Origin of the sequence: Brevundimonas terrae (genome assembly GCF_011761985.1) — a bacterium.
Classification (GTDB): Bacteria; Pseudomonadota; Alphaproteobacteria; order Caulobacterales; family Caulobacteraceae; genus Brevundimonas; species Brevundimonas terrae.
Map to the genome: position 1 here is coordinate 110,991 of NZ_JAASQT010000005.1, position 57,671 is coordinate 168,661.

General features: G+C 61.7%; 46 protein-coding genes (2 of these 46 cut by a window edge). 16 read left to right on the plus strand and 30 right to left on the minus strand.

Translation table 11 applies throughout. From position 1 onward, the window contains the following. A protein-coding gene (locus FHS64_RS11805) for an amidohydrolase family protein (RefSeq protein ID WP_167178531.1) crosses the window boundary here: on the plus strand, positions 1 to 323 show its end. Its footprint begins 1,159 nt before the window's first position; the window shows 323 of its 1,482 coding nt (coding positions 1,160-1,482); its start codon lies beyond the left edge, outside the window; it ends in the stop codon at positions 321 to 323. Here FHS64_RS11805 and FHS64_RS11810 read toward each other — a convergent pair. Continuing rightward, the gene (locus tag FHS64_RS11810; RefSeq protein WP_167178533.1) at positions 320 to 1,237 is read right to left on the minus strand and encodes a LysR family transcriptional regulator; all 918 of its coding nucleotides are present in this window, start codon (positions 1,235 to 1,237) and stop codon (positions 320 to 322) included. The genes FHS64_RS11805 and FHS64_RS11810 overlap by 4 nt on opposite strands. Before the next feature lie 176 nt (positions 1,238 to 1,413). On the opposite strand from FHS64_RS11810, the gene FHS64_RS11815 reads away from it, so the two are divergent. The 7 genes from FHS64_RS11815 (at position 1,414) to FHS64_RS11845 (ending at position 8,541) form a co-directional block, all read left to right on the plus strand. Beyond that, positions 1,414 to 2,520 (plus strand): S-(hydroxymethyl)glutathione dehydrogenase/class III alcohol dehydrogenase, encoded by a 1,107-nt coding sequence (locus FHS64_RS11815; protein ID WP_167178535.1) that lies wholly within the window; start codon positions 1,414 to 1,416, stop codon positions 2,518 to 2,520. A gap of 65 nt (positions 2,521 to 2,585) precedes the next feature. After that, positions 2,586 to 2,972, plus strand: coding sequence for a VOC family protein (locus tag FHS64_RS11820; RefSeq protein WP_167178537.1), 387 nt, complete (start codon positions 2,586 to 2,588; stop codon positions 2,970 to 2,972). 74 nt (positions 2,973 to 3,046) lie between these two features. After that, positions 3,047 to 3,652, plus strand: coding sequence for a hypothetical protein (locus FHS64_RS11825; RefSeq protein ID WP_167178539.1), 606 nt, complete (start codon positions 3,047 to 3,049; stop codon positions 3,650 to 3,652). Then, positions 3,652 to 4,485 (plus strand): S-formylglutathione hydrolase, encoded by an 834-nt coding sequence (gene fghA / locus FHS64_RS11830; RefSeq protein ID WP_167178630.1) that lies wholly within the window; start codon positions 3,652 to 3,654, stop codon positions 4,483 to 4,485. The genes FHS64_RS11825 and fghA overlap by 1 nt, the downstream gene beginning before the upstream one ends. Positions 4,486 to 4,529: 44 nt before the next feature. Next, complete coding sequence (locus tag FHS64_RS11835; protein WP_167178541.1) at positions 4,530 to 4,754, plus strand: hypothetical protein; 225 nt, start codon at positions 4,530 to 4,532, stop codon at positions 4,752 to 4,754. Between the two features lie 108 nt (positions 4,755 to 4,862). Continuing rightward, complete coding sequence (locus tag FHS64_RS11840; protein ID WP_167178543.1) at positions 4,863 to 6,677, plus strand: DUF885 domain-containing protein; 1,815 nt, start codon at positions 4,863 to 4,865, stop codon at positions 6,675 to 6,677. Positions 6,678 to 6,753: 76 nt separating this feature from the next. Further along, positions 6,754 to 8,541, plus strand: coding sequence for a DUF885 domain-containing protein (locus FHS64_RS11845; RefSeq protein ID WP_167178545.1), 1,788 nt, complete (start codon positions 6,754 to 6,756; stop codon positions 8,539 to 8,541). A gap of 72 nt (positions 8,542 to 8,613) precedes the next feature. Here FHS64_RS11845 and FHS64_RS11850 read toward each other — a convergent pair whose 3' ends face one another. Both FHS64_RS11850 and FHS64_RS11855 read right to left on the minus strand, forming a co-directional pair. Beyond that, positions 8,614 to 9,180: a DUF4189 domain-containing protein gene (locus tag FHS64_RS11850; protein WP_167178547.1), complete on the minus strand. Its 567-nt coding sequence runs from the start codon at positions 9,178 to 9,180 to the stop codon at positions 8,614 to 8,616. 3 nt (positions 9,181 to 9,183) lie between these two features. After that, a complete protein-coding gene (locus tag FHS64_RS11855) occupies positions 9,184 to 10,299 on the minus strand; it encodes a DUF1176 domain-containing protein (protein ID WP_167178549.1) in 1,116 nt (371 codons plus the stop codon). A 156-nt stretch (positions 10,300 to 10,455) separates the two neighbouring features. Between FHS64_RS11855 and FHS64_RS11860 the strand changes: the two genes are divergently transcribed. Next, positions 10,456 to 11,679, plus strand: a complete 1,224-nt coding sequence (locus tag FHS64_RS11860) for an NADP-dependent isocitrate dehydrogenase (protein ID WP_167178551.1) — start codon at positions 10,456 to 10,458, stop codon at positions 11,677 to 11,679. Between the two features lie 233 nt (positions 11,680 to 11,912). Here the strand turns inward: FHS64_RS11860 and alaS are convergent, their stop codons facing one another. Both alaS and rraA read right to left on the minus strand, forming a co-directional pair. Next, a complete protein-coding gene (gene alaS / locus FHS64_RS11865) occupies positions 11,913 to 14,555 on the minus strand; it encodes an alanine--tRNA ligase (protein ID WP_167178553.1) in 2,643 nt (880 codons plus the stop codon). A 150-nt stretch (positions 14,556 to 14,705) separates the two neighbouring features. Next, on the minus strand, positions 14,706 to 15,188 hold the full coding sequence (gene rraA / locus FHS64_RS11870; RefSeq protein WP_167178555.1) for a ribonuclease E activity regulator RraA: 483 nt from the start codon (positions 15,186 to 15,188) through the stop codon (positions 14,706 to 14,708). A 113-nt stretch (positions 15,189 to 15,301) separates the two neighbouring features. Here rraA and FHS64_RS11875 point away from each other — a divergent pair, with 113 nt between their 5' ends. Beyond that, entirely contained in the window at positions 15,302 to 15,577 is a 276-nt protein-coding gene (locus FHS64_RS11875; RefSeq protein WP_167178557.1) for a hypothetical protein, read from the plus strand. A 126-nt stretch (positions 15,578 to 15,703) separates the two neighbouring features. Here FHS64_RS11875 and recA read toward each other — a convergent pair whose 3' ends face one another. Beyond that, positions 15,704 to 16,783: a recombinase RecA gene (gene recA / locus FHS64_RS11880; RefSeq protein ID WP_167178559.1), complete on the minus strand. Its 1,080-nt coding sequence runs from the start codon at positions 16,781 to 16,783 to the stop codon at positions 15,704 to 15,706. Between the two features lie 219 nt (positions 16,784 to 17,002). Here recA and FHS64_RS11885 point away from each other — a divergent pair, with 219 nt between their 5' ends. Further along, positions 17,003 to 18,589: a bifunctional GNAT family N-acetyltransferase/carbon-nitrogen hydrolase family protein gene (locus tag FHS64_RS11885; RefSeq protein ID WP_167178561.1), complete on the plus strand. Its 1,587-nt coding sequence runs from the start codon at positions 17,003 to 17,005 to the stop codon at positions 18,587 to 18,589. Here FHS64_RS11885 and FHS64_RS11890 read toward each other — a convergent pair whose 3' ends face one another. The 4 genes from FHS64_RS11890 to FHS64_RS11905 form a co-directional block, all read right to left on the minus strand. Beyond that, on the minus strand, positions 18,590 to 19,609 hold the full coding sequence (locus tag FHS64_RS11890) for an NAD-dependent epimerase (protein WP_167178563.1): 1,020 nt from the start codon (positions 19,607 to 19,609) through the stop codon (positions 18,590 to 18,592). It lies immediately after the preceding gene. A gap of 56 nt (positions 19,610 to 19,665) precedes the next feature. After that, the gene (locus tag FHS64_RS11895) at positions 19,666 to 20,346 is read right to left on the minus strand and encodes a methyltransferase domain-containing protein (protein WP_167178565.1); all 681 of its coding nucleotides are present in this window, start codon (positions 20,344 to 20,346) and stop codon (positions 19,666 to 19,668) included. Positions 20,347 to 20,369: 23 nt separating this feature from the next. Then, the gene (locus FHS64_RS11900; protein ID WP_167178567.1) at positions 20,370 to 22,262 is read right to left on the minus strand and encodes a M20/M25/M40 family metallo-hydrolase; all 1,893 of its coding nucleotides are present in this window, start codon (positions 22,260 to 22,262) and stop codon (positions 20,370 to 20,372) included. Positions 22,263 to 22,378: 116 nt separating this feature from the next. Then, a complete protein-coding gene (locus tag FHS64_RS11905) occupies positions 22,379 to 24,628 on the minus strand; it encodes a TonB-dependent receptor (RefSeq protein ID WP_167178569.1) in 2,250 nt (749 codons plus the stop codon). 260 nt (positions 24,629 to 24,888) lie between these two features. On the opposite strand from FHS64_RS11905, the gene FHS64_RS11910 reads away from it, so the two are divergent. Further along, entirely contained in the window at positions 24,889 to 26,265 is a 1,377-nt protein-coding gene (locus FHS64_RS11910) for a metallophosphoesterase (protein ID WP_167178571.1), read from the plus strand. A gap of 21 nt (positions 26,266 to 26,286) precedes the next feature. Here the strand turns inward: FHS64_RS11910 and FHS64_RS11915 are convergent, their stop codons facing one another. The 3 genes from FHS64_RS11915 to chpT form a co-directional block, all read right to left on the minus strand. After that, positions 26,287 to 27,108 (minus strand): CheR family methyltransferase, encoded by an 822-nt coding sequence (locus FHS64_RS11915; RefSeq protein ID WP_167178573.1) that lies wholly within the window; start codon positions 27,106 to 27,108, stop codon positions 26,287 to 26,289. Beyond that, positions 27,105 to 27,491: a response regulator gene (locus FHS64_RS11920; RefSeq protein ID WP_167178632.1), complete on the minus strand. Its 387-nt coding sequence runs from the start codon at positions 27,489 to 27,491 to the stop codon at positions 27,105 to 27,107. The genes FHS64_RS11915 and FHS64_RS11920 overlap by 4 nt, the downstream gene beginning before the upstream one ends. Positions 27,492 to 27,556: 65 nt before the next feature. After that, a complete protein-coding gene (chpT, locus tag FHS64_RS11925; protein ID WP_167178575.1) occupies positions 27,557 to 28,261 on the minus strand; it encodes a histidine phosphotransferase ChpT in 705 nt (234 codons plus the stop codon). 139 nt (positions 28,262 to 28,400) lie between these two features. On the opposite strand from chpT, the gene cysQ reads away from it, so the two are divergent. Beyond that, positions 28,401 to 29,207, plus strand: a complete 807-nt coding sequence (gene cysQ / locus FHS64_RS11930; protein ID WP_167178577.1) for a 3'(2'),5'-bisphosphate nucleotidase CysQ — start codon at positions 28,401 to 28,403, stop codon at positions 29,205 to 29,207. 4 nt (positions 29,208 to 29,211) lie between these two features. Here the strand turns inward: cysQ and FHS64_RS11935 are convergent, their stop codons facing one another. The 5 genes from FHS64_RS11935 to map all read right to left on the minus strand — a co-directional run bounded on the left by FHS64_RS11935 (position 29,212) and on the right by map (position 32,534). Then, entirely contained in the window at positions 29,212 to 30,105 is an 894-nt protein-coding gene (locus tag FHS64_RS11935; protein ID WP_167178579.1) for an aldo-keto reductase family protein, read from the minus strand. A gap of 1 nt (position 30,106) precedes the next feature. Further along, positions 30,107 to 30,349 (minus strand): BolA/IbaG family iron-sulfur metabolism protein, encoded by a 243-nt coding sequence (locus FHS64_RS11940; RefSeq protein WP_167178581.1) that lies wholly within the window; start codon positions 30,347 to 30,349, stop codon positions 30,107 to 30,109. A gap of 63 nt (positions 30,350 to 30,412) precedes the next feature. Then, positions 30,413 to 30,943, minus strand: a complete 531-nt coding sequence (locus FHS64_RS11945) for a GNAT family N-acetyltransferase (RefSeq protein WP_167178583.1) — start codon at positions 30,941 to 30,943, stop codon at positions 30,413 to 30,415. After that, positions 30,940 to 31,671, minus strand: coding sequence for a RadC family protein (gene radC / locus FHS64_RS11950; RefSeq protein WP_167178585.1), 732 nt, complete (start codon positions 31,669 to 31,671; stop codon positions 30,940 to 30,942). Before radC ends, FHS64_RS11945 begins: the two co-directional genes overlap by 4 nt. A gap of 41 nt (positions 31,672 to 31,712) precedes the next feature. Beyond that, on the minus strand, positions 31,713 to 32,534 hold the full coding sequence (gene map / locus FHS64_RS11955) for a type I methionyl aminopeptidase (RefSeq protein ID WP_167178587.1): 822 nt from the start codon (positions 32,532 to 32,534) through the stop codon (positions 31,713 to 31,715). Positions 32,535 to 32,974: 440 nt separating this feature from the next. Between map and FHS64_RS11960 the strand changes: the two genes are divergently transcribed. Next, positions 32,975 to 34,270, plus strand: coding sequence for an OmpP1/FadL family transporter (locus FHS64_RS11960; RefSeq protein WP_167178589.1), 1,296 nt, complete (start codon positions 32,975 to 32,977; stop codon positions 34,268 to 34,270). 122 nt (positions 34,271 to 34,392) lie between these two features. Here the strand turns inward: FHS64_RS11960 and FHS64_RS11965 are convergent, their stop codons facing one another. The 4 genes from FHS64_RS11965 to FHS64_RS11980 all read right to left on the minus strand — a co-directional run bounded on the left by FHS64_RS11965 (position 34,393) and on the right by FHS64_RS11980 (position 42,830). Next, positions 34,393 to 35,841, minus strand: a complete 1,449-nt coding sequence (locus tag FHS64_RS11965; RefSeq protein ID WP_167178634.1) for a DEAD/DEAH box helicase — start codon at positions 35,839 to 35,841, stop codon at positions 34,393 to 34,395. A 310-nt stretch (positions 35,842 to 36,151) separates the two neighbouring features. After that, positions 36,152 to 36,805: a DUF1345 domain-containing protein gene (locus FHS64_RS11970; RefSeq protein WP_167178591.1), complete on the minus strand. Its 654-nt coding sequence runs from the start codon at positions 36,803 to 36,805 to the stop codon at positions 36,152 to 36,154. Between the two features lie 65 nt (positions 36,806 to 36,870). Beyond that, positions 36,871 to 41,406 carry a glutamate synthase large subunit gene (gene gltB / locus FHS64_RS11975; RefSeq protein ID WP_167178593.1) on the minus strand — a complete coding sequence of 1,512 codons (4,536 nt, stop codon included), beginning with the start codon at positions 41,404 to 41,406 and terminating at the stop codon, positions 36,871 to 36,873. Continuing rightward, positions 41,403 to 42,830: an NAD(P)-dependent oxidoreductase gene (locus FHS64_RS11980; RefSeq protein ID WP_167178636.1), complete on the minus strand. Its 1,428-nt coding sequence runs from the start codon at positions 42,828 to 42,830 to the stop codon at positions 41,403 to 41,405. Before FHS64_RS11980 ends, gltB begins: the two co-directional genes overlap by 4 nt. A 269-nt stretch (positions 42,831 to 43,099) precedes the next feature. Here FHS64_RS11980 and FHS64_RS11985 point away from each other — a divergent pair, with 269 nt between their 5' ends. Then, positions 43,100 to 45,538 (plus strand): membrane-bound PQQ-dependent dehydrogenase, glucose/quinate/shikimate family, encoded by a 2,439-nt coding sequence (locus FHS64_RS11985; protein ID WP_167178594.1) that lies wholly within the window; start codon positions 43,100 to 43,102, stop codon positions 45,536 to 45,538. A gap of 151 nt (positions 45,539 to 45,689) precedes the next feature. Here FHS64_RS11985 and FHS64_RS11990 read toward each other — a convergent pair whose 3' ends face one another. The 5 genes from FHS64_RS11990 to FHS64_RS12010 form a co-directional block, all read right to left on the minus strand. Next, positions 45,690 to 46,955 (minus strand): glutamate-5-semialdehyde dehydrogenase, encoded by a 1,266-nt coding sequence (locus tag FHS64_RS11990; protein ID WP_167178595.1) that lies wholly within the window; start codon positions 46,953 to 46,955, stop codon positions 45,690 to 45,692. Next, positions 46,955 to 48,106, minus strand: a complete 1,152-nt coding sequence (gene proB, locus FHS64_RS11995) for a glutamate 5-kinase (RefSeq protein ID WP_167178638.1) — start codon at positions 48,104 to 48,106, stop codon at positions 46,955 to 46,957. The genes FHS64_RS11990 and proB overlap by 1 nt, the downstream gene beginning before the upstream one ends. A 160-nt stretch (positions 48,107 to 48,266) precedes the next feature. After that, positions 48,267 to 49,694: an efflux transporter outer membrane subunit gene (locus FHS64_RS12000; RefSeq protein WP_167178596.1), complete on the minus strand. Its 1,428-nt coding sequence runs from the start codon at positions 49,692 to 49,694 to the stop codon at positions 48,267 to 48,269. Continuing rightward, positions 49,694 to 52,966, minus strand: coding sequence for an efflux RND transporter permease subunit (locus tag FHS64_RS12005; RefSeq protein ID WP_167178597.1), 3,273 nt, complete (start codon positions 52,964 to 52,966; stop codon positions 49,694 to 49,696). The genes FHS64_RS12000 and FHS64_RS12005 overlap by 1 nt, the downstream gene beginning before the upstream one ends. A 31-nt stretch (positions 52,967 to 52,997) precedes the next feature. Beyond that, positions 52,998 to 54,185 carry an efflux RND transporter periplasmic adaptor subunit gene (locus FHS64_RS12010; protein ID WP_167178598.1) on the minus strand — a complete coding sequence of 396 codons (1,188 nt, stop codon included), beginning with the start codon at positions 54,183 to 54,185 and terminating at the stop codon, positions 52,998 to 53,000. A gap of 162 nt (positions 54,186 to 54,347) precedes the next feature. On the opposite strand from FHS64_RS12010, the gene FHS64_RS12015 reads away from it, so the two are divergent. After that, the gene (locus tag FHS64_RS12015) at positions 54,348 to 54,929 is read left to right on the plus strand and encodes a TetR/AcrR family transcriptional regulator (RefSeq protein WP_279588501.1); all 582 of its coding nucleotides are present in this window, start codon (positions 54,348 to 54,350) and stop codon (positions 54,927 to 54,929) included. 93 nt (positions 54,930 to 55,022) lie between these two features. Here FHS64_RS12015 and leuB read toward each other — a convergent pair whose 3' ends face one another. The 3 genes in view from leuB to leuC are tightly spaced (each overlapping or abutting the next) and all read right to left on the minus strand, a layout consistent with a single transcriptional unit that may run on beyond the window. Beyond that, the gene (gene leuB, locus FHS64_RS12020; RefSeq protein ID WP_167178600.1) at positions 55,023 to 56,123 is read right to left on the minus strand and encodes a 3-isopropylmalate dehydrogenase; all 1,101 of its coding nucleotides are present in this window, start codon (positions 56,121 to 56,123) and stop codon (positions 55,023 to 55,025) included. After that, positions 56,120 to 56,725 (minus strand): 3-isopropylmalate dehydratase small subunit, encoded by a 606-nt coding sequence (gene leuD, locus FHS64_RS12025; protein WP_208380940.1) that lies wholly within the window; start codon positions 56,723 to 56,725, stop codon positions 56,120 to 56,122. Before leuD ends, leuB begins: the two co-directional genes overlap by 4 nt. Then, a protein-coding gene (gene leuC, locus FHS64_RS12030) for a 3-isopropylmalate dehydratase large subunit (protein WP_167178640.1) crosses the window boundary here: on the minus strand, positions 56,722 to 57,671 show its 3' portion. It continues 451 nt past the right edge of the window; the window shows 950 of its 1,401 coding nt (coding positions 452-1,401); the start codon falls outside the window, past its right edge — the gene reads right to left on this strand; it ends in the stop codon at positions 56,722 to 56,724. Before leuC ends, leuD begins: the two co-directional genes overlap by 4 nt.

Sequence of the window (57,671 nt, forward strand, 5' to 3'; positions counted from 1 at the left end):
CGGGCTTTTCGCTGCATAGCGAGCTGGAACTGTATGTCGCCAACGGCCTGACGCCCCGCGATGCGCTGGAAGCGTCGGTCATCAATGGTCCTGCGCTGCTGGGTAAGTCGGACCGCTTTGGCGCTGTGGCCGAAGGCAAGGCTGCTGATCTGGTCGTGCTGGATGCCGACCCGCTGGTGGATGTGGCCAATACGCGCCGGATCAATGCGGTGGTGCGGGCAGGGCGTATTCTGGACCGTGCGGCACTCGATGCTCTGGATGCCGACATCCGTGCGCGGGTGTCGGCCCACGAGGCGGACGCAGCGGCCAAGGCAGCGAACTAGATGGCGGGTTGAGGTTCTGGGGGCCGGTTGGCTCCCAGATTTTTGGTCCCAAGGCTTTTTTGCAGCCAGTCGATCATGGCCCGCACACGCGGCGGGACGTGGCGCGGGTGGGGATGGACAGCCCAGACGCCTTCATCGGGCGGGCGGTGGCTGTCCAGCACCGGCACCAGATGCCCCGCTTTGAGGGCCTCATTCACATAGAAGTCGGGAAGCTGGCACAGGCCAAGGCCTTGCAGAGCCGCATCCATAACCGCCGTGCCGGAATTGCAGCGCCAGCGACTGTGCGGGCTAAGGGTGATTTCACGTCCGCCTTCAGTAAAGCGCCACTGGGGCGATGATCCGGTCAGTGTGTCGTGGCTGGCGATTTCCGACAGGTCGCGGGGCGCTCCGCGTCGTTCCAGATAGTCGGGGCTGGCACACAGGATCAGGGTGCGCGAGGCCAGTTTACGGGCCATCAGGCGCGAGTCTGTCAGATGGCCAAAACGGATGGCCAGATCATAGCCTTCGCCCACCATGTCCCGCAGGCGATTATCCAGATCGAGGTCGATCCGCAGTTCGGGATATTGCCGCGCAAAGGCGTTGACGGCAGGGGCGATGAACCGCTCTCCGTAAGATACCGAACAGGTCATGCGCAAAAGGCCGCGCGGGGCATGGTCGTCGGGCTGGATAGCGGCCAGAGCCTCGTCGCGCTCGTCGATCAGACGACGGCAACGGGCAAGGAACTCACGCCCCGCATCGGTCAGCTCAACCCGCCGTGTCGTCCGGTGCAGCAGGCGCGTTTGCAAGCGGTCTTCGAGGCGCGCAATCTCGCGACTAACCGCCGAGGTGGACAGCCCCAGCCGCTTGGCCGCCCCTGAAAAGCTGGCCTGTTCGGCCACAGCCGTAAACTCGTCGATACCGTCCCATCTGCTCATCGGGACGTTGCAGCAGGATTGTTGCCCGTATGCAATAATGTTTTGCGGTTGTCGCAGTAGGCGCGAACCCAAACGCAGCGTAAAACAACACCAACGCCTGCCACTTACACGGACAATCCCCTCAAGCAGCAAGCCCCCGCGGGGCGAGCGATAGGGACCTCCGGAGGACCTAAAAAATGAAAACTCTTGCCGCCGTTGCGTTTGAAGCCAAGAAGCCGCTGGAGATCGTCGAAGTCGATCTGGAAGGTCCGCGCTGGGGCGAAGTCCTCGTCGAGATCAAGGCCACGGGCGTTTGCCATACCGACGCCTATACGCTGGATGGTCTGGACTCCGAGGGCCTGTTCCCGTCGATCCTCGGCCACGAAGGCGCAGGGGTCGTGGTCGAGGTCGGCCCGGGCGTGACCAGCGTTGAGGTCGGTGATCACGTCATCCCGCTCTACACGCCGGAATGCCGCCAGTGTAAGTCGTGCCTGTCGCGCAAGACCAATCTGTGCACCTCGATCCGCGCAACACAGGGCAAGGGCATGATGCCGGATGGCACCTCGCGCTTCTCCTATAAGGGCCAGACCATCCACCACTATATGGGCTGCTCGACCTTCTCGAACTATACGGTGCTGCCGGAAATCGCGCTGGCGAAAATCCGCAAGGACGCCCCGTTCGACAAGGCCTGCTATGTCGGTTGTGGCGTGACCACGGGTGTCGGTGCTGTGACCAACACCGCCAAGGTGACGCCGGGTTCGAACTGCGTGGTGTTTGGCCTCGGTGGTATCGGCCTGAACGTCATTCAGGGTCTGAAAATGGTCGGTGCCGACAAGATCATCGGCGTGGACCTGAATCCGGACAAGGAAGAATGGGGCCGTCGCTTTGGCATGACGGACTTCATCAATCCGAAGAATGTCTCGGACGTCGTGGCCGAGGTCGTGCGTCTGACCGACGGTGGTGCGGACTATACGTTCGACTGCACCGGCAATACCGAGGTCATGCGTCAGGCGCTGGAATCCTGCCATCGCGGCTGGGGCGAAAGCATCATCATCGGCGTGGCCGAGGCCGGCAAGGAAATCGCCACGCGTCCGTTCCAACTGGTCACGGGCCGCGTCTGGAAGGGCTCGGCCTTTGGCGGTGCGCGCGGCCGTACCGACACGCCGAAGATTGTTGATTGGTACATGGACGGCAAGATCGAGATCGACCCGATGATCACCCACATCTTCGGTCTGGAAGACATCAACAAGGCATTCGACCTGATGCACGAAGGCAAGTCGATCCGTTCGGTGATCGTATTCTAAGGCTGGTTGTCAAAAACAACTGACCGTGGCTAGTCTTCCCTCAACAACAATGAGGGAAGACTGCCATGTTCTCGCACATCACACTGGGTGCCAACGACGTCGAGGCGTCGCGTAAATTCTACGACGCCGCGCTGGGGGCCTTGGGCCATCAACCGGGCAATCCCAGTGAAGTGCCGCTGCCGGGTGTCTGGTATATGACCCCGCGCGGTATGCTGGGGATCGTCAAACCACGCGATGGTCAGGCCGCCTGCCACGCCAATGGCGGCACTGTCGGCTTTGCAGCCCCGACGCCCGAAGCGGTGGTGGCCTTTGCAGAAGCCGGTGTTGCCGCCGGCGGCACGGCCATTGAAGATCCGGCCGGTCCGCGCACCACGCCGTTTGGTGTCCTGCATCTGGCCTACCTGCGCGATCCGTCGGGCAACAAGATTTGCGCGGTCTTCCGCGAAGCCTGATGCGACCTTTGAAGGGGAAGGGGCAAACTGTGCTAGGTTCATCCTTCCCCTCTTTGTTCTAAAGGCAGAGTTTCGTGGCTTCACTCTTGTTTCGTCGCTGTTCGCTGATGCTGGCGGCTGTATCGGTTCTGGCTCTGGGCGCATGCAGTCGCCCGCAGGACAAGCCTGTAGCACCGCCATCCGAGGCGGCGGGCACCATCTGGCTGAACGAGGGTGTGGTCCTTTACATGCCCGATCAGATCATGAAGGCGCGCATCAAGGTTGAAGACCTGTCGCCCTATATGCGGGCCGTCGAGAGCGCCGCCAAAACGGTGGTCGAGGCCCAAACCGGTCAAAAAGGTACGTCCGGCATGTTGCTGCTGGCCCTGCGTCCCGAAGGCCAGTCCAAGGCCTGGGTGGTGACGGGTGAGCCGCCCATGGCGCAGCCGGTGGCCGATGCCATGATTGCTGCCACAGAGGCCGTGCCCGCCCCGCCTGTGAACGAGGGGACGGTTCTGGTGGGCATCCAATTCCACGCCTTTGGTGGTGGCACCGCGCCGGTCAGCTCTGGCCCGCCCATCCCGCGTGACTGGTATTCGCATTTCTCCAAACATGGCGGTCTGCTGGATGACGCCCTGATGGACAAGGTCTGGCCTCAAGCGGCTGTGGCGCAAAACGAAGCCGAGGAACCGGCCCAATGATGGAAGTTGTCAAAACCCACGCCGTACATGGCGGTACGCTGCGCTATCTGAAGCATGACAGCCAAACCACCGGCACACCGATGACGCTGTCGGTATTTGTCCCTGCGGGTACGGGACCGTTTCCGGTGCTGTACTGGCTGTCGGGCCTGACCTGCACCGAGGACAATTTCACCACCAAGGCGGGCGCATACCAGGCCGCCGCCGCGCATGGCGTGATTATTGTCGCCCCTGACACCTCGCCGCGTGGAGAGGGCGTGGCCGATGATGAGGCCTATGATCTGGGGCAGGGCGCGGGCTTCTATGTTGATGCCACGCAAAGTCCGTGGGCACCCCATTTCAAAATGGAGTCCTATGTCACCGGCGAACTGATCGAAAAGGTCGAGGCACAGTTTCCTGCCAATGGTGTGCGCGGTGTCTCCGGTCACTCGATGGGCGGGCACGGGGCGCTGACACTGGCGCTGAAATATCCGCACCTGTTCACATCGGTCTCGGCCTTTGCGCCGATCTCGTCGCCGACACGCTGTCCGTGGGGCGAAAAGGCATTCACGGCCTATCTGGGTGATGACCGCGCCGAATGGGCCAGGCACGATGCGGCCCTGTTGATCGAAGCGGGCGCGGCCAAGGGCCACTATGACGACATACTGGTCGATCAGGGCGATGCCGACAGCTTCCTTGAAAACCAGCTTAAGCCGGAACTGCTTTTGGCCGCTGCCGACAAGGCGGGCCAGAAGATCACGGTGCGGATGCAACCGGCCTATGACCATTCCTATTTCTTCATGGCCAGTTTCATGGCCGACCATGTGGCGTTCCACGCCGCACGATTGAAGGCCTGATGGTCGGGCTGTTGCCCGCGCACGGACAGTGGTAGGAGGGCGTTATGAACCGTCTCGATCCCTATGAACCGATGTTTTCCGCCCTCTGCACCGAGCTGGGCTTTTGCCTGCATGAAAAAGGTCAGGTGAAGGTCGTCGACGCCCTGCCAAAGGGGCTGGATGCTGCCGTGCGTGCGGTGCTTCAGGCCGAGGGCCACTATGAGCCTGCCGCTTCGGGCGATCTGAAGCGCGGTATCCGCGATTGCATCAAGGCCAATCTTCCGGCCTGATCCCTCATCGGATGACATAAGAAAAATCATTGAAAGGCCCCGTACGACTTGCGTGCGGGGCCTTTCTCCATACTGTCGCCTAACCGTGTTTTCAGGGAGGGTTTACGGATGGATCGTCGTCGTCTTCTTCAGAGTTTTGCTGCCGGTGCCGCATTGATGGCCCTTCCGGCCGGTCGTGTGTTTGCGCAGGCCGGTAGTGGAACCCCCACCGCCGCCTTCCACGCCCTGCTGGACAAGATCGCGCAGGAGATGATCCTGTCCGATCCCGAGACCCTGACCATGCTGGGCATGGACCGGGGACCGAAGGCCGATGCCCGCTTCAAGCTGAGCGACCGCTCGCAGGCCAAGATCGACGCCGACAAAGCCCAGTTCATCGAAGGCATGAAGGCGGTAAAGGCCATCGACAAGGCCCAGTTGCCGCCGACCGAGCAGACCTATTACGACTCGCTGGAGTTCTTCGGCGACACGGTGATGGAGGGCTATGACTTCCCCTATGGCGGCGGCATGTTCCCCTCGCCCTATACGGTCAGCCAACTGGGCGGATCCTATCAGCAGATTCCCGACTTCCTCGACAGCCAGCACCGCATCGAGGCGGCAGATGACGCCGACGCCTATCTGTCGCGCCTGTCGGACTTTGCCAAGGGACTGGACGCCGAACGCGAGCGCATGCTGGCTGACTTCGCCGCCGGTGCTGTGCCGCCCGACTTTGTCATCGACCGCACGCTGACCCAGATGGCGGCCATTACCGGAACGGCTCCGGCCGACTCGGTCATGAGCCAGTCGCTGGCGCGTCGCACCGCCGAGAAGAATATCGCGGGTGACTGGGCCGCACGCGCTCAGGCCATCCTGACGGCGGACGTCTATCCGGCCATCCAGCGTCAGGCCGATGCCCTGCAGTCGGTGCGTGCCGGCGCGACCCATGATGGCGGCGTCTGGCGTCTGCCCGGAGGCGAGGACTATTACCGCTTTGGCCTGAAATACTTCACCACCTCCTCGATGACACCGGACGAGGTGCACCAGATGGGGCTGGATCAGGTTGCGGAAATCTCGGCCCGCGCGGACGTCTTGCTGAAGGCGCAAGGCATGACGCAGGGCACGGTCGGCGAACGCATCGCGGCCTTGGGCAAGGACTCGCGCTTCGTCTATCCGAACACGGACGAGGCCAAGGACGAGCTGATTCAGGAACTGAACAGCCAGATGGTCGCCATCATGGCCCGTATGCCCGAATATTTCGGTCGCCTGCCCAAGTCGCCCTGTGACATCAAGCGCGTGCCCAAGGCCATCGAGGCCGGAGCGCCGGGCGGTTATTACCTGTCGCCTGCCTTGGATGGTTCTCGACCGGGGGCCTACTATATCAACCTGCGCGATACGGCCGAATGGCCCAAATGGACCTTGCCGACCCTGACCTATCACGAGGCGGTTCCGGGCCACCACTTCCAGATTGCCCTGCAGATGGAGAAGCCGGACACGCCTCTGCTGATGAAGGTCATGGGCTTCTCGGCCTATTCCGAGGGTTGGGGCCTGTATGCCGAGCAACTGGCGGACGAGATCGGGGCCTATGAAAACGACCCGTTCGGCCAGATCGGCTATCTGCAATCGCTGATGTTCCGCGCGGCGCGTCTGGTGGTGGATTCCGGTCTGCACCACAAGCGCTGGAGCCGTGAACAGGGCATCCGCTACATGGTCGATACTCTGGGCGATCAGGAATCCAGCATCGCCACCGAGGTCGAGCGTTACTGCGTCTGGCCGGGTCAGGCCTCCAGCTACAAGGTCGGTCACACGACGTGGGTGCGCCTGCGCGAAGAAGCCAAGGCCCGACTGGGATCGCGTTTCGACATCAAGGGCTTCCATGACCGCGGGCTGGACCTTGGCGGCGTGCCGCTGACGGTGCTGGAACGCGAAATGCGGGCCTGGGCACCGTAGGCCTGATTTTTCGTAGTTTGTATCAAGAGGAGGGCATGCCATGCATGACCCTCTTCATTGTCGGGGGGAGTTTTACATGATTGATCGTCGTCAGGTTTTGATGGGGGCCGCCGCCGTGGCTGCGGCTGCGCCCTCTCTGGCTCAGGCCGCTGCGGCCTTGAACGATGCGGATGCGCGTCTGAACGCCTTGCTGGATGGCTGGTTCGAGGCCGATGTGGATGAAAGCCCCGAGCGAGCAACGGGTCTGGGTCTGGACAAGGGCAACCGCGCCCACCTGTCGCACAAGCTCAGCGAAGTCAGCCTGAAGGCCCGCGAGGAGGATCGCACCAAGGCGCTGAGCCGCTGGCAAGCCATTCGTGCCTTTGACCAGACCGGCCTGTCGGAAGCCGGTGCGCTGAACTATGCCATCGCCGCCTTTGGTCGTGAAACCTCGGCCCTGAGCGCAGGCTTTGACTATGGCAGCGGCCGTTCGCCCTATGCTGTGACACAGTTGTCGGGTGCCTATTATTCGACGCCGGATTTCCTGGAGAACCAGCACCGACTGGATGACAAGGATGGAGCCGACGGCTTCATCGCCCGTCTGGAAGCGTTTGCCGACAGTCTGGATGGCGAGACCGAAATCCTTCGTGCCGATGCGGCTGCGGGCGTTATCGCCCCCGACTATGTGATCGACCGCGCCCTGCCGCAAATCCGTACCTTGCGCGACATGGCCGCCGGTGACTGGTCCATGATCAAGACGCTGGTGCGCAAACAGGCTCAGCTGGGCCTGACGGGCTATGACGCGCGCGCCATTTCACTGCTGGATGGCAAGGTGAAACCGGCATTGGCACGCCAGATCGCCACTCTGGAAGAGCAGCGTGTGAATGCAGTGCACGATGCGGGCGTGTGGCGTCTGCCCGAGGGGGCGGCCTTCTATGCCAACGGCCTGCGCTCCAACACCACCACCACCCTGTCGGCGGACGAAATCCACGAGATGGGCCGCGAACAGGTCGCCCAGATCAGCGCCGAGCTGGATCAGGTCCTCAAATCGCAGGGCTATACCCAAGGCACGGTGGGCGAGCGCGTCCATGCGTTGAACACCGACCCGAACCAGCTGTTCGCCAATACCGACGAGGGCAAGGAAGAACTGCTGAAGTGGCTGAACGACCAGATCAAGGAACTGGAGCCGCACCTGCCGCAATATTTCGGCCGTCTGCCGAAAACCCATGTCGAGGTGCGCCGCGTGCCGGTGTCGATCCAGTCGGGCGCACCGGGGGGCTATTATCAAGGTCCGCCGCTGGATGGCTCGCGTCCGGGTGTCTATTACATCAACCTGCGTGACAGCGGGAACTGGCCGCGCTTTGCCCTGCCGACCCTGACCTATCACGAGGCGTCTCCGGGCCACCACCTGCAGGTCGCCTTGCAACGTGAGGCGGGCGAGCTGCCGCAATGGCGTCGTGCCGGTGGCTTCTCGGCCTTTAACGAGGGCTGGGCGCTGTATGCCGAACAGGTCGCCGCCAACGATATGGATGCCTATGCGTCCTATCCGCTGGGCCGTGCGGGCTTCCTGATGTCCTATCTGTTCCGCGCCGTGCGTCTGGTGGTCGATACCGGCATCCACGCCAAGCGCTGGAGCCGAGAGGATGCGGTCGAATACATGGTCGCTTCGGGGGCTAAACCGCGCGATGCCGCCAATAGCGAGATCAACCGTTACTCCGTCTGGCCGGGTCAGGCCTGCGCCTACAAGGTCGGCCACACGGTGATTGCGCGTCTGCGTGCCGAAGCCGAGGCCAAGCCGGACTTCAACATCCGTGACTTCCACGACAAGGTTCTGCTCAGCGGCTCTATGCCGCTGGCGGTGCTGGAACAACGCCTGCGCGGTTAAACGTTCAGCTCAAAAGGAAAAGGCCGGAGGTTGATCCTCCGGCCTTTTTTACAGGACTGCCTTCAACGGGTCCTAGTAGCGGTTCCAGCGGGTCGACCGTGCTGTGCAGACGGCGTCATGGGCAATGCTGCAGTCTGTGCCGCCATTGGCCTGACATTGGCTGACAGCATTGGCGCGGGCCGTGCGGGCATTGCGGGCAGGTGTCGAGAAGTAGCGGGTTGCGCCACCGACCTGTCCACTGGCCACAGCCGAACAGGCATTTCGCCATGCGGTTATCGGCGCACAATTAGCATCCGGCCCGGTGGGGGCGCGCATACTCATCCCGCCCCATTCGTGATCGGGTTGTTCACATTTACGCATGGCATTGAATGAGGCGGCGTCTATGTCGCGGCCTTGAAGGACATAGGCATAGACCTCGCCGGTATCTGTATTGAAGGCAAAGGCCCCTAACCCCTCGACGCGTTCGCTATAGCCTCTGGTGCTGTTATCCACGCCTTGTGGGCTATCCGGAGCGCAGGTTGCCGATCCGGCTACCGTGCCGACGGGGCACTGGGTTTGGGCAGATGTCTTGCTGACAGGCAGGCTCGTTATGAGCAGAAAGCCTGCGGTTATCGCGCCGATGAAATAGGCGGTCTTCATGCCCTACCCCTTGGTCGTGCGCCATGTGGACGGCCAGAATTCCCAGTGAACGCCCAGGCAGTCACCCATGGCGTCTTCCTGTGTCAGAGCGAATTCGCGTCCGGTCCATGACCATTCTGCCATCTGGCCGCAATCGCCCAGACCGCGTCCCTTGCCAAAGGCGCTGATGGCGTTGGTGTCGGGGTTGAAGCTGCTATTGACTAGATCGTCTTGCGACGCGTGCGAGGTCGGAAAGGCTATCGTGCGTGCACCAGCACCGTCATTGGCCGAAACCGCATAGGCGTGTGAGAAATTATAGGCACCGGCCCCGCAGGGCACCGACCACAACAAGGTGTCTGCGCCCAGTCGGTTGACGCTCCAGCCGTCATTGATGGAGGCGCTACCCTGATTGATGTCCGCACATTCGCGCACCTTGGCAAGGGCGGCGACCTGACGGGCCATGTCCTTGGGCAGGTTGGTTTGTGCCACGGGCGCAGCGGCCTTGACGCGCGGCGGTGCGGGGGCGGCAGGGACGCTGCTGGCTGGGCGGTCGCCCTTGCGGATCAGGGCGGTGGTGGTGCCAATCCGGCCCTGGCGCTCGTCGATCCAGAGGAAGGCGGCAGCGGCTCCGGTTAAGGATACCGCTGCGGTTTCACCTCCGGCAGACAGGGTCATGGCCCGACCATTGGCCAATGCCCCTAGCAATTGGTCGGAAGCATTATTGATCGACAGCACCGGATCTTCGGATTCGAGGGCTTCCATCTTGCCCGCATAGTTGCGTCCGTCGATGTAGAGCAGGATGCGTGTGGCATCGGATGGCAGCGACCAACTGCCCGCATGAACGCGCGGACGGGCATCGGGACCGGCATCCAGCTTGACCATGACAAAGCCGCTGTTTTCCGCCGCAGGCCCATAGGCCGCGCAGTTGTTGATATTATCGCAAACCGCAGTCCACTCGCGGAAGGTCTTGGTTTCACTGGCAAAACTGGGCCCTGTTTCGGCCACTACAGCAGCCGCGTCCGTGGCGGCATCCTCGGCTGAGGCGACAGGGGCAGAGGGCGTGGCCGTCTTGTCATCGTTACAACCTGCCAGAAGGGCAGCCGCAGCGGCACTTAAGGCCAGCATACGCATGGGTGTCATATGGGTGTCCTTTGAATGGCTCAGGTGACTAAACCGGCACTTGCTCTCAGGGACAAGCACGAAGAACGACAAAATCTTGCGCCGGATTGCTTTGCGTTGCGGCACGGGGGGGCTATATCGCCTGCAACGTATTATTTAGCGCTAAGAGGACCAAGCATGGCCAAGATCAAGGTCGCCAATCCCATCGTGGACATCGACGGCGACGAAATGACCCGCATCATCTGGCAGTGGATCAAGGACAAGCTGGTCTTCCCTTACCTTGATCTGGAGCTGGACTACTACGATCTGGGCATGGAAAGCCGTGACGCTACGGACGACCAGATCACCATCGACGCCGCCCACGCCATCCAGAAGCACGGCGTTGGCGTCAAGTGCGCCACCATCACGCCGGACGAAGCCCGCGTGAAGGAATTCGGCCTGAAGAAGATGTGGAAGTCGCCGAACGGCACCATCCGCAACATCCTCGGCGGCGTTGTTTTCCGCGAGCCGATCATCTGCTCGAACGTTCCGCGTCTGGTGCCGGGCTGGACCCAGCCGATCGTCGTCGGCCGTCACGCCTTTGGTGACCAGTACAAGGCCACCGACTTCCTGTTCCCGGGCAAGGGTACGCTGTCGATCAAGTTCGTCGGTGAAGACGGCGAAGTCATCGAGCACGAAGTCTACAAGGCTCCGTCGGCTGGCGTGGCCATGGGCATGTACAACATCGACTCGTCGATCCGTGACTTTGCCCATGCCTCGTTCAGCTATGGCCTGGCCCGCAACTATCCGGTCTATCTGTCGACCAAGAACACCATTCTGAAAGCCTATGACGGCCGCTTCAAAGACATCTTCCAAGAAGTCTTCGACGCCGACTATGCCGAAGAATTCAAGGCGCGCGGCCTGACCTACGAACACCGTCTGATCGACGACATGGTGGCCGCCGCCATCAAGTGGTCGGGTGGTTTCGTCTGGGCGTGCAAGAACTATGATGGCGACGTTCAGTCGGACATCGTGGCTCAAGGCTTCGGCTCGCTGGGCCTGATGACCTCGGTCCTGATGACGCCGGATGGCAAGATCATGGAAACCGAAGCCGCCCACGGCACAGTGACCCGTCACTACCGTCAGCACCAGAAGGGTGAAGCGACCTCGACCAACTCGATCGCTTCGATCTTCGCATGGTCGGCTGGATTCAAGCACCGCGCCAAGCTGGACGACAATGCTGCGCTGCTCGAGTTCGCCGAGACGCTGGAACGCGTCGTCGTCGAAACCGTCGAGTCGGGCTTCATGACCAAGGATCTGGCCCTGCTGGTCGGTGACCAACAGTCGTGGCTGACCACCGAAGGCTTCCTGGACAAGGTCTCGGAAAACCTGAAGGCCGCTCTGCCGGGTATCGGTGAGTAAGCTCACCAGTTATGAGTAAGAGAGAGCCCCGCCAGACGATGTCTGGCGGGGCTTCTTTTTACCCTAACGCTCGCCACGCGGTGGCTCGCTCCTTGAGGGCAAAAAGAAGTTGGTGGACTTTGCGCTTAAGCAGTGAGGCCACGCGGGCCGAGCGATAGCGTGTGACTAAGTCGCCCATTAAAAAAGCCCGCCTCGGATGAGGCGGGCTTTTCGCTTTGAGGATGTAAGCCCTCTTAGATTTTGGCCTTGATGGCGGTGAGGCCTTCTTCGGCCTTGGAGGCGTCGGGTGCACCGCCTTGGGCGAAGTCCGGCTTGCCGCCAGCACCCTTGCCGCCCATGGCGATCACGGCGTCGCGGGCGAAGTCGGCAGAGTTATACTTGCCGACCAGATCAGGGGTGATGGTGACGGTGATAGCGGCCTTGCCATCGGTCACGCCGACCAGAGCCACGATGCCCGAGCCAAGCTGCTTCTTGAAGTCTTCGGCCACGCCGCGCAGACCCTTGCCGTCGACGCCGTCGAGGACGCGGGCAATGACCTTCACGCCGTTGATCTCTTCGGGGGCGCTGGATGCACCGCCGCCGCCGAGGGCCAGTTGCTTCTTGAGATCGGCAACCTGCTTTTCGAGCGACTTGCGTTCAGCCGTCAGGGCTTCGACGCGAGCCGGAACGTCTTGCGTCGGAATCTTGAAGGTCTGGGCCAGATTGCGGGTGATGTTGGCCTGATCCAGCAGGTACTGACGGGCAGCTTCGCCGGTCAGGGCCTCGATACGGCGCACGCCAGCGGCCACGCCACCTTCGGAGACGATCTTGAACAGGGCGATGTCGCCGGTGCGGGCCACGTGGGTGCCGCCGCACAGTTCAACCGAATAAGGCTTGCCCGCTTCGGTCAGCGAGTCACCGAGCGTCAGCACACGCACTTCGTCGCCATACTTCTCGCCGAACAGGGCGATAGCACCGGCTTCGATAGCGGCTTCAGGGTTCATCAGTTCGGTGCGTGCCGGAACGTTCTGGCGAATGACAGCATTCACCTCGTCCTCGATGCGGGCGATTTCCTCTTCGGTCACCGGCGCATTGTGGCTGAAGTCGAAGCGCATGCGCTCGTGGTCCACCATCTGGCCCTTCTGGGCGATGTGTGGGCCGAGCACGTTCTTGAGCGCGGTGTGCAACAGGTGGGCACCCGAGTGGTTGGCGCGTGTGGTCAGGCGCTGGTCGGCATTGACGTGCAGTTGAACCTTGGTGCCGTTCTTCAGTTCGCCGGTCAGGACTTCGATCTGGTGGGCGTACAGGTCACCGCCAGCGTGTTTCTGCACGTCGATGACGCGGCCGGTGCCGCCGGCCCATTCGGCCTTGCCCTGATCGCCGTTCTGGCCACCGCCCTCGCCATAGAAGGGCGTGGCGTCGAACAGAACCTCGGCGGTTTGACCCGCCGACAAGGTGTCGGTCTGTGCGCCGTCGGCGACGATGGCCACAACCGTGCCTTCACCGTCGGTATTGTCATAGCCGGTGAACTGGGTGGCACCCAGACGGTCGCGCAGAGCCAGCCATTCGCCCGCATTTGCGGTCTGGCCCGAGCCCTTCCAGTTGGCCTTGCCACGCTGGCGCTGCTCGGACATTTCGGCCTCGAAGCCGTCATTGTCGACCGACAGGCCGCGACGGCGCGCTTCGTCCTGCGTCAGGTCCAGCGGGAAGCCGTAGGTGTCATATAGCGTGAAGGCGGTCAGGCCCGAGATGACGCCGCCTTCGGACAGGTCCTTGGTGGCTTCGTCTAGCAGGCCCATGCCGCGACCCAGCGTGGTGCGGAAACGGATTTCTTCCTGCTTGAGGGTGTCCTCGATGAAGGCTTGAGCGCGGCCCAGCTCGGGATAGGCTTCGCCCATCTCGGCCACCAGAGTTGGAACCAGACGGTGCATCAGCGGGTCTTGCGCGCCCAGCAGGTGGGCGTGGCGCATGGCGCGGCGCATGATACGGCGCAGGACATAGCCACGGCCTTCGTTCGATGGCGTCACGCCATCGGCGATCAGGAAGGACGAGGAACGCAGGTGGTCGGCGATCACGCGGTGGCTGGCCTGGAAAGCGCCTTCGGCCTTGGTGCTGGTGGCATCTTCCGAAGCGGCGATCAGGTGGCGGAACAGGTCGACTTCATAGTTGGAGTGCACGCCCTGCAGCACAGCAGCGATACGCTCCAGACCCATGCCGGTATCGACCGACTTTTTCGGCAGTTCGCGAACGATCTCGTCGTTCTCTTTTTCGAACTGCATGAAGACGTTGTTCCAGATTTCGACGAAGCGGTCGCCGTCTTCTTCCGGGGATCCCGGAGGGCCGCCCCAGATGTGGTCGCCGTGATCGTAGAAGATTTCCGTGCACGGACCGCACGGGCCGTTCTCGCCCATGGCCCAGAAATTGTCGGCGGTCGGAATACGGATGATCTTGTCGTCCGAGAAGCCGGTCACCTTTTTCCAGATGTTAAAGGCTTCGTCGTCGGTGTGATAAACTGTGACCAGCAGCTTGTTGGCGTCCAGACCGAATTCCTTGGTCAGCAGACCCCATGCGCTTTCGATCGCGTGGTCCTTGAAATAGTCGCCAAACGAGAAGTTGCCGAGCATTTCAAAGAAGGTGTGGTGACGTGCGGTGTAACCCACATTGTCCAGATCGTTGTGCTTGCCGCCAGCGCGCACGCATTTTTGCGACGAGGTTGCGCGCGGATAGGGCGGGGTGGCCGCACCCGTGAAGTAATCCTTGAACGGCACCATGCCCGCATTGACGAACAGCAGGGTCGGGTCGTTTTGCGGCACCAGCGGCGCCGAGTGAACCTTCTCGTGGCCGTCTTTGCCGAAATAGTCGAGGAAGGTTGAACGTATCTGCTTCAGGCTGGTCATGGTGTGATCGGACTTCAGAGTAGCGGGTGGGCAAAGGGACCAGACGGGCACCTTCGCAAGACATGTCAGGGCGTCATATAGGGTTTTAGGGGGCAGTGCATCAATTGCGGCCCGCCATGACGGGGTTTTTCGCCAAGCGTGGCGTGGAAATCAAACCAGCTTGTGCGGTGCGACGATAACGCCGTCGCTATCGGCATACAGCCAGTCGTCGGGACGGAAGATGATCCCGCCAAAACTGGTCGGGATATCGATCTCTCCCAGAGCCTCGCGCTCGGCCCGCAGCGGGCAGGTGCCGATGGCCTTGATGCCGATATCCATAGTGTCGATGACGGCCGTGTCACGGATGGCGGCATTGACGACAATGCCGGCCCAGCCATTGTCGATGGCCAGCTTGGCGAGGTTGTCGCCGACCAGTGCCCGCTTCAGGGAGGTACCGCCATTGACGACCAGCACACAGCCGCGCCCAGGCCCTTCGAGGGTCGAGCGCACAAGGGCGTTGTCGTCCAGCACACTTAGGGTGCGGATCGGGCCACTGAAGGCCTTACGCTGACCAAAGCTGCGAAAGGCGGTCTGGCACACGCGCACGATATCGGTGTGGGCATCGCACAGGTCGGCAGTGGCAAAATTGGTCATTGCGTATTTTAACTACCTATCTACGGGAAAGTAAGTATTGGCTAATCGGTAAAACAAGATACCCCTTACTGAGTTCTCATTGTCGAGGCTATGAAACAGCAAGGAGTGCAAAAATGCGTAAGCTATTAGGTACTGCACTGATAGGCGTAGTTTTAGCGATGTCGACTTCACCAGCGGCGGCTTTTCGGAATGATGGTGGAAGTAGCAGCGTCGCCTATAATTATATTCTTTACGCTGATGCAGAGAAAACAGTTTGGATTGGTATGCTAAGCGATACGTGTGGGGCTAATGGGGGCGTGATAAACCCTTATCTTCCAACGCCTTATTTTGACCGCGAGCCGGCATTTCTTTGCACGAGCGGCGGACCGTACTTGCCACCAGAATGGTAAAAAAGAGGCCCACCCGAATAAACGGGTGGGCCTTCTCCATCCTGCCACCCGACGGGGTCGGTAGGCGGGTCGCCGGGGGAGGGCGGAGATTCTGTTCAGCCTGTGCGGCCTTAACCTTCGAGGTTTTTAGCCTTCGAGATCTTGGCCTTCGTCGGGTTCCGGTGCACCCAGCAACTCGTCGGCAATCTTGGCCGTTGAGGCACGCACGGCTTTTTCGATAGCTGCAGCCATGTCGGGATTGTTCTTGAGGAATTCCTTGGCGTTCTCGCGGCCCTGACCGATGCGGGTCGAGTCATACGAGAACCACGAACCGGACTTCTCGACGATATTGGCCTTGACGCCCAGATCGATGATCTCGCCGATCTTGGAGATGCCCTCGCCATACATGATGTCGAAGATCACCTCGCGGAATGGCGGGGCCACCTTGTTCTTGACCACCTTGACGCGGGTGGTGTTGCCGACCACTTCGTCACGGATCTTGATCGAGGCCGTGCGACGGATATCCAGACGCACCGAGGCGTAGAATTTCAGCGCATTGCCGCCCGTGGTGGTTTCCGGCGAGCCATACATCACGCCGATCTTGTGACGGATCTGGTTGATGAACAGCACGATGCAGTTGGACTTGGAGATCGAGGCCGTCAGCTTGCGCAGGGCTTGCGACATCAGACGCGCCTGCAGGCCGGGAAGGCTGTCGCCCATCTCGCCTTCGATTTCAGCGCGCGGCGTCAGGGCCGCAACCGAGTCGATGACCACGATGTCCACGGCACCCGAGCGCACGAGGGTGTCGACGATTTCCAGCGCCTGTTCGCCCGTATCGGGCTGCGACACCAGCAGGTCGTCGAGGTTGACGCCCAGCTTCTGGGCATAGACCGGATCAAGCGCGTGTTCGGCATCCACGAAGGCGGCGACGCCACCCGATTTCTGGACTTCGGCCACGGTGTGCAGGGCCAGCGTCGTCTTACCCGAGGATTCAGGACCGAACACTTCGATAACGCGACCGCGCGGCAAGCCGCCAATGCCCAGAGCCATGTCGAGGCCGAGCGAGCCGGTCGAGACGCTGGCGATTTCTGCCACCACGCCGCCCTTGCCCAGTTTCATCACCGAACCCTTGCCGAAAGCGCGATCAATCTGTGCGATCGCGGCCTCAAGAGCGCGTTGTTTATCGGAGTCTGCCTTAGCCACTAGTTTCAATGCCGCCTGTGTCATTGGTTTGATCTCTCCCTTGCCATGATTCATGGCTGGATTCCCGTAGGACCATGGGAGAGACCCGCCAGGACCCGCTCCCTTGATGTGGATAACAGTACATGGTTTGTTCTTGTTCACAAGATGTTCTCATCGAAAAATGAGAACAAAATAACAACGAACGACCGATATTGACGTATGCCCTTCGTGCCACCTTTGCCGCACACAGGCGTTGTGACGGGTATGAGCGACGAACACACACTGCCCGAAACCGTCCATTCCCCTGAAATCCCTGCCAAACCGGCAGTTCTGTCGATCCGCAATGCGCGGATGGCGGACGTTACCGGCATCAATGCCTTGGTGGCGCGGGTCTATAAGGACGACATTCCCTATACGCCGGGCATGTTGCGGGGACAGATCGCCACCTATCCCGATGGCCAGTTTGTCGTCGAGTATGATGGCGAGATTGTTGGCTATGCGGCCAGTTTCCGCATCGACGAGGCGGCGGCCATGTCGGCCCATAGCTGGGAGCAGATCACCGGCGGCGGCTATGCTTCACGGCATGATCCGCATGGCGCGTGGCTGTATGGCATGGAGGTCTGTGTGGACCCGACACGCCGACGTCTGCGGATTGGCCAGCGCCTCTATGATGCGCGCCGCGATCTGGTCGAGGCCCAGAACCTGAAGGGCATTGTCTTTGGCGGGCGTATGCCGGGCATTTATCGTCGCCGTGCCGAGCTGCGCGATCCCGAAACCTATTTGCAGGCGGTGCTGGATCGTAAGTTCAACGATCCGGTGATTGCGTTTCACATGCGCTCGGGCTTCGAGCCGGTGGGGGTGCTGAAGCGCTATCTGCCGACCGACAAACAGTCGCTGGGCCATGCGTCCCACATGGTGTGGCGCAATCCCTATTATCTGGAAGATACCGGCAAGGGGGCGGCCTTTGCCACCAAGGAGACGGTGCGCGTGGCCACCGTCCAGTTGCAGATGCGCAAGGTCGATAGCTTTGACGAGTTCATCGCCAATGTCGAATATTTCACCGATGTGGTGTCGGACTATCGCGCCGACTTCGTGGTCTTCCCCGAGCTGTTCACGCTTCAGCTTTTGTCGCTGGAACATCGAAAGCTGACACCGGCGGAATCCATCGAGGCCCTGACCCGCTATACGCCGCGTTTTGTCGAGGCGATGCGCAAGCTGGCGGTCAGCTATAATGTCAACATTATCGGCGGCTCGCACCCGACCCGCACCGAGGATGGCGACATCCAGAACGTCGCCTATGTGTTCTTGCGCGATGGCTCGGTCCACGAGCAGGAGAAGATCCACCCGACACCCAATGAGCGCCACTGGTGGAACATCAAGGGCGGCGAGCGCGTCCATGCCATCCCTACCGACTGTGGCCCGATCGGGGTGATGATCTGTTATGATTCAGAGTTCCCAGAAGTCGCCCGTCGCATGGTGGATGAAGGCGCGCGCATCCTGTTTGTGCCGTTCTGCACCGATAACCGTCAGGGCTATCTGCGGGTGCGCTATTGCGGTCAGGCGCGGGCCATCGAGAACCAGTGCTATGTCGTGCTGGCGGGCAATGTCGGTAACCTGCCCAATGTCGAGAATATGGACATCCAGTATGCCCAGTCCTGTATTCTGACGCCGTGCGATTTCCCGTTTGCACGCGACGGTGTGGCCGCCGAGGCGACCGAGAACGTGGAGACGGTGACGGTGGCCGATCTTGATCTGTCCGACCTGTCATGGGCGCGGGCGCAGGGGACGGTTACCAACCTCAGAGACCGTCGCTTTGATCTGTACAAGACGGCGTGGACCGACGGGGGCTGATCAGTTCTCGCGGTAGAAGTTGCAGTACCAGTCCACAAAGTGGCCAACCCCCTCTTCGACCGGCGTCGAGGGGGCATAGCCGATGGCGTCGAGGGTATCGGACACATCGGCTTCGGTATTGACGACATCGCCGTCCTGCATCGGCATGAGGTTAAGCGTTGCCTTGCGGCCCAGCTTGCTCTCCAGCACCTCGATATAGCGCATCAGCGGCACCGGCTGTCCGGCCCCGAGATTGAGCATCCGCCACGGGGCCACGCCGCTGGTGGCCGGATCGGGGTGTTGTGCATCCCAGTCGGGATTGATGCGGGCCGGTTGATCCAGCGCGGCGATGATGCCGGTGACGATATCGTCCACATAGGTGAAATCGCGGCTCATCCGGCCTTCGCCATACACGTCGATCGGTTCGTTCTTGAGGATGGCGCGGGTGAATTTGAACAGCGCCATGTCCGGCCTGCCCCACGGTCCATAGACGGTAAAGAACCGCAGGCCTGTCGTCGGGATGTTGAACAGATGGGCATAGGAATGGGCCATGGCCTCATTGGCCAGCTTGGTGGCTGCATAGAGGGTCAGCGGGTGGTTGGCCCCGTCATGCACCGCGAATGGCAGCTTGCCATTGGCCCCATAGGCGGAACTGGTCGAGGCATAGACCAGATGCTGACAGCCCGTCGCCCGTGCGCCCTCCAGTATCGACAGGAAGCCGACCACATTGGAATCCACATAGGTTTCCGGCGCTTCAAGGCTGTAACGGACACCGGCCTGTGCGCCGAGATGGACGATACGCGCGGGTTTTTCAGTGGCGAACAGGGCGGCCACACCCTCACGGTCGGCAAGGTCCAGCGTGTGATGGCGATAGTTCGGATGGGCCAGTAGCTGGTCCAGGCGCGCCTGTTTCAGGGCCGGATCATAATAGGCGTTCAGATTGTCCAGGCCGATGACCGTCTCGCCCCGCGCCAGCAGGCGCTGCGCGGTGTGAAAGCCGATAAAACCGGCGGAACCTGTGACAAGAACGGCATTGGACATGCGCCAGCGATAAACCTGTCAGCCATGCTTCGCCAGAGTCCTTATGCCCAGAGCCCTTATGCGCGAATGGCGATCATGGATTTGGTCAGGGGACCGACCTTTTCGTCATGGTGCTTTGCATCGGCATAAAGGAAGCGGAACTGGTTCTTATCCAGCAGGCGTGCGTGCTGCACATCGCGCATAGCGGCCCCGACATCGGGAGACTTTTGCGAAAAGCCGTGCGCGCGTTTCATCAGGGCGCGGGCGCGGCTTTGCTCGCTCTTCCAGTGGAAGAACAGGCTGGAGAAATGCGGTTCGACCGGAAACCAGAAATAGGGCGTCTGGACATAGTATTTCGGCGCCAGACGACGGCATTCCTGCGCGAACGCCTCCATGCGCACCCAGTCGCCGACATGTTCGATGACCGAGTTGGAATGGACGAGGTCGAAACTGTTGTCGCCATATTGCGGCAGGTGGGTGGCGTCGCCATCGACCACAGTGAACAGGGCGTCGTCCCACACATCATCGACCCCGCCCGGATTGACGAGGGTGATGTGGACGTTCGATCGCTTGAGGAAGTCGGCATCGAACAGGTGCCAGTAGCTGGCCTCGCCGCCCAGATCGATGATGCGAACCGCGCCTTTCTCGGCGTGGATGGCTGTGATCAGATCGACAATCCGCTTGCTGCGGGCGCGACGAAAACGCGACACCAGCGAGTTGGGATCGTTATTGTCTTGTAGGGCGTGGATCAGCTTCATGGCGCTTCATTGGCATAACCTTACTACTGTAAGCTTAAGCGCGTGGCCTTTTCGGCGAGAGCCGAAGTCTGTGCCGGTTCGGCCAGACGTGACCCTGCGCCCAGAGCCACCGAGGCCAACAAAAACACCACGGCCAGTATGGTCAGCCAATAGTCGTCGCGTGCGGGCACCAAGGGGCGCACGAACAACAGGACCAGAAACCCGATCAGACCCAGCGCACCGGGCAGGCTGATTCCGATGCCCAAAAACACCAGATGCCCGTAACCCATCAACCAAGCCCCTGCGATGACGGTGGCGATTGCGGGCGCAATCAGACCGCGCATTTCGCTGAGCGCAGGGAAGAGTGCGGCAGTAAGGCTCATGACCGCGACCGCCAGAAGGACGGGCCAGATCAGGATGAGAGCGGCCTGAGGGGCCACAACTTGCAAGACAACGCCAAGGACGAAGGCCAGCATAACCCCGCCGATCCATCCGCCCCACAGGGTCCGCGAGGCGGCACCGGGCCACAGGGACAGGACAGCCGCCACCGCACCCGCGCCGATCATCAGCGGGCTGGCGTCACCCACCAGATTGACCAGCAGGGTCAGGCCCGCCAGTCCGTAGCCGAGGATGCGTCGATATTCGGCCCGCGCCCCTGACATCAGGATAAAGGCCAGAGCCAGCACGGCCAGCGCCGCAGACGCCTCCATCCACGGCAGACGACGCAGCAGGATATAATATTGGCCACTGCCCGATAATGGCGCGGCCAAAAGACGTAGGGCCTGACACAGGATCAGGCTGGCACTGATGAACCAGACCCCGTCCAGCACGCCTTGGAACAGTTGTTTTGGCCCCAGTCGCGTCACCACGCGGGCCCGCCACACGCTAAAGGCCAGACCGGCCAGCGACAGGGCCAAAAGCACCCAGCCCGCCCACAAGGGCGTGCTGATGAACACATGCCCGAACACATCGGCATAGGCACGGTTGTCGCCCTTGGCGGGCAGGGCCTCGGACGTCATCAGGCGACTGGTCATCTCCAGCGTCTGCGAGCCGATATGCTGAAGCGAGCCCTGATCCAGATTGTCGGGTGTCGATTCCGCCGTGTGGTATTGGCGGGCGCGACCGATAAAGGCGATGTTGATGCCCTGTGCGCCCTGATTGCGCGGGATGGTGAAGTCTGTCCCGTTGGGCATGCGCTCATACATGAAACTGGCCAGCGAGGTGCTGGCAACGCCGCCATCGGCAGACCATGCCAGAGGGGCAAAGGCCTTGATGGTCGGGCCGTCACCGCGCCCCGTTTCGAACATCGAGGCGCGACCGCCCCCGCCGCGCGCTTCCAGATTGATGATGAAGCCGATTGTGGGTGCAAGCGCATGCTCCTCGAAGAAGATGCGCGCGCCTTCCAAACCGATTTCCTCGGCATCGGTGAACAGGACGATCAGATCGCGTTGCGTGTCCTTGCGGGCTTTGAGCGCGCGGGCGGCTTCCAGAATGGCGGCCACACCGGCACTGTCATCGGCGGCACCGGGGGAATGCACGCTGGTATCATAGTGCGCCATCAGCAGGATGGGGGGCAGACCGCTCTGGGTGCCTTTGCGGATACCGATCAGGTTGGTGGCCTGAAAACCGGCAACCTCTGGCGTACCGCCTTCTTTTTGCAGGCGCTGAACCGCCTTGACGGTCAGCGAGCCGGTCTGTTCGGAAGCGGTAAAGCCCAGCTCGGTCAGGCGGCTGGAAAGGTGCTGCCGCACGCGCTGGTGCTCGGCGGATCCTAACGGATGCGGGGCCTTGGCGATCTCGCGCACATCGACCATGGCGCGGTGGGCGGAAAACTGGTCGGCAGGGGCATCCGCCGGACGCGGGCGCGGTGTCTGTAGGCTGAGCACCGCAAGGGCGAACATCAGAGCCAGTGTGCTGAGCAATACCGATAGGCGCATCCATCCCTCCCTGGATCGAGCGCGTATTGGCTATCAATGTTCTTCATATAGCAAGAGGGCGGCTCCGGCCTGTGCCGGAACCGCCCTCGAAAGCCTTGGTCAGCGTTTCGGAAAGATTAGAAACGCTTGGAGATTTCGATGCCGTACATGCGCGGATCGTTGACGAAGACGGTCAGGTTGTTGAAGTCGATCGCACCGAGGATGTTGTCCTCGTCGGTGATGTTGCGGACATAACCGGCCACTTCCACATCGCGGCCCAGATGACGCCAGCCTGCACGCAGGCCGCCTTCGAACTGGGTGCCCAGCATGAATTCCTTGGATTCATACAGGAAGATGTTGGTGTTCTTCTGCATGACCCAGTCGGTCGCCGCGAACAGCTCTTGATCGTTGCCGATGGACTTGACGTAGGACAACACGAAGTTGGCCGAATATTCCGGAGCCATCGGGAACGGGTTGCCGTTGATTTCGGCAAAGGACTTGCCGCCGATGACCTGCATCGGATCGGTAATGGTGCACAGGTGGTCGCCGCAGATCGGAACCAGCAGGCTGCTATCCTTGATCTCGGTAGCGTTCCAGGCAAAGCCACCGGCGAAGGTGAAGCCAGCACCCAGATAGACGTCACCGTCGATCTCGATGCCCTTGCCTTCGCCCTTGGCGGCGTTCAGCAGGCGGTTGGTGTTGTCGTTGCCACCGATGGCAGTGAACTGCTGGTCTTCTACTTCATAGAAGTAGGCGGTGCCGTTCAGGCGAGCACGGCCATCCCACAGGCGGGCCTTGAAGCCAGCTTCGTAGGACATGACGGTTTCGCTGTTGGCGGTAGTCAGAACCGGCAGGCTGCGGCCCTGAATCGACGGGCCGCGATAGCCGTTGGCGATACGGGCGAACAGGTTCCACTGGTCATTGACTTCGTAGAGTGCGCTGACGTCCCACGAAACTTGTTCGTCGGCGACCGAGACAGTGCTGGTCGGCAGCAGGACATTGGCGGGCTTGTCCGCATCAATGGTGATGTTGCCTTGATAGTTGCGGTTGTCCTCGGTGTAGCGCAGACCGCCTGTTACCTTCAGGGCATCGGTGACCTGATAGTTGGCCTGACCGAACACCGACCACGAATCCGACTTCTGGATGATGTCGGTTTGTTTTTTAGGGTCGAGTTGGCCTTCGCCCCAATAGGTGTTGGACACCAGATTGAAACGGTCCTGGAAGTAGAAGGCACCAACCTGCCAGTTCAGGCGGTTGTCACCGTTCGAGGCCAGACGCAGCTCGTAGGTGTTCTGGATCAGGTCCGAGTTGTCGGTGCCACTTTCGACGCGGAACGGGGTGGCATAGCCAGCACCGACCGGAGCGGTGAAGGAGACGCCGCCGTCGATATCGCCATTGCCCAGCGACGAGCCTTGATAGGCACCGACAACACCCGTCAGGGTCATGTTGCCGAAGTCATAGGCCACTTGCAGCGACTGCGAGGTGGTGTCCTGCTTCTGGAAATTGTTACGGCCGCCATCATAATAGACGGTGTCGCGGTCGTAGTTTTCGTTCAGCTTGTTCGAGCCCTTGGTCAGGGCATTGGCGCGGTTCAGCGTGCCGGTACCGGCATAGTCGCGAGCCTGCAGGGTGGCCAGAACCGACAGACGCTCGGTCGGGGTCCACGACAGGTGGCCACGGATGGCGCGGTCTTCGAAATTGCCCAGTTCCTTGCCGTTCGGGTTGGCGAACTCGGCGTCATAGGCGTTGTTGACCCAGTCATCGCGGTGGTTCCACAGACCGGCGACGCGCAGCGACAGGGTGTCGTTCAGCGGCAGGGTCACGCCGCTCTCGGCGCGGACCGAACCGTAATTGCCCATCGACAGGGTGCCAAAGCCTTCGAACATGTCGCCCGGCTTGGTGGTATCAACCTTGACCACACCGGCAGGGGTGTTGCGGCCGAACAGGGTGCCTTGCGGGCCACGCAGAACTTCCATCTGCTTGACGTCGAACAGCGGGAAACCCTTCAGGTACACGCTTTCCAGAACCACTTCGTCCATCACGACCGAAACCGGCTGCGAGGCGGTGAAGTCGAAATCGACGTTGCCGAAGCCACGGATATAGAAGCGCGGCGCATAGCGGCCGTTCGAGCTTTCGACGTTCAGGCTGGGCACGCGACCGGCCAGAGCCAGAATGTCGGCACCGCCGGCATTCACAGCCGCCAGCGTCTCGGTGTTCATGGCGGTGACGGCGAACGGCACGTCACGGATGCTTTCGCTGCGGCGCTGGGCGGTGACGACGATATCGCCGACCGAGGCGGTGTCTTCAGCAGTTTGAGCAAAGGCCGGAGCGGCAACCAGCAGGGCGAGGGTGCTGGCCGAAACGGCGAGGGCGGCAATACGCTTCATTTCTATATCCCCTAGGAATGATGGGCGGGGGTCTAGAGGGTGGACGCGGCTCAAGCCAAGCTCGAAAGACCGTCGAGCGGTGAACCTTTTATGACATGGCCACAGTCGCGCAAAACCTGAGCCCTACAGGTGGATATCGCCGTTGATGCGCCCGATTGCCGCAGTTCCAACACATTATGTGCCTTTTTACATCAGCCCTTTGCGAAGCCTGCGTCCTGCACATGTTAAGGGCAGATGGTTGTCATCAGGGTCGACTTAACATGTCACAGTCTTTTCTTTCGCGCCGCCACCTTCTCCAGTGGGCCGCTTGCCTGCCTTTGGCGGGCGCTGTGGCAGGGTGCGCGCATAGTCCGGTTGCACAGTCGGGTCCCAAGCTGCGGGTGCTGGCGATTTCGGACCTGCATTCGTCCTATGGCCGCATCGCCCAGCTTCTGGCCGCGTTCCGCGCCGAGGTGACGTCCAGCCATGCCCCGCACCTGATCGTGGTCAATGGCGACAGTTTCGAAAAGGGCAATGTGGTTTCGGTGCGCTCAGAGGGGGCTATCGACTGGGCCTTTATGGCCGAACTGCCCAAGATCGCGCCGACCGTTTTCAACCTTGGCAATCACGACAACGATCTGGTGCATGACCTGCATCCGGTGGTGGCGCGTATGCGTGCTCTGGGTCTGACGGTGGTCAGCAACCTGATCGACAAGCGCACGGGCCAACCCTATGCGCCTTCGACGGCGCAGATGGTGCTGGGCGGGCAATCACTCACGATCGTCGGCCTTGGCACGCCGTCGCTGAACTCCTATCCGGCCGAAAGCCGTGACTGGCTGACCATTCCCGATCCGGTGGCGTGGGCCGGTGCCAACTTCCCGTCCATGCTGGCGGGCGATGGCCTGAAGCTGGTGCTCAGCCATGTGGGCGTGGTGGACGAGCGCCAATATCTTCCGCTGTTGCCGCAAGGCGCGCTGATGATCGGCGGACACAACCATTTGCTGTTCACCCATCAGGAAGGCGCGACCGGCTATGTCCATTGCGGGCGCTGGGGCGAAACCTATGCCGTGGGCGAATACGGGGCCGACGGTGTGGTGACGACGGCCATCCGCGAGGTCTCCGGCACGGCGCAGGGCGATCCTGTGATGGCGAACCTGATTGCAACCACTCTGGCGGCCCATCTGACGCCGGTGGAGCGCGTGGTGCTGGGCCATAATCCCAAGGCCCAGTCTCTGGGCGAAACGGGTCGTGCGGTCAGTGCCGGTTTTGCCGATGCAGTGGATGCCGACTGGGGCTTTATTGGCCACACCACGCTGGGCACCGGCCTGAAAGGCGGGGCGGTGGACCAGTTCCACTTTGACGAGGTGGTACGCTTTGACGGAAAGCTTCAGGTTGCCGAGATCGAGGCCTCGCGCATGGTGGATATCCTGAAGATCTGCAATCAGGACCGCCCCATGCCGATCAGCGAAATGACCGGTGACTTTGTTTATGCCGCCGAGCGCACGGGCGGGGTTCGGGCTGGATCACGCCTTAAACTGGTGACCACGGACTGGTGCGCGCGTAACCAGTCCAAATATTTCGGCACCACAGATCTGGTCTTTGTCGATGTGCCGACGGACGGGGTAAAGGCCGTCGCCCGTAAAGCCCTGCTCGGATAGGTTCGAGGGACGTTTCGGGTTTCAGGCCGCGCGCTGGTGACGGCCTGATCCCTTGACGAACAGACCTGCGCGGCCGGCCACCTGACGGAAACTCTTGCTGTCGATCTTGTCATCGACCCCGAGGATCAGACAGCCATTATCGACCAGCGGGCCGTGTAGATGTTCCAGAACCTTGTTGCGGGCATCGGGCAACATGTCGCCCAGAACATAGCGGCAGAAGACCAGATCGAACGGACCGTTGTTGGCCAGATCATGGGGCAGCGGATCGATCAGATTGGCGCGTTCGAACTGTACGATCTGGCGCAGGGCGGGGCGGGCCTGCCACTGGTCCTCGACCGGATCGAAATAGCGCAGCATGGCGCGGGCCGACAGGCCGCGCTGGATTTCAAAACCGGAATAGATGGCGCGTCCGGCCTTTTCCAGACTGCGGCGCGACAGGTCGGTGCTGAGGATATCGACGCTCACACCCTGTTCGAGGGCCGCCATGGCAAGGCTGAAGGCTTCTTGTCCCGAGCCGCCACCGGCCACCCAGATACGGACAGGACGTCCGCTGCGGGCCTGTGCCAGTGCAGGTAGCAGTTCGCTCGCATACAGGTCAAACACATGGCGGTCGCGCCGGAACCAAGTTTCTGTGTTCAGCAGGGTTTCGATCACGCTCCAGCCCAGTGAACCGATGGGGCGCGCCCAAAGCGTGTTCAGCAGGGCTTCGACATTGTGAAAGCCTTCGCGGCGGGCAATGGGGCCGAGGCGGTGTTCGGCCAGTTGCATACGGTCGGGCGACAGGGCGAAACCGGCGCGGCTGGCCATCAGGGCTTGCAGGCGATCAAAGTCCTCGGGTGTCATGCGACCCGCGCCTTCAATGCTCCGACCTCGTCGATCTTGGATTCCAGAATATCGCCGTCAAACGGTTTCATCACATAGTCGTCGGCACCGGCGGCCAGTGCCTCGGCAATGCGGCGCGGATCGCTTTCCATGCTGCAGAACAGCACCTTGGGCATGCGATCGGCGCTGATCTCTTTGAGGCGGGCCAGAAAATCCATGCCATCCATGGTCGGCATACGCCAGTCCAGCAGCACAAGATCCGGCATGGCCTGCAAGCATTGCTCCAGACCTTCAATGCCGTCACAGGCTTCGGACACGTCAAAGCCTAGTCCCTCGACGATGCGACGGGCGACTTTGCGGATAATCCGGCTGTCATCGACAATGAGGCAAAGAGGCTTGGGCAGAGAACTTCACTCCATCAACTTCCGCGCGTGAAAGCTTCACAATGGACGTATTGGCTCTGCTTATGTCAAATTTCAACGAGATTTGGTAGGCGCGCTAACAATGATATACATTGTTCTTCGACAATAGTGTCGAGTCTTCCACCGATTTCCGAGATTGTCAGCCACAGCCAGTAGGGCTGGATCCATTGCCCGTTCAGGCCCTCGGACAGGGATTGGCCCCGCAGACCCATCAGGGCTTCGGGCTTGAGGCGGACACGGTTACCTTCGGCCTGTCCCACGAGGGTCAGGCCATTGTCTTCCTGACGCGCGGTAATGATGGCTGTGCCACCCAGTGCCAGAGCGCCGTGGGTCAGATAGGCCAGATTCAGCAAGGCTCGCGCATGGGGCTTGGCCAGAGACATTTCCGGAATGCGCCAGTCGATCTGGGCGCGACTGCCATCGGTCAGTCCGGACAGCAGGTTGTGTATCTCGGTGCTGGAAAAGCGTTCGGCGCTGGAGGAGCTGCCGAAGGCTACGCGCGAAAAGCTGACCAGCGAGATCATTTTACGGGCGCTTTGGCGGATCAAGTCCATGGCGTCGTCGCGCATATCCTGTGCCGTCGGGTCATCCAGCAGATCAAGTCCCGACATCACTGCGCCCGAGGGGCTGATGAAGTCATGGCACAGCTTGGCCGCGACCATAGAGGCCAGTTCGGCACCCTGCGGCAGGGTTGGTTGCTCGTCGGCAACATCGAAAGAGGCGCGAGGTGCGGTATCGGTCAGAAATGACATGCGTATCCCGATCCTGAAAACGAGGATCCAAAAACGTAGTTAATGAAGGTTAATCAATCCCTGACCTGATTTGCCGGTTCGTTAAACCGCTGGATTGGAGTATCTGCACAAAACCATGTCCAGCACGCCGAAATCCCCCATGTCCCCTGCCTCGCCGGAAACGCTTGAACGCCTCGAAGCCGATCTTGTCTCGGGCCGTCTGGCCGAGATCATTGCCGATATTGCCGAAGAGGCCGCCGAGGTCATTCGCGGTTTCTGGCACCGGGGCGTGGTGGCCGAGCGCAAGGCGGATGACAGCCCTGTCACCGAGGCCGACCGTGCCGCCGAGCGCGTGATCCTGCAACGTCTGGCCTCCGAATGGCCGGGGGTACAGACCGTGGCCGAGGAACAGTCCAGCGATAGCGGCCTGCCTGCCGGATGTGACGGCTGGTTCTGGCTGATCGATCCGTTGGACGGCACGCGCGGCTTTGTGCAGGGCCGCGAGGCGTTCAGCGTCAATATCGCCCTTGTGCGCGACCATTATGTGGTGGCGGGAGCGGTGGTGGCACCGGCGACGCACACCTCGTGGCGCAGCGGTCCGCTGGGGGGCGGCGCTTTCCGTCGTCAGAATGATGAGAACTGGCACCCCATCCATGTGCGCGAGCGCCCGAACGATCCGGTGGCTCTGGTCAGCCACAGCCTGAGCGACGAGGAGGCCGAGCGCCTGATCCGCCGCCATGGCTGTACGCAATGGCAGGCGCTGGATTCATCGCTCAAGCTGTGCCTGATTGCCGAGGGGCGTTTTGATGCCTATCCGCGCACCGGCCCGACTTCGGAGTGGGATATCGCCGCCGGTCACGCTGTGCTGCAAGCCGCAGGTGGCCGCATCATTACGCCGGACGGCCAGGGCTTGATGTATGGCAAGCCGGATTTCGCCAACGGGGCTTTTGTGGCGCTGGGTGGCTAAACGGTCAGGCGGCGCGTGAAGACGTGACGCGGGCCATTTCCAGTTGCGCGGGCAGGCTGACCGGCATGTCGCGCTCGCACGCCTTGGCCAGACGTTTCAGGCGCTCGACATTGGGGGCATGAACCACAACACCGGCCAGTGACGGGTCCAGCAGGGCGTGCGCCAGACACAGGTCCTCGGCTTCCCAGCCGGGGGTGGAATACAGGAAGGCAAACGGGTTGGACGCTTCCTCGGCGACCGGCTTTTTGCGGCCCAGACCGAACAGACCCTTTTGCGGTTCCGGCGCGGCGGCGCGTTTGGGGGCAGTCAGCAGGGATTTGGGGAAATAGTCCGTTGAGAACACGATCATCTGCTGTTCGCGGGCCGAACGCAGGCAGGACCGCTGGCGGGCATCCATCTGGATATGGCTGGGCGTATAGAGGACATCGAAACGCCCGCTATGGATATAGACCTCCATCACCTCCGAATTACCGCGCAGGCCCAGTCGCTTGACGCGGGTGTCCTCGCGCAGGGACTTCAGGGACTGTGACGGCAGTTCGCTCTCTGACGGGTCATCCAGAATAACCGTGTCGAGATAGACAAGGCCCGAAGCCTTGAGGACGGCCCCGATCACCGCGCTCAGGCCTTCGGGCGTGAAATTGCGCTTGCCATTGGGCAGGGGGCCAACGGTCAGGGAGATATGCAAAAGGTCGCGGTCAACCTGACGCAGCGCCTCGCCCGCCGTGCGGATCAGGGTAGGATCAAGGCTGTCGATGAAGAAGCTGTTGACCCCTTCCTCCACGGCCGTGTCGATAAGATTGCGTATGCCGTTGGCACCGGACGCGGCCACCGCCGCATCCAGTGTCAATGTTATTGCTGAAACTGCCGAGCCGACCTCTCCGAGAGGACGATAGCGCATATCAGATAACCTCTGCGGGGGTTTTGGCGTCAAAGCTGACCGAGTGGACCACAGTGCCCAGCTTGCCCTTGAGGGCGGCATTACAGGCGCGGCCACGGTTGACGCGACTCATACCTTCAAAGGCGCTGGAGACGACCAGTGCCACCCAGTGGTCCTCGTCGCCTGCGGTGTCACGCAGGTCAATGACAGCGTCCGGAAAGGCGTCGGTCAGGTGCGCGCGCAGTTCGTCGGCAGACATGGGCATGGGCGAAACTCGTTTCAGTAAGCAGTACAGACCTGTAGCCAATAAGCGTCTCCGAGCCGATTGTCAGCCTGTGCTCTTGGTCGTGGGCCTGTGTCGTTCATAAAGGCCAAGGGTTGAGCCTTTGTGTAGACCCTGCCCATAGTGTCTAAATCCGACCGTTTCGGCCAGTTTGATCGACTGGGTGTTGGGATCGGAGATCATGCAGACGGTACGCTCGAAACCCAGAACGGTATCGGCATAGTCCAGCACCGCCGTCACCGCTTCGCGGCCCAGACCCTTGCCGTGGAAGGGCGAAGTCATGGCCCAGCCGATTTCGGGGGCGGTAAAAGGCGGTGTCAGGTCGCGGCGATAGTCGAACAGACCGACACTGCCCACCAGTGTTCCCTCATGGTCCCGCAGCACCCAGTTGCCATAGCCCAGAATCTGCCAGTGGCCGATATCGCGTAACAGGCGCAGCCAGACATCTTCGGCGCACATGGGCTGGCCGGAGATATAGCGGGTGACGCCCTCCTCGGACCACATCTGTGTCAGGTCGTTGAAATCGGTGTCGGATACGGGGGTCAGCGTCAGGCGCTGGGTACGAAGAATGGTCACATCAGGCCTAGTTGTTTGAAGCTGGTTACGCCGTGCCGTCCGGCGATCAGGTGGTCGTGAATCTGGATGTCCAGCGCGCGGGCCGCTTCGATAACCTGTTTGGTCATGTCGATATCGGCGCGGCTGGGGGTCGGGTCGCCCGAGGGATGATTATGGACAATAACCATGGCCTTGGCGCTGAGTTCAAGGGCGCGGCGCACAACCTCGCGCGGATAGACGGGCGCATGGTCGACCGTGCCGCGATTTTGAATCTCGTCGCGGATCAGCTGGTTTTTGTTGTCGAGGTACAGGATGCGGAACTGCTCGCGCGGTTCGTGTTGCAGGGCCAGCCGCACATAGGCCAGCAGGGCTGTCCATGATGCGATCACCGGACGCTTGGCCACCTCATCCAGTGCGGCGCGACGTGCCACTTCCTGAAGGGCGCAAAGATCGAGTGCGGTCTGTTTGCCAACCCCGCGCATCTGGCCTTTGATATCGGTGGCCCGCACGGTCAGCATGTCTTCGAGCGAGGCGGCCATCACCCCTGACATAGAGCCGAAACGGTCCAGCAGGGCCTTGGCCAGAGGTTTGACATCGCCCTGCGGCTGGCTGCGGAACAGGAAAAGTTCCAGCAGCTCATAGTCGGGAAGATTGGCCAGACCGCCTTCGATCGCCCGCTCGCGCAGGCGTTCGCGGTGGCCCAGATGATGGGCCTTGGGCTTGGCCGCTATGGGTATGCTGTCCGTCATCGTCTCCCCCCGAAAGAGGAGACTAGACGTAACTGCGTTCGTCAGAAAGTGGGGCGGAACATGTTCTTCGGCGAGGCCGAGAAGATTTCGATGCCGTCTTCGGTGACACCGATCGTGTGCTCGCACTGCGAGGACAGCGACTTGTCACGGGTCACGGCGGTCCAGCCATCCGACAGCACCTTCACGGCCGGCTTGCCAAGGTTCACCATCGGCTCGACGGTGAAGAACATGCCCGGCTTGAGGACAGCACCCTCGCCACGACGGCCATAGTGCAGCACGTTCGGGTTGTCGTGGAACACGCGGCCGATACCGTGGCCGCAGAAGTCACGCACCACGCTCATGCGCTGGGCCTCGACGAATTTCTGGATGGCATAACCGATATCGCCAAAGGTGTTGCCCGGCTTGACCTGGGCCAGACCCAGTTCCAGCGAGTCATAGGTGACATCGATCAGCTTCTTGGCGCGGGCATTGATCTCGCCGACCGGATACATGCGGCTGGAATCGCCGTGCCAGCCGTCAACGATGACGGTGTGGTCGATATTGACGATATCGCCTTCCTTCAGAACCTTGTCACCCGGAATGCCGTGGCAGACGACATGGTTGATCGAGGTGCAGATGGTCTTCTCGTAGCCCTTATAGCCAAGGCAGGCAGGGATCGCATTGTTGTCGAGCGTGAACTGGCGCACCAGATCGTCCAGATAGCCGGTGGTGACGCCCGGTTTGACGTGCTCGGTAATCATGTCCAGCGCCTCTGCGACCAGACGGCCGGCCTTGCGCATGCCTTCGAAATCTTCCGGCGTGTGAATGCGGATTTCGTGGCTGCGGACCAGGACGTCGGTTTCCAGTTCGGGCGTTTCGTACATGACAGACTTTCAGCATTTTGCCGCGCTCGTAAGCCCTTGATGGCTGTCGGGTCTGGCAAACTATTTCCGGATGCCGCGCGGGGAGGCGGCAACTTCTAACTTCAGATGGTGTTTCTAGCACAATAGCGCAATCGCGTCAGCTTTCGACCGACATGCCGCGCCGGAAAGGATGAGGTCAGTAAATGCCAAGCTTTACCTTAAGTCAGCATGACAATTTAAGTAACGACGTTATTCTTGGGTATTTATTCTTCCCTAGCGTAAGTTTGCGTTGAAAAAGTGCGACTTATGCGTCACGCCGTTACTGCATTCTCGCCGTGTGACGATGCTGTGACAGGCTGGGGCGATGACAAGAATATTGTGGCTGATAAGCCATTGCTTCTCTCCCCGAGCAAAGGTCCATCGCATCTGTAATGATGGATCGATAAATATAGGTGAAACGTATGACTTCCAGGAACATGGCCCGCGCGGGTGCCTTGGCGATCCTTATGACTTCGGTGGCCGCTCCGGCCTTCGCAGGCTCCTTCTATCTGCAAGAACAATCGGCACGCGGTCTGGGTCGCGCCAATTCGGGCGAAACCGCCGACAAGGGCGTCGAGTCCATGTGGTGGAACGCCGCCTCGATCGCACGTTCGGGCCGCGAAGTGACCATGTCGCTGCACGCCATCCGTCTGGATGCCGAAGCCACCAATAATGGCTCCTATGTCACCTATACCGACCCGAAGACGGGTACCCGTTACGACGTGCCGGTACTGGATGCCCGCCAGACCGAAAAGCCGCTGGAAAACGGTTTGGTGCCGAACTTTGCCATCGCCATGCCGTTGACCGAGCGTCTGGCTGTCGGCGTGGCCGTGGCCGCACCGTACAACTTCACGACCAAATATTCGGACAACTCGTTCGCCCGTTATGATGCCACGACCTCGGAGCTGCGCTCGGCCGATCTGGGCCTGACAGCTGCCTATCAGGTCAATGACTGGCTGGACGTTGGCGCTGGCGTGAACGTGGAATACGTCAAGGCCAAGCTGACCTCGGCCATGCCGGGCTTTGCCCCGACCTTTGCTGACGGTTCGTCCTCGCTGGAAGGCGACGGCTTTGCCTATGGCTGGAACGTCGGCGCACAAGTCCACACCGGCAAGTGGGATCTGGGTCTGTCCTATCGTTCGGCCATCGAGCACGAGCTGGAAGGCGATATCGTCACGACCCTGACTGGCCCGCTGGCACCGAACAGCGTCGATTCTGCCGGTAGCGCCGAAATCAACACGCCATGGTTCGCCTCGGCCTCGGTGCGCTATGCCGCCACCGACAAGCTGACCCTGAACGCCCAGATCAACCGTATCGGCTGGTCGGAATTCGACGCCATCCGCGTGTCGTATAAGGGCGGTGGCGACACCATCCACCAGAACTATGAAGACGTCACGACCGGCGCGATCGGTCTGGACTATGCCTATAGCGCCAAGACCACCCTGCGCGCTGGCGTGGCCTATGACCCGACCCCGACCACGGATCAACTGCGTACCGCCCGTATCCCCGATGCGGACCGTACCCTGTTCTCGGTTGGCCTGAATACCGAAGTCACCGAAGGCGTCGGCTTTGATGCGGCAGTGACCTATATCGCCATGAACGAGTCGAAGATACACGACGACCGCAACTTCTATAACGGTCTGGTCACCTCGCACCTGCGCGGCGACATCGAAGGTTCGGGTCTGGTGTTCTCGATGGGCACCACCATCAAGTTCTAATCCTTTAGAGGACTGGAATATGAAACGGCGGCTCCTGACGGGGCCGCCGTTTTTGTTTGGGTGTCAGGCAAAAAAATAGGCCGCCCTTCCGAAGAAAGGCGGCCCGTTTTTATCTTACAGGCTTAGGCGCGGTTGAAGCTTTTTGCGCCATTGCCGCCACCGTTCGGGCGGCTGCGCGGGCGGCGCTTCATTTCACCGACCGGAGCCGGCTCGCGCACCTTGGGCTCGCGCGGGGTCTTGGGACGCTCGGCAGCCATCGGATCATATTCGCGCTTGGGCGCTTCAACGACCTCGCCGGTGCGGCCACCCTTGCGGATGCGGTGCGGCTGACCGCCACCCGATGGACGCTGCTCGTTGCGGCGACGGTTGCGGCTGCGCGGATTGCCTTCACCCTCGCCACGGCGCGGTTCACGCTCGGGCAGGGTCGCCTTGGCCGAAACACCGGCCGCCAGAATCGAGGCGTCCAGAGCTTGCAGGCCCTTGTCGTTGCGACGGTCGGTCATCGGGATCTTCTGGCGGGTCACCTTTTCGATGTCCTTCAGAAGCTTCATCTCGTCGCCGGCTACGAAGCTGATGGCGGTGCCCTTTTCACCGGCGCGGGCCGTACGGCCAATGCGGTGAACATAGGATTCCGGTACGAAAGGCAGCTCGAAGTTCACAACGTGCGTGACCTTGTCCACGTCGATACCGCGCGCCGCGATGTCGGTGGCGACCAGAACGCGCAGCTTGCCGTTCTTGAAGGCCTCAAGGGCGCGTTCGCGTTGCGGCTGGCTCTTGTTGCCGTGGATGGCACCGGCTTCAACGCCACCGGCTTCCAGATAGGCGGCAACCTTGTCGGCACCGTGCTTGGTCTTGGTGAAGACCAGGCAGCGCGTATAGGACGGGTCCGAGAACAGTTCGGTCAGCAGGGCGCGTTTGCGGCCTTGTTCAACCCAGATCACCGATTGCTTGATGCGCTCGACGGTCGTGGCTTGCGGGGTGACCTGAACCTTGATCGGCTCCTTCAGCAGTTCGCCAGCCAGTTTACCGATCTCGTTCGGCATGGTGGCCGAGAAGAACAGGTTCTGGCGACGGGCCGGAAGGCGGCTGACCACTTGGCGGATCGGCTTGATGAAGCCGAGATCCAGCATCTGGTCCGCTTCGTCGAGGACGAAGATTTCGGTCGAGGACAGGTCCAGCGTCTTTTGCTGGATATGGTCCAGCAGACGGCCCGGTGCGGCGACCAGAATGTCGAGGCCTTGCTGCATGGCGCGCTCTTGGCCGCCATACTTGACGCCACCAAAGACAACCGCAACGCGGAAGCCGAGGTGTTGGCCGTATTGTTTGAAGCTGTCAGCGATCTGGGTGGCCAGTTCGCGGGTCGGCGACAGGACGAGGCAGCGCGTGGTGCGCGGCTTGGGCGCAACGCGGTTTTCAGCCAGACGGTGCAGGATGGGCAGCGCGAAAGCTGCGGTCTTGCCGGTGCCGGTCTGGGCGATACCCAGCAGGTCGGCACCCTTCATCACATGCGGGATGGACTTGGACTGGATCGGGGTCGGCTTGTCATAGCCGGCTGCCTTCAGGGCAGACATCAGGCCGGGATTCAGGCCCAAGGATTCAAAAGTAATGTCGCTCACGTCGTTCTTTCACGAATAACGACGAACGCTAACAGCCGTCAGGCCAAGCAGCGCGCGTCGTCCGCCCGTATCGTACGGGCAGGTAACGGGCGCCGCCCCGCGTGTCCGGACGACGTATGATCTTGAGGAACCGACGGCTCAACAGACAGGCGTTTTCTTGAGAAAGAAAGGCCCACACGCGCTGGAGCACGACGGAAACCGCACTGTGCGGTAGCGGGCAAATGGGCCTCTGGCGGTCAAAAGTCAAGTCTGGGCTGAAAACGGCCTAGAGCAGATTGATCGCCAGATTGACGGCCAGAGCCAGAATAACCGTGTTGAACAGCCATGAGATGATGCTGTGCACGGTGGCGATGCGGCGCACGCGCTGGCTGGAAATCTGCACATCGGCGGTCTGGTTGGCGACGCCGATAATCAGTGAAAAATGCAGAAAATCCAGATAGTCCGCATCCGCCTCGCCGGGGAAGATCAGTCCCTGCCGGTCTGTCTGCGGGCCCTGACTGTCGGGGGCGTAGTATTCATGGGTGTAGTGCAGGGTAAAGATCACCTGCACGAACAACCATGACAGGGCGATTGTGCCTATGGTCAGAATGGCATCGAAGGCGGTGGGCTTGCCGCTGGAGGCGGCGATATAGACGATCACAAAGATGCTGGCGGCTGCTGCCAGCAGGCTGAGCGGCAGGACGGCGGCGCCTGCCTGATCCATTTCGGCGGCGCGGTTGCGGATGTCGTCAATGGTGCGGTTACGCGCCATGCGAAACACGGTCAGCAGTAAAAAGGCGGCGATACCGCTATTCCACGCCACGGCCAGTCGCGTCGGCCAATTCCAGCTGGTCGGTTCAACGGCCAGCACAATCGCCATGATGGCCAGTCCCAGCCACAGGGCCACATGCAGCCGCACAATGCGAGGGGTGTTGGTCATCGGACGATGTTACGCGATTTGCATCCGATGACCAGTCGCTCAGTATAGCGGACCCCATAACGGGCCTAGGCGGTGGCCCGCTGTTCTGTTGTCTTGTCGGCCTGTTCGGCATCGCGCACGGTTTGCGGCACAATGCGGATAAAGGCTTTGAGGCTGTTGCCCCAGTCCGCCAGCAGGCGCTGGGCCAAGGGTGAACGGGTAGCGGCCAGATGGGCCTCGACCAGTTCTTTCAGGCGGGTGGCGGCCTCGGTGTTCAAGGTGCCAAGCGTTGCCAGATCGCCATTCAGCGCTTGGGTTGCCTGACCATCGGGGTCCAGCACGAACAGTTCGCCGCCGCTCATGCCGGCCGCAAGGTTCCAGCCGGTCTGGCCCAGAACCACGACACGGCCACCGGTCATGTATTCGCATCCGTGGGCACCCAAGCCTTCGACAACGGCCTCGGCCCCCGAGTTACGAACGGCGAAGCGTTCGCCCGCCGCGCCCGCCACAAACAGACGGCCCGAGGTTGCGCCATACATGGTTGTGTTGCCGCAGACCTGCTGGCCTTCGCGCCATTCATAGGGACGTACGCGGATTTCCGCGCCCGACAGGCCCTTGCCGACATAGTCGTTCACCTCGCCGACCACATCGAGCACGAGCCCCTTGGTGGCAAAGGCCCCGAAGCTTTGACCGGCAATGCCTTCCAGTTTCAGCGTCAGACGCCCCTGCGGACCTTGCGGGCCATATTTGCGCACGATGGCGGAGGACAGACCGGCACCGACTGTGCGCTGGGTGTTCTTCAGCGGATAGGACAGTTCCAGCGTTTGACCGGATTGCAGGAAGGACTGGGCGTCTTTCAGGACCTGCGCATCGAGGCTCTCGTCGATTTCCTTGCGGTGCTTGTCGGCCAGACGACCGGGCTTATCGACATCGACCTTCATAAGCAGCGGGTTGAGATCGAGATCATCCAGATGCGAGCCACCACGGCGAACCTGTCGCAGCAGGTCGGTACGGCCGACAATCTCGTCAATGGTGCGCGCGCCCAGAGAGGCAAGGATTTCGCGCACTTCCTCGGCGATGAAGGTGAACAGGTTGACCACCTTTTCCGGCGTGCCGGTGAACTTGGCCCGCAGGCGCTCGTCCTGCGAACAGATGCCGACAGGGCAGGTATTGGAATGGCACTGGCGCACAATCAGACAGCCCATGGCGATCAGGCCCGCCGTGCCGATGCCGAACTCTTCGGCCCCCAGCAGGGCGGCGATCACCACATCGCGTCCTGTTCGGATGCCGCCATCGGTGCGAAGCGAAACCGACGAACGCAGATGGTTGAGGCTGAGCACTTGGTGCGCCTCGGCCAGACCGATTTCCCACGGCATACCCGCATGTTTGATCGAGGTCTGCGGAGACGCCCCCGTGCCGCCGTTGTGACCGGCGATGAGGATGGCATCGGCCTTGGCCTTAGCCACGCCCGACGCAATCGCGCCAATACCGGTGGCGGACACCAGTTTGACCGTAACCTTGGCATCGGGGTTGATGGCCTTCAGATCATAGATGAGCTGGGCCAGATCCTCGATGGAATAGATGTCGTGGTGCGGCGGCGGCGAGATCAGGGTGGTGCCGGGGACCGCATGGCGCATCTTGCCGATGAACTCGGTGACCTTGAAACCGGGCAACTGGCCGCCTTCGCCGGGCTTGGCACCTTGCGCGACCTTGATCTCGATCTCGCGGCACTGGTTCAGATATTCGGCGGTGACGCCGAAACGACCAGACGCCACCTGTTTGACGGCCGAGTTGGCATTGTCGCCATTCGGGCGCGGCACATAGCGGGCGGGGTCTTCGCCGCCTTCACCGGATACGGCGCGTGCACCCATCCGGTTCATGGCGATGTTCAGCGTTTCGTGCGCTTCGGGGCTGAGAGCACCCAGCGACATGGCCTGCGACAGGAAGCGCTTGCGGATGTCCGAAACGCTTTCGACCTCGTGCAACTGGACGGGCTGTAGACCTTCCTTGAAGTCGAGCAGGTCACGAAGCGACAGGTCCGCCTGTTCTGCGACAGCGGCGCTATATTGCTTGAAGCGCTTATAGTCGCCGCGGTTCGTCGCATCCTGCAACAGGTGGATGGTCTTGGCGTCATGGCCATGGGCCTCGCCGCCTGCACGGATGCGGAAGAAGCCACCCATGGACGGCGACGGCACGGCATCATTGCCGAATGCCGCCGTGTGACGTTGCAGGGCGGCACGTTCCAGACCGGCCAAGCCGATGCCCGAAATACGCGACGGTGCATTGGGGAAGAACTCGGCAGCCAAAGCGCGTGACAGGCCCAGCACCTCGAATTCACAACCGCCGCGATAGGCCGAGATGATCGAGATACCCTTGCGGGCCAGCACCTTGAGCAGGCCCGCCTCGATGCCCTTCTTATAGTTGAGGCAGGCATCTTTCAGCGTCAGGCCGCCATAGATGCCGCGCTCCAGACGGTCCTGGAATAGCTCCTGTGCCAGCCAAGGATTGACCGCTGTGGCACCAACCCCCACCAGAACGGCAAAGGCGTGCGGGTCCAGTGTCTCGGCAGAGCGGACGACGATGGAGCAATAGGTGCGCAGTTCCGCTTCGATCAGGCGCAGGTGAACGCCCGAGGTTGCCAGGATCATCGGCACGCTAAGACGATCTTCGGCACCCCGTTCGTCGGTCAGGACGATCAAGGTCGAACCGGCACGGGCGGCCGCTTCCGCCTCGTCACGGATGCAGTTAAGCGCGGCCCTCAGGCCAGAACCGGCTTCGTCCGTGGCGTTTGGTACCGGATAGGTGCAGTCGATGACCGTGGTCGAGCCATCGGCGACAACGCCCAGCAGGCGATCATACATGCCGGTGGTCAGGACCGGACTGTCGAGGATGAACACATCGGTCTGGGCCTCGTCATGGGCCAGAATATTGCCGAGGTTCTTGAAGCGGGTTTTCAGGCTCATGGCCCCCGCTTCGCGCAACGGATCGATGGGCGGGTTGGTGACCTGAGAGAAGTTCTGGCGGAAATAATGCGCCAGTGGACGCGGCAGCGAAGACAGCACGGCGGGCGGCGCATCGTCGCCCATAGAACCCAGCGCTTCCTTGCCGTCACGCACCAGCGCATCCAGCAACAGGTCACAGTCCTCGCGGCTGAAACCGGCGGCGATCTGGCGGCGGATCAGGGCGTCGCCCGTGGCGGCACGCGGCTCGGGACCGGGGCCGATCAGCGGCTCCAGATCGACCATGTTGCCGAGCCAGTCCTTATACGGATGGGCGGCGGCCAGAGCATCGACGGCTTCGTGCTCGTCATAGACACGGCCCGTCTTCAGATCGACGGCGATCAGCTTGCCGGGGCCGATGTGCAGGCGGCGCTTAACGCGGCCTTCCGGCAGAGGCACCAGACCGGCCTCGGACCCTGCCAGCAGCAGGCCGTCGACGGTTTCAACGGCACGCAAGGGTCGCAAACCATTGCGGTCCTTACCGGCCACGACCCAGCGTCCATCGACGGCGCACAGGGCGGCGGGACCGTCCCATGGCTCGATGACGGCATTGCAATAGGCATAGAGGGCGCGGTGTTCGGCCTTCATCATCATGTCGTCGGACGACCAGGCTTCGGGCACCAAAAGGGCCTTGGCCATGGGCGCAGGACGACCGGCGCGAACCAGAAGCTCGAACACATTGTCCAGCGCCGCCGAGTCCGAACCGCCCGCCTGAACCACAGGTTTTACCTCGTTGTCGCGATCGCCGAAGGCCGAGGCGGCCATGCGGATCTCGTGCGACTTCATCCAGTTGAGGTTGCCGTGCAGGGTGTTGATCTCGCCATTATGGGCGAGGGTGCGGAACGGCTGTGCCAGCTTCCATTCGGGGAAGGTGTTGGTCGAATAGCGCTGGTGGAACAGGGCATAACCAGAGGCGACCGTCGGGTCGTTCAGGTCGATATAGAGCTGGCCCAGCAGTTCGGCGCGGACCATGCCCTTATAGACAATCGAGCGGGCCGACAGCGAGCAGACATAGAAGCCACCCAGACCCGACTTGGTGACAGCAGCTTCGATGCGGCGGCGACACAGATAAAGTTCGCGCTCCAGCGTCTCGCCATTGGCGTCGGCCTTCCACAAGGCTTCCGGTGCCGCCAGCATGATCTGTTCGATCTCGGGGCGGGTTTGTTCGGCGCGGGTGCCGACGACCGACAGGTCTAGCGGCGCCTGACGCCAGCCATAGATATAGAAGCCCGAGCGGATAGCCTCGGCCTCGACAATGGCGCGGGCGCGGTCCTGGGCACCCAGATCGGTACGCGGCAGAAAGATCTGCCCGACAACAATGGGACCATCGCGCAGGGTCTGGCCGACGGCTTTGACCTGTGCGGCAAAGAAGTCCTGCGGGATTTCGATCATGATGCCGGCCCCGTCGCCGGACAGGCCGTCGGCATCGACCGCGCCACGGTGGGCCACGGCCTTCAGCGACTGGATGGCCATGTCCACAACCTCGCGGCGCGGCTTGCCGTCGATGGCGCAGACGAGGCCGACACCGCAGGCATCGCGCTCGGAGTTCGGATCGTAGGAACCGGCGGCGACCAGTTGCGCGCGGGCGGCTCCGTATTGTTCCAGCCAGTTTTGCTCGGTCATGCTGCGGCTTCCTCGGTACGTGCGCGCAGGTAGCGGTCGATTTCGGCAGCGGCATCCTGACCGTCGCGCACGGCCCAGACGACGAGTGAGGCACCGCGCACGGCGTCCCCTGCGGCAAACACGCCTTCAAGGCTGGTTTTGAAGCCGCCGCGCGCCACCTGCACGGTGTTCCAGCGGGACATTTCCAGCGAGGCGTCCATCTGCTCGGCGAAGTTTTCAGGCTCGAAACCGAGCGCCTCGATGACCAGATCGGCAGCGACATCGAAATCGCTGTCGGCGACAGGCACGATCTCGCGACGGCCACCGGCACCCGCATCGCTCAAGGCCATGCGCTGGGCGCGGACCGCATTGACGGTCTCGCCCTTGGACATGAGGGCCTTGGGGGCGGCCAGCCATTCAAAGATGACGCCTTCTTCCTCGGCGTTCTGCACCTCGCGGGCACTGCCCGGCATGTTGGCGCGGTCACGGCGATAGAGGCAGGTGACGCGCGTTGCGCCCTGACGGATGGCTGTGCGGACGCAGTCCATGGCGGTGTCGCCGCCACCGACGACCACGACGTTTTTGCCCTTGGCGGTATCGGCTTGTACCTCATCGCCCAGATCACGCTTGTTTTGGGCGATCAGGTAATCAAGCGCGGGCAGGGCATCATCGGGGCCACAGCCGGGAATGCTGAGACGGCGGGCTTGATAGACGCCCATGGCCAGCAGCACGGCATCATGCTTGGTGCGCAAGGCGTCCATGCTGATATCGGTGCCGACCGAGGTATTGAGCACAAACTGGACCCCGCCCTCGACCAAGCGGTCGATCCGGCGCTGGACGATGTGTTTCTCAAGTTTGAAGCCGGGGATGCCGTACATCAACAGGCCGCCCGCGCGGTCATGCCGGTCATAGAGGGTGACGCTGTAGCCTTCGCTACGCAGACGGTCGGCGGCGGCCAGACCCGCGGGGCCAGCCCCCACAATGGCAACGGATTGCCCGCGTTCCGCCAGCGGGCGGATCGGTTCGACCCAGCCGTTTTCAAACGCCTTGTCGGCAATCCATGCCTCGACCGAGCCGATGGTCACGCCGTCCCAGCCCGATTGCTGAAGCGTACATGCGCCTTCGCACAGACGGTCCTGCGGGCAGATGCGGCCGCAGATTTCCGGCATGGTGGAGGTCAGGCTGGCGGTCTTCCACGCTTCGCGCAGATCGCCGTCTGCCGACAGGGCCAGCCAGTCGGGAATATTGTTCTGCAAGGGACAGGCATTCTGGCAGAACGGCACGCCGCAATCGGTGCAGCGCGACGCCTGTTTCTGGCCGCTCTCGGGTGTCGGTTTGAGCGTGATCTCCTCGAACGAGAGCACACGCGACGGCGCAGGCGACTTATCCAGTCGCCGCGCTTCGATCAGAAAACCACCAGGGTTTGAGCGTCCACCTTTTTGCATCTGCACAATGTGACTCTCATGGCGCTTGTGTGCAAATATTTTTCTAAATGGCGATATAAAATATCTAAAGGATATATTTTATTGCTGAGCGTGTAAGTAATTTGCATTTTCTGTGCGGGTAAAATGCTGCGCCGCGATATAAATATTCGTAGTGTTTGAGAGTGTTTCGCAGTTGTGTGTATCACATAGCTAGGCTGTAGGCAGCCGCAGGGGGAACGGAGTTCTCTCGACGGGGTTCAATCTCCCATGCAACTCAGGGAGGAGCTGTCATGGCGAGGGTTGAACGCGGTGCGGGTGTAGGAAGCATCCTGATACGAATTCTGGGCGTCGTGATTGCCATTATCGGGCTGACGCTGGTGATTGGCGGTATCCAGTTGGCGATACTGGGCGGGTCTTATTACTACCTGTTGACCGGTGCCTTAATGGTGGTCAGCGGTGTCCTGTTGTTCCTGCAAAGGCTCTGGGGCGCGTGGCTCTATGTGCTGATTGTGATCGGCACCGTGGCCTGGGCGATCTGGGAGGTCGGCCTGAACGGCTGGGCGCTGGTGCCCCGTGTGATCGCGCCGCTGGTATTACTTGTGCCGGTCATTCTTTCGCTGGGGGGACTGAAACGCGAGCGCGGCGGTATGGCTGTGCTGGGCGGTTTTGGAGCCCTCGCCGTGGTTTGTATCCTTGGCGGTGTGATTGTCGGCTTTGCCAATCGGGCAAGCATTACCCACCCCGTACCGGCAGCCGGTCAGGACCTGATCGGCGATCCCGCTGTGCTGAAGGTCAATAGTGACTGGCCCGCATGGGGTGGCTCTGACAGTGCGCAGCGCTATTCGCCGTTGACCCAGATCACCCGCGACAATGTGGGCAAGCTGGAACGGGCCTGGATGTTCCGTACAGGCGATCTGCCTGAAGAACGCTGGGGGGCGGAGACCACACCGCTCAAGATCGGCGATACCCTTTATCTTTGTTCGGCTCGCAATCGCCTGTTTGCCATTGATGCTACAACCGGCGAGCAAAAATGGACCTATGATCCCAAGGTCTCCGACGAGCAGATTCCCTATACGGCGGCCTGTCGCGGTGTGGCCCATTATCAGGTGCCCAATGTCGATGCGGCCCAGCCCTGTGCCTCGCGCATTATCGAAGGCACGCTGGATGGTCGCCTGATCGCGGTCGATGCCCGCAACGGCCAGCCCTGTCAGGACTTTGGACAGAACGGCGCTGTCAGCATCAAGCACGGTATGGGTGATCCCTATCCGGGTATGGTGTCGATTACCTCGGCCCCTGTGATTGTGCGCGGCATTGTGGTGACGGGCCATCAGGTTCTGGATGGCCAGCGCCGCTGGAATGCTTCGGGTGTTATTCAGGGCTTTGATGCCGTGACGGGGGCTGTGCGTTTTGCATGGGACATGATGCGTCCTGAAACCACGACCCTGCCACCGGAAGGCCAGACCTATACGCCGGGTACGCCCAATATGTGGACCACGGCCACAGCGGACGAAGCCTTGGGGCTAGTCTTCCTGCCGATGGGCAATTCTTCGGCAGACTATTATTCCGGCACCCGTCGTCCGGCCGAGAACGAATATTCGACCTCGCTGGTGGCGCTGGATGTGACCACGGGCAAGCCGCGCTGGCACTACCAGACCGTCCATAAGGATGTGTGGGACTATGATCTTGGCTCGCAGGCGACGCTGGTCGATATGCCGATGAACGGCACCATGGTTCCGGCTGTGATCCTGCCGTCCAAACAGGGCGACATCTATGTGCTGGACCGCCGGACTGGCCAGCCGCTGCACGAGGTTGAAAATATCAAGGTGCCGCAGGGCGGTGTTGAACCGGAACAGCGTACGCCGACCCAGCCGACCTCGAAATTCCACACCCTGCGCAAGGCCGATCTGACCGAGCGCGATATGTGGGGCATGTCGCCGATTGACCAGATGTTCTGTCGCATCCAGTTCCGTCAGGCGGCCTATGAGGGCTTCTTCACCCCGCCGACAGCAGACCGCCACTGGATCCAGTATCCGGGCTATAATGGGGGTTCGGACTGGGGTGGCGTGGCGGTTGATCCGGTACGCGGAGTGATCGTGGCCAACTATAACGACATGCCTAACCACAATATTCTGGTGCCGCGTGCCGAGGCCGACAAGCGTGGCTGGTTCCCGCGTGATGACCCCCGCTATATCGAGCGCGAAAAAGAAGCAGCCAATCGTGGTGGCAATCTTTCCAAGTCCAAGGCCGAGGGCGCAGGCGATCCGCAAACGGGTGTGCCCTATGCCATCAACGTCAATGCCGGCTGGCGCGTGAAGTTCACCGGCCTGTTGTGCAAACAGCCTCCGTATGGCGGCATCCGCACCATTGACCTGAGGACGGGACGCACCTTGTGGGATCGTCCGTTCGGTACGGCCCGCAAGAATGGACCGTTCGGTATTCCGTCCATGCTGCCGGTTGAAATCGGCACGCCAAACAATGGCGGCTCGGTGGTAACGGCGGGCGGTTTGATCTTCATTGCTGCGGCAACCGATGATCTGATCCGCGCCATCGACATCGAAACCGGCAAGACGGTCTGGTCCGATGTCCTGCCCGCAGGCGGTCAGGCCAACCCGATGGTCTATGAGCAGAATGGACGCCAGTATCTGGTCATCATGACCGGTGGCCATCACTTCATGGAAACCCCGCGAGGGGATCAGGTGATTGCTTATGCTCTGCCGCAGCGCGGCTGAGCATAAGCTCATTCTTTGAGTGCCCCTATCGCCCTATCGGGCTAGTTGAGGGGCATAATCTTTCGCCTACCGCCTTCGGCTACTTGAGGCCGTGAGTGCTTAAAATGGAAAGGCCGGAGTTTTGCTCCGGCCTTTTCTGTTGCGAGTATGTTTAGGGGCGGGTCTGGCCCTGTCCGCGCACCATGTATTTGTAGGTGGTCAGTTGCTCGGCCCCCACAGGCCCACGGGCATGCATACGACCGGTGGCAATACCGATCTCACCGCCAAAGCCGAACTCGCCGCCATCGGCATATTGGGTCGAGGCATTATGGACCACGATGGCGCTGTCCACGCGGTTCAGGAAGGTGGCGGCGGCTTCGGCATCATGGGTGACGATGGCCTCGGTATGGCCCGAGCCATACTGCTCGATATGAGCGATGGCGGCGTCGATATTATCGACCACAGCCACCGTCAGGACGGGGGCCAGATATTCGGTGGACCAGTCCTCAAGTGTGGCCGCGACCATATCCGGCACAATAGCGCGACTGGCGCTGTCTCCGCGTAGCTCACAGCCCTTGGCGCGCAGATCGGCGGCAATCAGGGGAAGAAGGTCGGGCGCAATGGCCTTGTCGATTAGCAGGGTCTCGGTGGCACCGCAGACTGAAACTCGCCGCATCTTGGCATTGACCACGACGGCGCGGGCCATATCGGCATCGGCACCTGAATGGACATAGGTGTGGTTCATGCCTTCCAGATGCGACAGCACGGCCACGCGGGCCTCGGCCTGAACGCGACCAACAAGGCTCTTGCCGCCGCGCGGGACAATCAGGTCAATCGTGCCATTCAGGCCCGACAGCATAAGACCCACTGCCGCACGATCGGGCGTATCGACCAGTTGCACGCAATCGGCAGGAAGGCCCGCTTCGGACAGGGCTTCACCAATTAGTCTGGCAATGGCCAGTGACGATTGAAGACAGTCCGAGCCACAGCGCAGGATGGCTGCATTGCCCGAGCGGATGCACAGGGCGGCGGCATCGGCGGTCACATTGGGGCGGCTTTCATAGATGATGCCCAAAACCCCGATGGGGGTGCGAACGCGGGCAATGTCCAGCCCGTTGACGGGGGCGGTCCAGCGGTCGGTTTCCACACCCAGAGGGTCTTTGACGTCGGCAATAATATCAACCGCCGCAGCAATGCCTTCGATACGGGCAGGATTGAGCGCGAGCCTGTCCAGCAGAGCCTCGCTCATGCCATTGGCGCGGCCCTGATCCAGATCGACTTGATTGGCCTCAAGGATGGCATCGGCATTGTGGCGCAGCTTGTTCGCCAGCAGGCGCAGCGCCTTGGTGCGGGTCTCGCTTGAGGCTTCGCGTAATAGACGGGCGGCATTACGGGCGCGCTGGCCCCGCGCCAGCATGGCGGTGGTCAGGTCGCTCATTACGGTTCCAGAACTAGATCGTTGCGGTGGACGACGACCGACGGGCCGCGATAGCCGATCAGCTTTTCGATATCGTCCGAATGCTGGCCCTTGATGCGGGCCACATCGTCATGCGGATAGTTGATCAGGCCGACGCCCAAGCGCGAGCCATTGAGATCAACCAGTCGCACACTGTCGCCCTTTTCAAACCGGCCTGACAGTTTGACCACGCCGGATGGCAACAGGCTCTTTCCGGCGCGCAAGGCCCGCACGGCACCGTCATCCAGCGTCAGGCTTCCGGCAGGATCGACACTTCCGGCGATCCACTGTTTCCATGCGGCCAGTGGTGTGGACGAGGCGTGGAACAGGGTGGACCTAGCCCCGTCGCGTACGGCCTTGATGGGGTGGCGACTGAGGCCCGAGGCAATCAGGGTGGCGCATCCGGCAGAGCCTGCGATCTGCACAGCGGCCAGCTTGGTGGCCATGCCGCCTGTGCCGACACCTGCATCGCTATTGGCCCCTGTCCCCATGGCCAGAATCTCGGGGGTCAGGCGCTCCACGACCGAAAGATGCTTGGCGTCAGGATCGCGGCGCGGGTCGGCGGTATAGAGCCCGTCCACATCGCTGAGCAGGACCAGCAGATCGGCTTGAACCAGTTGCGCAGTGCGGGCGGCCAGACGGTCATTGTCGCCGTAACGGATTTCCTCGGTGGTGACGGTGTCGTTCTCGTTGACCACAGGGATGATGCCATGGGCCAACAGCGCCTGTGCGGTGGCGCGTGCATTCAGCCAGCGACGGCGGCGTTCGGTGTCGTCGCGCGTCAAAAGGATTTGTCCGGCCATCAGGTCATGCGGGGCCAGTGCCTCTTCCCATGCCTTCATCAGCAAGCTCTGGCCGACGGCGGCGGCGGCCTGTTTGTCGGCCAGCTTGCGCGGGTCGGTCTGGATGCGGGCACGGCCAAGGGCCACGGCACCGGACGAGACGATAATGATCTCGCGGCCTTCGTGTCGGAGGTCGGCAATGTCCTCGGCCAAGGCGGCCAGCCATGCACGGTTGGCCTCCTTGCGGCGGGCATCGAACAGCAGGGACGAGCCGATCTTGAGCACGATCTTGCGGGCCTGATCGAAGCCAGCCTGTGGCGACGTCGCGCCCGAGGCGGGAGCGGAGGGCAGGTCAGAGCGGATATCAGCGGTCAGTGTCACGCCATCATGACTAATGCCGAAGCATCTTCACGTCATCACCTCTGTGGTGATAATTTTTCAGATAGGGGCCATAAAAAACGCCCGACAAAGAAGATTTGTCGGGCGTTGAAGTTTTGAAGCTTGTGAAAGCCTAGTTGTCTTGGGTCCAGCTGCCGCCCAGAGCCTTGAACAGGGTGACCTGTGCATTGGCAACGGACTGTTCCGAACCGGCCAGAGCCGCGTCAGTACCCGCAAGGGTCCGTTCGGCATCCAGCACGCTGAGGAAGTTGTCGACACCGGCGTCGAAACGCATGCGCGACAGTTCAGCCGCGCGCTTGGCCTGATCGCGGGCGGTGCGCAGGGCACGTTGACGATCCAGCTCGTTGGCATAGGCCGACAGGGCGGTTTCGGTTTCCTGAAGCGCGGTCAGAACCGTCTGGTCATAATCGGCCAAAGCGGCATCGGCGAGGGCATCGGCCTGTTTGATACGGGCCCGCGCCGCGAACACGTTCGGGAAGGACCACGAGATCAGCGGACCAACCGAGAACCGGAAATTCTCGTCATTGCCCAGATCCGACGAGTCCAGAGCGGTCGAACCCAGCGAACCGCCGAGGCGGACGGACGGGAACATACCGGCCGTGGCCACATTCACACGCGCACCGGCGGCGGCCAGCTTGGCCTCGGCCTGACGGATGTCGGGGCGGCGGGCCAGAAGGGCCGAACCGTCACCGACCGGAATCGGCTGCGACAGTTGCGGTGTGGTGTTGCAGGCCTTGGCCGCTTCGCTGGCCTCGGCGGGCGTGCGGCCCGTCAGGGTGGCGAGGCGGAACAGCGCCGCATCACGGGCTGCGCGCAAAGGCGGCAGGGTGGCGCGGGTTTGCTCCAGCGCGGCACGGGCGCGGGCCACATCCAGACCATTGCCCGAACCGGCATTGAGCAGGTTCTGGGTCAGGTCGGCGGTTTGGCCCTGCAGACCGATGGTGCGCTCGGCCACCGCCACCTGTGCGTTGAGGGCGCAGGTATCGACATAGGCGCGGGCGGTTTCGGCCACCACGGTCACACGCACAACCTCCAGTGCGGCCTCGGCAGCACGGTGGTCGGCACGGGCCGCACGGATGGTGGACTCTACGCGGCCGAACAGGTCGATCTCGTAGGACATGTCCAGACCGACATCATAGGTGTCGACCTCCGGCAGTTCGGCACCGCCGGCTGCTGGGTTGGTGATGGTCGAGGACTGGGCGCGGTTGGCCGCACCCGTCACCGTTGTGGACGGCAGACGGTTCGAGCGGGCTTCCGACAGCGAGGCACGGACAGCGCGCAGATTGGCGGTAGCCGCTTCAAGCTGGTTGTTCTCGGCCAGAGCCTGTTCGATCAGGCCGTCCAGTGTCGGGTCGTTATACAGACGCCACCAGTCGCCCTGTACTGCTGCGGTCGAAACCGCAGCAGACTGGGAACCGATGAAATCGCCTTGCGACGAAACCGGCGTGGTGGGGACCACAGGCTTGGGACCGACAGCACAGGCTGCCAGCAGGGCTGCCGAACCGGCGGCCATCATCAGGTTGCGGATTTTAGCAGACATCAAGCATCTCCCTGACGCGGAGCAGCCGGAGCCGGATCCGTATCATTGGGGTCAAAAGGATCGTGCGGGGTCGAGCCGTAGGTGGTCGGCAACTGACGTTCCTTTTGCGGACCCTGGGGCAGTTTGCCCGCGAGCCAGCGACACACGACATAGAAGACCGGCGTGAAGAGCAGACCAAAGACCGTCACACCAATCATGCCCGATACCACAGAGATACCCAGCGATTGACGCATCTCGGCACCCGGACCGGTGGACACAGCCAGCGGCAGAACACCGAAGATGAAGGCGAACGAGGTCATCAGGATCGGACGCAGACGCTGGCGAGCGGCCTGAACGGCAGCATCGAAGCGGTTGAGCCCTTGCTCGTCCTCGGCCTGTTTGGCGAACTCGACGATCAGGATGGCGTTCTTCGCGGCAAGGCCGACCAGAACCACCAGACCCACCTGAACAAGGATGTTGTTGTCCAGACCCGTCAGGTTGACCCCGATCAGTGCGGCCAGAATACACATCGGCACGATCAGGATAACCGCCAGAGGCAGGGTGAAGGCTTCGTACTGGGCGGCCAGCACAAGGAAGACGAACACCACGGCCAGCACGAAGATCATCACAGCCGACGATCCGGCTGCCTTCTCCTGGAAGGCCATTTCGGTCCACTCGTAACCGAAACCGCTCGGCAGGGTTTGTTCCGCCAGACCTTCCATGAAGGTCAGGGCCTGACCCGAGGAAATGCCCGGTGCGGCCTGACCCTGAAGCTCGGTGGCGGGGAACAGGTTGTAACGCACCACGCGCGACGGGCCGGAGGCTTCGTACAGGTTGGCAACAGCACCGACCGGCACCATGGCACCCGAGCTGGAACGAACCTTCAGGTTGGCGATGTCGGAGATGTCATCGCGGTACGACGGCTCTGCCTGTGCCGTCACACGGAAGGTGCGGCCCAGATAGTTGAAGTCGTTGACGTAGCTTGAGCCCAGATAGATGCCCAGCGTACCGAACACCTGCGAGGGCTGGACGCCCATCATCAGGGCCTTGTTACGATCAACATCGGCGCTGATACGCGGCGATCCGGTGTTGAACATCGAGAAGACCTGCTGGACGTCGTTCGGATTTTGGGCAGCAGCGCCCATCATCGCGAAGGTTGCGCCTTCGAGGGCTTTGTAACCGGCACCCGAACGATCCTGGATCATCATCTTGAAGCCGCCATTACCCATGCCTTGAACAGGCGGGGGCGACAGCATGAAGATTTGCGCATCCTGAATCTGTGCGGCAGCACCCGTCAGGGCACCGGCCAGAGCGGCAGCGGCCTGATCCTTGTTCGGACGGTCGTCCCAGTCCTTCAGCTTGATGAACATGGTGGCCGAGTTAGAGCTCATCGAGAAGCTGGAGCCGTCAAGACCGGCCAGAGCAGCAACTTCCTGCACGTTCTCGTTGGCGTTGATGATGCTCAGCGTACGGTTCAGCACATCCGAGGTACGCTCGAGCGAGGCCCCTGCCGGAAGCTGGATGACGCCGATCAGCACGCCTTGGTCCTGCTCGGGAATGAAGCCCGAGGGCGTATCAACCAGACGCCAGCCGGTGACAGCCAGAAGGCCGACATAGACAATCAGAACCACAAATACCATGCGGACCAGACGGGCGGTCAGGGCACCAAAGCGCTCGGACAGCCAGTCAAAACCGGTATTGAACTTGTTACCGGCCCAACCGATGTAATAGCTGATCGTACCGAAGATGCCCTTCTTGCGAGCGGCGTGATCGTCGTGGACCTTGTGCGGCTTGAGCAGCAGGGCAGCCATGGCCGGCGACAAAGTCAGCGACAACAGCAGCGAGATCAGGGTGGCCGTAGCAATGGTCACCGCGAACTGGCGATAGAAGATACCCGGAATGCCCGGCATGAAGGCGGTCGGTACAAACACGGCGGTCAGCACCAGCGAGATGGCGACCAGCGCGCCCGAAACCTCGGCCATCGAGCGATAGGCAGCCTCACGCGGGGTCAGGCCTTCACGGATATAGCGTTCGACGTTCTCGACCACGATGATGGCGTCATCGACGACGATACCCACGGCCAGAACAAGCGCGAACAGAGATAGCGAGTTGATCGAGTAGCCGAGGCCCAGCAGTACCGCGAAGGTACCCACCAGTGCCACCGGAATAGCCGCCACCGGAATGATGGCCGCACGCCAGGTCTGCAGGAAGACCAGCACCACGATCGCCACCAGAATGACGGCTTCAAACACGGCACCGATAACCGAGTCTACCGAGGCCTGAACGAACTCGGTCGGGTTATAGGGGACGGTATAGGTGACGCCCGGAGGGAAGTCCTTGGCGATGGCATCCAGCTCGGCTTGAACCAGTTTCGCTGCGGACAGCGAGTTGGCACCCGGTTGCTGGATGATACCCATGCCGACGCCCGGCTTGCCGTCGAAGCTGGCATTCACGCCATAGTCCTGCGGGCCGATTTCGATACGGGCCACATCGGACAGACGCGTCACGCGACCTTGTGCATCGCTACGGATGACGACCTGACCGAATTCCTCGGGGGTCTTCAGACGGCCTTGCAGATCGATCGGAGTCTGGAACTGGGCCGGATTTTCCGGATACGGAGCCTGACCCAGCGAGCCACCGGCGGCCTGGATGTTCTGGGCTTGCAGAGCGCCCACAATGTCCTGAGCCGAGAGGTTGCGCGCGGCAGCCTTGGTCGGGTCAATCCAGATACGCATGGCATAGTTGCCGCTGCCGAACACCTGAACCGAGCCGACGCCCTCGATACGCAACAGGCGGTCGCGCACGGTCGAGTTGGCAAGGTTACCCAGATAGGTGGTGTCGATGGCAGGATCGTCGGAAACAAGCGCCGCCAGCATCAGGAAGCCGCTGGAGGCCTTGTTGACCATCACGCCGGAGCGACGCACTTCTTCGGGCAGGCGCATCTCGGCCAGAGCCACGCGGTTCTGGACCAGAACCTGTGCGGTATCCAGGTCTGTGCCCGGCTCGAAGGTGACCGTCACGGCCACGGCACCATCTGCCGTCGAGGACGACGACATATAGAGCATGCCTTCAACGCCGTTGACTTCTTGCTCGATGGGCGCGGCTACGGTCTCGGCCAGAGTCTCGGCCGAGGCCCCCGGATAGGAGGTGTTGATGGTGATGGTCGGTGGCGCGATATCGGGATACTGCGCCAGCGGAAGGCTTGGATAGGCAAACGCCCCCACCAGAGTGATGAAGGTGGCGATAACGATCGCGAAGATCGGCCTATCGATGAAAAAGCGGGAGAAATTCATAATCTAGTTTCCGGCCTTAAGCCCTCTTTCCTCAACCTGCGTTGACGAAGGTGGCTGAGGAGGCCGTCGACGCAGCAGTCGTCGGGGCCGGGTTTGCAGCCGCATCCGAAGGTTTGATCTCGCCGTTCTGGGCCGTGACCTTCTGACCCGGACGCGCGCGTTGCTGACCGTTGATGATGACACGGTCATCAGGCGTCAGGCCGCTACGCACGACACGCAGACCGTTGACAACCGGACCCAGTTGGACCGGCTTGGCACCGACAGTGCCGTCCTTGGCAACGATGTAGACCAGACGACGGGGACCATCGGCAATCACAGCCGAATCCGGAACCAGCATGGCCTGATACGAAGCCGCACCGGCCAGTTGGGCGTGACCATACATGCCCGGCTTCAGGAAGCCGTTGGCATTGGGGATGACTGCGCGCAGGCGGATCGTGCCCGAGGCCGGATCAATGGCGTTGTCGGTGAAATCAAGCGTACCGGCGTGGGTGAACTCGGTTTCGTCCTGCAGGCGGACCTTGATCGGCACAGCACCCTTGGCGGATTCGCGCTGATATTTCAGGGCGGTCGCTTCGGAACCGTCAAAGACGAAATAGATCGGCGAACTCGAAACGATGGTCGTCAGGATGTCACCGGCCGAGGAGCCGCCACCGATCAGGTTGCCCGGATCGACGCGACGGTCGGACACGCGGCCCGAGATCGGGGCGGTGACGCGGGTGAATTCCAGGTCCAGAGTGCGGGCGCGGATTGCGGCATTGGCAGCAGCCAGTGCGGCATCTGCGGTTTGCACAGCGGCCTTCTTGGCATCGAACTCGGCTTGCGAGACAGCTTGCGAAGCCAGCAGGGTCTCGGCGCGAGCGAGGTCGGCCTTGGCCAGAGCAGACTGGGCTTCGGCCTGTGCCAACTGGGCGCGGGCGCTGGCCAGAGCAGCCTGGGCAGGGCGCGGGTCCAGAGTAAACAGCAGCTGGCCCTGACGGACAAAGTCACCGTCCTTGAAGTGAACCTGCTGGATATAGCCGCCAACACGGGCGCGTACATCAACATTGCGGGTGGCTTCAAAACGGCCGGTGAACTCGTCCCAGTCAACAACCTGTTGGGACAGCGCCGTGGCGACTGTCACGGGTGGCGCGCCTTGGGCCGGGGCTTCCTGACCTTTTGAACAGCCGTAAAGGGCTGCTGTCGCTAAGACAGTCGCCACCGCGATCTTAACCGTGCGCATTGGCACAATCTCCTGGGGTATGAACTCGTTATCCGACCAAACGCGCGAAAAGAGGAGGAGGCGCCAGTCAACAAGCGTGGACTTAAAGCGTAGAGATACAAGTCTTGTCAACAGCTGATGACAAGCTCATACTGTGACACTTACGACAGATGAGCTTAATCGTTGGTACCAGAAGCAAAACACCGTTCGCGCAATGCGGTTGCAACGCGGCAAGCCATACTGGACGCGGCACGTACGCGTTTTATGGCACATTCCTATGATGACGTCGGTATGCGTGATGTGGCGCGCGATGTCGGTGTGGATGCGGCTTTGGTGTCACGCTATTTTGGTGGCAAGGAAGAACTGTTCCTCGACGTTCTGGACAGCTGCAAGAACAAGCGCAGCCTGATTGACGGCGATCGTACTGAGTTCGGTCTGCGGGTGGCGCGCCAGATCATCGAAGGTCCAGAGGACGAGGACGATAACGGCTTTACGGGCTTGCTGGTGCTGCTGCGCTCGATCGGGTCGTCCAAGGCCATGGATATTGTCCAGCGGACATCGGATGCGAACTTCTTCCAGCCGCTGACAGAATGGCTGGGCGGCAAGCATGCTGCGGGCAGGGCGCGTCTGTTGGCTGGAATGATTATGGGCGTTGCCATCAGCCGCGAAATGTCGGCGGGCTATTCCGAAGTGGCCGGCGTTGAACGCGAAACCATGGTCCAGCGTTTTGCAGCCATTCTTCAAGCCGAGGTCGATGCGGGCTAGGGCATAGTCGGGGGACGTAAAGAAAAAGGCGGATCGCATGATCCGCCTTTCTTTTTGTCTGCAATCCAGAGAGCTGGATTAGGCCCAGAGTTTTTAAGCCCAGTGCATCGGCACATGGCGGGCTGCGGCCCAGTGGATGGCACGGATGGCATCGATGATGGCGCGGGTGGCGGCCTCGGTGCCCAGTTCGCCGCCCAGATCACGGGTGACCTGATTGGAGGCCTGAACCGCCGCCACAGCCGCCTCGATGGAATCCGCCTCGTCTTCCAGTTGGAAGCTGTGGCGCAGCATCATGGCTGCCGACAGGATGGTGCCGATGGGATTGGCCTTGTCCTGTCCTGCGATATCGGGGGCCGAGCCGTGGATCGGCTCGAACAGGCCGGGGCCGTCCGAACCCAGCGACGCCGACGGCAACAGGCCGATCGAACCACCCAGAACCGAGATTTCATCCGACAGGATATCGCCGAACATGTTCTCGGTCAGGATCACATCATAGTCGCGCGGACGCAGGATCAGGTGCATGGCGGCCGAATCCACCAAGGCATGTTCCAGCGTCACATTGGGGAATTCCTCGGCATGGATGCGGGTGACGGTTTCACGCCACAGGCGCGAGGTTTCCATCACATTGGCCTTGTCCACCGAGGTGACCTTGCCACGGCGTTGCTCGGCAGCCTTGAAGGCGGCGCGGGTGACGCGCTCGATTTCTTCAACCGTATAGGTGCACAGGTCCGAGGCCGAGGTATCGGTGCGGGTGCGTTCGCCGAAATAGACGCCGCCGGTCAGTTCGCGGAACACCAGCAGGTCGGTACCCTCGACGATTTCGCGCTTCAGGGGCGAGCGGTGCGACAGGGCCGGAGACACCTGCAACGGGCGCAGATTGGCAAACAGGCCCATAGATTTGCGGATCGTCAGCAGGCCCTGCTCTGGGCGAACCGGCTTGCCGTCATATTTCGGATCACCGACCGCGCCCAGCAGCACAGCGTCTGCGGCCACGCAGGCCGCTTCGGTTTCCTTGGGCAGGGGTGTGCCTGTCGCATCAATGGCCGCGCCGCCGATCAGGTGTTCGGTGAAGCTGAAGGTGTGGCCATAGATGTCGCCCAGACAGGTCAGGACGCGCTGGGCGGCCTTGGTCACTTCGGGGCCGACGCCGTCACCCGGCAGGACGACGATGTTGAAATTACGTTTCTCGCTCATGGTGCTGTCCTTTGGGGGGCGGTGTCGTTGCGGGTGGTTTCAAACGCGGCGATCTGGGTGTCCTTGGCCAGAAGCCAGCCAAGCGTATCGACGCCGTCGAGCATGCACTGGCGGGCAAAGGCCTCGACCTTGAAGCCGACAGGGGCGGCATTGCCGCGCTGGATCTGGTTGTTTTCCAGATCGATGCTGACGGGCTGGTCCTGATTTTGCGCCAGATCGTCCCAGACGTCCTGAGATACGACGATGGGCAGAAGGCCGTTCTTCAGGGCATTGGACGTGAAGATGTCGGCAATCTCGGTCGAGATGATCGCACGGAAGCCATAGTCTAGCAGCGCCCACGGCGCGTGTTCGCGCGACGAGCCACAGGCGAAGTTCGGGCCACCCAGCAGGATGCGGTGCTCGCTCGGGTCGATGCGGTTCAGGATGGCCTCGGGCTTGGCCGAACCGTCGTCCTCATAGCGCCAGTCATAAAAGGCCAGATCGCCCAGACCCTCACGCGTGGTGGTGGTCAGGAAACGGGCCGGGATGATCTGGTCGGTGTCGATATTGGCCTGCGACAGGACGACGACCTTGGATGTCAGTTTGGCAAACGGTTCCATCAGGCGATCTCCTCGGCGGTGGCCAGATGGCCGGCAATGGCACTGGCGGCGGCGGTGGCGGGGCTGGCCAGAATGGTGCGGGCACCCTTGCCCTGACGGCCTTCGAAATTGCGGTTGGAGGTCGAGACGCATAGCTGGCCCTCGCCCACGACATCGCCGTTCATGGCGATGCACATGGAACAGCCGGGGATGCGCCATTCGGCACCGGCGGCGGTGACGATGGTGTGCAGGCCCTCGGCTTCGGCCTGTTTGCGGACGGCTTCGGAGCCGGGGACGACCAGCATCCGCACGCCATCGGCGACCTTGCGGCCCTTCAGGACCGAGGCTGTGATGCGCATGTCCGACAGGCGGCCATTGGTGCACGAGCCGACAAAGACCACATCGACCTTTTCGCTGGTCGTGGCCTGTCCGGCGGTAAAGCCCATATAGGCCAGCGCCTTGGCATCGGATTCGGATTGAGGCTGGGGGGCGGCCTCGCCAACCGGAATGGCGGCGTCGGGCGTGGTGCCCCATGTCGCCATAGGGCGGATTTGAGCGCCGTCCAGCGTCACTTCCTTGTCGAAGACCGCGCCTTCGTCGGAGGCCAGTGACAGCCAATCCCTGGCGGCGGCCTCATAGTCGGCGGGTGCAAAGCGGCGACCGCGCAGCCACTCGATGGTCTTTTCGTCGGGCGCGATCATACCCGCCCGCGCCCCCGCTTCGATGGACATGTTGCACAGGGTCATGCGCCCTTCCATGTCCAGCGAACGGATGGCCTCGCCCGCATATTCGATGACATAGCCGGTGCCACCGCCAAAGCCGATGGTGGCGATGATGGCCAGAGCCACATCCTTGCCCGACACGCCGTTTTGCAGTTGACCGTTCACCGTCACGCGCAGGGTCTTGGCCTTGCGCTGGATCAGGCACTGGGTGGCCAGAGTATAGCCAACCTCTGATGTGCCGATACCAA

What these genes read in the sequence shown, in the direction of transcription:
- FHS64_RS11810 (WP_167178533.1), bottom strand. Translation starts at nt 1,237, where the DNA reads ATGAGCAGATGGGACGGTATCGACGAGTTTACGGCTGTGGCCGAACAG.
- FHS64_RS11840 (WP_167178543.1), top strand. Translation starts at nt 4,863, where the DNA reads ATGGATCGTCGTCGTCTTCTTCAGAGTTTTGCTGCCGGTGCCGCATTG.
- rraA (WP_167178555.1), bottom strand. Translation starts at nt 15,188, where the DNA reads ATGACCAATTTTGCCACTGCCGACCTGTGCGATGCCCACACCGATATC.
- FHS64_RS12010 (WP_167178598.1), bottom strand. Translation starts at nt 54,185, where the DNA reads ATGCGCACGGTTAAGATCGCGGTGGCGACTGTCTTAGCGACAGCAGCC.
- FHS64_RS11845 (WP_167178545.1), top strand. Translation starts at nt 6,754, where the DNA reads ATGATTGATCGTCGTCAGGTTTTGATGGGGGCCGCCGCCGTGGCTGCG.
- FHS64_RS11895 (WP_167178565.1), bottom strand. Translation starts at nt 20,346, where the DNA reads ATGAAGCTGATCCACGCCCTACAAGACAATAACGATCCCAACTCGCTG.
- fghA (WP_167178630.1), top strand. Translation starts at nt 3,652, where the DNA reads ATGGAAGTTGTCAAAACCCACGCCGTACATGGCGGTACGCTGCGCTAT.
- radC (WP_167178585.1), bottom strand. Translation starts at nt 31,671, where the DNA reads ATGACGGACAGCATACCCATAGCGGCCAAGCCCAAGGCCCATCATCTG.
- FHS64_RS11900 (WP_167178567.1), bottom strand. Translation starts at nt 22,262, where the DNA reads ATGCGCCTATCGGTATTGCTCAGCACACTGGCTCTGATGTTCGCCCTT.
- FHS64_RS11815 (WP_167178535.1), top strand. Translation starts at nt 1,414, where the DNA reads ATGAAAACTCTTGCCGCCGTTGCGTTTGAAGCCAAGAAGCCGCTGGAG.
- FHS64_RS12000 (WP_167178596.1), bottom strand. Translation starts at nt 49,694, where the DNA reads ATGTCTGCTAAAATCCGCAACCTGATGATGGCCGCCGGTTCGGCAGCC.
- FHS64_RS11850 (WP_167178547.1), bottom strand. Translation starts at nt 9,180, where the DNA reads ATGAAGACCGCCTATTTCATCGGCGCGATAACCGCAGGCTTTCTGCTC.
- FHS64_RS12005 (WP_167178597.1), bottom strand. Translation starts at nt 52,966, where the DNA reads ATGAATTTCTCCCGCTTTTTCATCGATAGGCCGATCTTCGCGATCGTT.
- FHS64_RS11820 (WP_167178537.1), top strand. Translation starts at nt 2,586, where the DNA reads ATGTTCTCGCACATCACACTGGGTGCCAACGACGTCGAGGCGTCGCGT.
- FHS64_RS11885 (WP_167178561.1), top strand. Translation starts at nt 17,003, where the DNA reads ATGAGCGACGAACACACACTGCCCGAAACCGTCCATTCCCCTGAAATC.
- FHS64_RS11990 (WP_167178595.1), bottom strand. Translation starts at nt 46,955, where the DNA reads ATGAGCGACCTGACCACCGCCATGCTGGCGCGGGGCCAGCGCGCCCGT.
- FHS64_RS11875 (WP_167178557.1), top strand. Translation starts at nt 15,302, where the DNA reads ATGCGTAAGCTATTAGGTACTGCACTGATAGGCGTAGTTTTAGCGATG.
- leuB (WP_167178600.1), bottom strand. Translation starts at nt 56,123, where the DNA reads ATGAGCGAGAAACGTAATTTCAACATCGTCGTCCTGCCGGGTGACGGC.
- FHS64_RS11915 (WP_167178573.1), bottom strand. Translation starts at nt 27,108, where the DNA reads ATGACACCCGAGGACTTTGATCGCCTGCAAGCCCTGATGGCCAGCCGC.
- FHS64_RS11965 (WP_167178634.1), bottom strand. Translation starts at nt 35,841, where the DNA reads ATGTCTGCCCTGAAGGCAGCCGGCTATGACAAGCCGACCCCGATCCAG.
- FHS64_RS11910 (WP_167178571.1), top strand. Translation starts at nt 24,889, where the DNA reads ATGTCACAGTCTTTTCTTTCGCGCCGCCACCTTCTCCAGTGGGCCGCT.
- FHS64_RS11905 (WP_167178569.1), bottom strand. Translation starts at nt 24,628, where the DNA reads ATGAAGCGTATTGCCGCCCTCGCCGTTTCGGCCAGCACCCTCGCCCTG.
- FHS64_RS11890 (WP_167178563.1), bottom strand. Translation starts at nt 19,609, where the DNA reads ATGTCCAATGCCGTTCTTGTCACAGGTTCCGCCGGTTTTATCGGCTTT.
- FHS64_RS11855 (WP_167178549.1), bottom strand. Translation starts at nt 10,299, where the DNA reads ATGACACCCATGCGTATGCTGGCCTTAAGTGCCGCTGCGGCTGCCCTT.
- gltB (WP_167178593.1), bottom strand. Translation starts at nt 41,406, where the DNA reads ATGACCGAGCAAAACTGGCTGGAACAATACGGAGCCGCCCGCGCGCAA.
- FHS64_RS11860 (WP_167178551.1), top strand. Translation starts at nt 10,456, where the DNA reads ATGGCCAAGATCAAGGTCGCCAATCCCATCGTGGACATCGACGGCGAC.
- FHS64_RS11970 (WP_167178591.1), bottom strand. Translation starts at nt 36,805, where the DNA reads ATGACCAACACCCCTCGCATTGTGCGGCTGCATGTGGCCCTGTGGCTG.
- FHS64_RS11960 (WP_167178589.1), top strand. Translation starts at nt 32,975, where the DNA reads ATGACTTCCAGGAACATGGCCCGCGCGGGTGCCTTGGCGATCCTTATG.
- alaS (WP_167178553.1), bottom strand. Translation starts at nt 14,555, where the DNA reads ATGACCAGCCTGAAGCAGATACGTTCAACCTTCCTCGACTATTTCGGC.
- chpT (WP_167178575.1), bottom strand. Translation starts at nt 28,261, where the DNA reads ATGTCATTTCTGACCGATACCGCACCTCGCGCCTCTTTCGATGTTGCC.
- FHS64_RS11835 (WP_167178541.1), top strand. Translation starts at nt 4,530, where the DNA reads ATGAACCGTCTCGATCCCTATGAACCGATGTTTTCCGCCCTCTGCACC.
- FHS64_RS11985 (WP_167178594.1), top strand. Translation starts at nt 43,100, where the DNA reads ATGGCGAGGGTTGAACGCGGTGCGGGTGTAGGAAGCATCCTGATACGA.
- map (WP_167178587.1), bottom strand. Translation starts at nt 32,534, where the DNA reads ATGTACGAAACGCCCGAACTGGAAACCGACGTCCTGGTCCGCAGCCAC.
- FHS64_RS11935 (WP_167178579.1), bottom strand. Translation starts at nt 30,105, where the DNA reads ATGCGCTATCGTCCTCTCGGAGAGGTCGGCTCGGCAGTTTCAGCAATA.
- FHS64_RS11980 (WP_167178636.1), bottom strand. Translation starts at nt 42,830, where the DNA reads ATGCAAAAAGGTGGACGCTCAAACCCTGGTGGTTTTCTGATCGAAGCG.
- recA (WP_167178559.1), bottom strand. Translation starts at nt 16,783, where the DNA reads ATGACACAGGCGGCATTGAAACTAGTGGCTAAGGCAGACTCCGATAAA.
- cysQ (WP_167178577.1), top strand. Translation starts at nt 28,401, where the DNA reads ATGTCCCCTGCCTCGCCGGAAACGCTTGAACGCCTCGAAGCCGATCTT.
- FHS64_RS11940 (WP_167178581.1), bottom strand. Translation starts at nt 30,349, where the DNA reads ATGCCCATGTCTGCCGACGAACTGCGCGCGCACCTGACCGACGCCTTT.